The following is a 55,901-nucleotide window of genomic DNA, read 5'->3' as shown; positions in this document are numbered from 1 at the left end:
ACAGTGCCTAGATTGTTGCCTACGTGCATCTTGCCACTGTCTAGATTGGGAGTCCGTCATGGCACCACTCATCGCCCTCGTCCTCGGAACACTCGCCGCCCGGCTGGCCGGCTGGCTGGGCCTGGACTACGTCGACGGCTGGCCCACCGCGATCGCTGTCGGCTTGGCGACGATGCTCGTCGTCACCGGCGTCGCGCATTTCGTCAACCCGCTGCGCCGCGACATGATCGCGATCGTGCCGCCGCGGCTGCCGGCGCCGACGCTACTGGTCACCATCACCGGGGTGCTCGAACTGCTCGGCGCGGCCGGGCTGCTGTATCCGCCGGCCAGGCCGGCCGCCGCCGTGTCATTGGCCGTGCTGATGCTGGTCATGTTCCCGGCCAACGTATATGCCGCGCGGATGCCGTCGCCGCCGAAGTCGATGACGACGCACCTGCCGTTACGAACCCTCGAGCAGCTCGTCTTCGTAGGCGCCGCCCTCGTGGTTGGCCTTGGCAGTGTCCAGTAGCCACGCGTACTGGAACGCCACTTCCTTCCACCGCTCGTAGCGGCCGCTGATCCCGCCATGGCCGGCGCTCATCTCCGTCTTCAACAGGACGGGGTTGGCGTCGGTCTTGGTGTGTCGAAGTGCCGCAACCCATTTCGCCGGTTCCACGTACAGCACCCTGGTGTCGTTGAGCGACGTCATCGCCAGTATCGGCGGATAGTCCTTGGCCTCGACGTTCTCGTACGGCGAGTACGACTTCATATACTCGTAGACTTCTTTGTCGGCCAACGGGTTTCCCCACTCATCCCACTCGGTGACGGTGAGCGGAAGCGACGGGTCCAGGATCGTCGTCAACGCGTCGACGAACGGCACCTGCGCAAGGAAGCCGGCGAACAACTCCGGCGCCATGTTGGCCACCGCCCCTATCAGCAGACCGCCCGCGCTGCCGCCGAGCGCGACGAGGTTCTCCGGCCGGGTGACATCGGTGTTGATGAGATGTCGTGCCACCGCGATGAAGTCGGTGAACGTGTTCTTCTTCTCCAGCAGCTTGCCGTGCTCGTACCACGGCCGGCCGAGCTCGCCGCCGCCGCGCACATGCGCCACGGCGAACACCATTCCGCGGTCCAGCAGCGACAGCCGGGCGATGGAGAACCGCGGGTCCTCGCACGACTCGTAGGCTCCGTAGCCGTAAAGCAGTGTCGGAGCGGGGAATTGAAGACCGACGCGGTGGACGATCGATATCGGCACGCGTGCGCCGTCATCGGCGACGGCCCAGTCACGACGTTCGACGTAGTCCTCGGGGCGGTAGTCGCCAAGCACGGGCTGTTCGCGCAGCAGCGTGCGCTCGCCGGTGGCGAGGTCGATATCGTAGATGCGCACCGGCGTGACGTACGACGTCGCCCCGACGCGCAGCTTGGGCGAGTCCCAATTGGGGTTGCCGGCCAGGCCCGCCGACATCAGTTCCGACTCGAAGGTCAACTCCTCCGGACGGCCGTACTCGCCCTGCGCGTAGAGCGGCCACAACTGGATACGCGGCAACGCCTCGCGCCGATAGCTGACCACGATGTGGCCGACGAACGCGTCGACGGCTTCGAGGCGGACGTCGTCGCGGTGTTCGATCAGTGTGCGGGTCGCGGTGGGGTCGGCGACCGGAGCCTCGACGAGCGTGAAGTTCACTGCGCCGTCGTTGTGCAGAATCAGGAAGCGGTCCTCGCCGCCGACGACGGCATGCTCGACGGAGTACTCGACGAGGTCGCGTCGCGGCCACACCGGAGTGAACTCGGCGCCGGGATCCGCCGCGTTGGCGTAGCGGACCTCCGAGGTCACGGCGCTGCCCGCGGCGATGAAGATGTACTTGTCGCTGCGGGTGCGTCCGATCGCGAGCCAGAAGCGTTCGTCGGGTTCGTGATACACCCGCTCGGCGGGCAGACCCGCACCGACGCGGTGACGCCACACGGTGTCGGGCCGCCATGCATCGTCAAGCGTCGTGTAGTAGATGGTCCGGTTGTCGGCGGCCCAGGTGGCGCCTGCGCCGATGCCGACGATCTCGTCGTCGTAGAGTTCGCCCGTGCGTAAGTCCTTGAACCGCAGGGTGTATCGCTCGTTGCCGACGACGTCGACGGAGTAGGCCAGCGTATTGGCGTCGATGCTGACGGTGGCGGCACCCAACGCGAAGAACTCGTGGCCTTCAGCTTCGACGTTCTCGTCGAGCAGCACCTGCTCACCGGGGATGTCGGTGTCCTCGTCGAACTGCGGCGGCGTCCAGTCGTCGGGACCTGCGACCGGGCAGCGGCAGTGCACGTGGTACTGCTTGCCCTCGAAACTGCGCGCGTAATACCACCAGTCGTTGCGCCGGACGGGCACCGACAGGTCGGTTTCCTTGGTGCGGGCCTTGATCTCATCGAAGATCTTCTGCCGCAACGGAGCAAGGTGTTCGGTCATCTTGTCGGCGTAGGCGTTCTCGGCCTTGAGGTATTCGATGACCTCGGGGTTGTCCTTGTCGCGCAGCCATTCATACGGGTCGATGAAGACGTCGCCGTGGTGCTCGCGGCGGTGCTCGACCCGTTTCGCGACGGGTGGTACGGGTGTTTGGCTCATGCCTCGGGTCCGATCCAGTCGGCGAAGCACAGCCCCGAAATGCGCTCGTAGGCTTCGATATAGCGTTCGCGGGTGGCGGTGACGATGTCGTCCGGCAGCGGCGGCGGTGGATCATCCCCGCCGCGGTCCCAGCCCGACTCGGGGCTGGTCAGCCAGTTGCGGACGAACTGCTTGTCGAAGCTGGGCTGCACGACGCCCTCCTTATAGGTGTCGACTGCCCAGTAGCGCGACGAGTCCGGCGTGAAGATCTCGTCGGCCAGCACGAGCCGGCCGTGCTCGTCGACGCCGAATTCGAACTTGGTGTCGGCGATGATGATTCCCTTCGTCAACGCGTGGTCGGCGGCGCGACGATACGTCTGCAGGGTGAGGTCGCGCAGTTCGTTGGCGCGCTCGGCGCCGACCATCTCGATCACGTCGGCGAACGAGATGTTCTCGTCGTGCGCGCCGAGTTCGGCCTTGGTGGCCGGGGTGAACAGCGGCGTCTCGAATTTACTCGCCTCGGTCAGCCCCGGCGGCAGGGCGATACCGCTGACCGCGCCGGTGGCCTGGTAGTCCAGCAGGCCGGAGCCCGTGAGGTAACCGCGCGCGACGCACTCGACGGGGATCATGTCGAGCTTGCGCACCACCAGCGCGCGGCCCAGCACCTCGCCCGGGATACGGGGGTCGTCGGCTGGGCCCGCGAGGTGGTTCGGCGTCTCGACGAAGTCGAAGAAGAACACGCTCATCGCGGTGAGGATGCGGCCCTTGTCGGGTATCTCGTTGGCGAGGATGTAGTCGAACGCCGAGATGCGGTCGCTGGCGACGAACAGCAGGTGATCATCGTCGATGCGATAGATCTCGCGGACCTTGCCGCTGGCCACGTGCTGGTAATCGGACAGAGCGGGGCGCATCCGGCCAGCCTAACGGTCGATGTGTGCTGGGATCGACGGCATGACTTCGAGGTATGTGCCCTACGCCACAACGCCCGCGCGGCTGTTCGGTCAGCTGATCGCCGACATCGTCATCGCGGTCTGGATAGCGATCTGGGTCGTGGTCGGCATGGCGGTGCATGCCGCAGTCGCGACCATCGCCGAGTTCGGCGCCGACGTGCAGAACGGCGCCACCGGGATCGCGGGCAATCTCGATTCCGCGGGCGAGAATGCCGACAAGGTGCCGCTGGTCGGCGACGCCCTGAGCGCGCCGCTGACGGCCGCCGGTGGCTTCGCCCGCGATATCGCGGGCGCCGGTGAGCAGTTGAACACGACGGCGAGTTGGCTGGCGTGGCTGTTGGCGCTCGCGGTGGCCGCGCCGCCGATCCTGGCGATCGCGATGCCGTGGCTGGTGCTGCGGTTGCGGTTCTTCCGGCGCAAGTGGGTGGCGCTGACGCTGGCGGCGACGCCGGCAGGCGAGCAGTTGCTGGCGCTGCGGGCGCTGGCGAACCGGCCGCTGGCGAAGCTCGTCGCCGTCAATGCCGACCCCGTAGGGGCCTGGCGTCGCCAGGACGACACGGCGATCAGCGGCCTGGCCGCATTGGAATTACGCGCCGCAGGCATCGCCCGGCGCCGTACCTAGCGATTTCGGCGCGCTAAACGGCGCTCAGCGCACGTTAGCGCGCCGAAATCGCACAAGGAGGAACCGTCGCGGGTCCTCTCGCGTCAAACCCTGATGTGCTCGACGATCTACTGCGCAGACATGACGGCGTCATCACGCTGGAACAAGCCCGCTGCATCGGCCTCAGCAGCGACGCCGTCAAGCGCCGCGTTCAATCCGGCCATTGGCGACGGTGCGCGAAAGGGGTGTACTTCGTCGACGACCGGCCGTTCGACGATGCCGCGCGCATTCGCAGTTCGGTATGGGGCTATGGAAGCCAAGCGGCCGCGAGCGGGCTGGCCGCCGCATGGTGGCATGGGTTGACCAAGTACGCACCCGACCTCGTCGAGGTGACAGTCCCACGAAACAGTCATGGCAGATGCCATCCCGGGTGCCGGGTTCGGCGAAGAGACCTTCAACAAGCCGACATTGTGCAGCGAAATGGCCTGCGCGTCACAGCACTACCATTGACCATTGTCGAGGCGTCGGTCCGCCAGCGCGGCGGCGCCAAGATCATGGATTCGGCGTTGCAGCAGCGCGTCGATCTACGCTCGCTGTGGAACGCGCACCTTCGCAACAAGGGTCGTTACGGCTCGCCAGCCGCCCGCATCCTGCTACAGGCCGCCGACGACGGCGCCCGCTCTGTAGCCGAGCGACTGTTGATCGCAATTTTGAAATCGGCACGCATCACAGGTTGGAAGGCCAACCATCGGGTGGGCGGCTACCGCGTCGACGTCGGCTTTCCCGACGCGAAGATCGCTCTCGAGGCCGACGGCTTCGCCTATCACAGTGGGCCTGAGGAATTCCAGATCGACCGCAAGCGCCAAAACGCCCTGATGCTCATGGGTTGGCAGGTGCTGCGCTTCACCTGGCTGGACCTCACCGAGTACCCCGACCGGGTCATCGCCGAGATCAAACGCGCGATTTCGGCGCGCTAAACGGCGCTCAGCGCACGTAAGCGCGCCGAAATCGCAAGGAGCCAGGCGGCCAAGGCGATCCAGCAGAACACCGCCGATATCACCGCCAGCGCGGGCCAGCCCATTTCGACCGAAGTCGCAAACGTCGCCGACGAGTACATGCCCAGCGGGAATACCGCCGCCCACCAGTTGCCGCTGCGCAGCCGCACACTCCACGCCGCCAACAGCGGGATCCACGCGCTGGCGACGACCCACGTCACGACCGTCACCGGCTTGATCGCCCCGAGGCCTGCCTTGTCGATGTGATCGCCTGCCAGCGTCGCGATCGCCGCGCCGCCCATCAGAATCCAGACGTCGGGCTGCCGAAGCTCGGGCGCCGAGCGCGAATGCAGCGCCCGCCACAGCACCAGCCCCGTCATCGCGCAGTACTGACAGATCGCCAGCGCGAGCAGCGCAACGGCAGGCCAGGGATGCCCGGCATCGGCGGCGACGATCGCCAGCCCCGACGTCGCCACGCTCGCCAATTCCCAAGCGCCGCGGGCACGGTCGCGCAGCCCGGCCCAGCGGTGCCGCCACATCAGCCGCACCGTCAGCGGCACCAGGCTCAGCCACGCGAGCGCGGCCGCGATCCCCAGCAGCGTGTGCGTGGTCGACGAGAACTCCAGCCGCGTGGCCACGACGGCGCACGCCGCGACGAACGTGAACAGCTGCAACGGCACATTCACGTCCTCGAAAGAGGGCCGCAACCGCGCAAGCGCCCAAACCACCAACAGCGCCAACAGGATTGCCGCCACACACGCCAGCACCGAACTGACCAAACGATAGCCGTGATCGGCCGCCGCGATCGACACGATGCCGGTCGCCATCACCGCCGCGAACGCGTCCGGCTTCACGCGTCCGTTTCGACGACGAGGTGCCGGATTCCGGTGTGCCTGTTGCTGCGCGTCCACTCCACCGGCTCGACGACGCGGACCGCCGAGAACCTGCCAAGCAGCTCTTCGAACAGCACCCGCAGCTCGAGCCGCGCGAGGTTGGCCCCGAGGCAATAGTGCACACCCTGCCCGAAACCCATGTGTGGGTTCGGCTTTCGCGTAATGTCGAACCGGTCCGGATCGGTGAATGCCGCGGGATCGCGGTTGGCCGAGCCCTCCCAGATCTGCACCTTCTGCCCCGCCTTGATCGCGCAGCCGCCCAGCTCGACGTCGCGGGTCGCGGTGCGCCGCTTCGACGGCGACGGCGACGTCCAGCGCACGATCTCCTCGATCGCGGTCGGCAGCAGCGACAAATCCGAGCGCAGCTTCGCCAGCTGAGAAGGATGCGACGCGAGCGCCAACAGCCCGCCCGCCACGGCGTTGTGGGTGGTCTCCGCGCCCGCGCTGAACAGCAGGCTGAAGAACAGGTAGAGCTCCAGATCCGACAGTTCCGCAGATGAGGCGTTCGCCACCACCGACAGCATGTCGTCGGTCGGCGAGGCGCGTTTGGCCGCGATCAGCGACTGCCCGTAGGCGTACATCCGCGAGCCGGCTTCCTCGGCGGTCAGCTGCCTCACCGACGCCTTGCGCGAGCCACCGAAGTCGAACTGCGGCTCGATCGCCTCGAACAGCCAATGCCGTTCGGACTCAGGCACTCCCAGCAGAATGCAGATCATCTGCATCGGCAGCTCCGCAGCGACCGACACGACGAAGTCCACCGGCGAGCCCGGCGAAATCCCGTCGAGCAGCCGCCGCGCCCGCGCCCGCAGGTCGTCCTCGACGCGGCGGATCATTCGCGGCGTCAACCCGGAACTGACCAGCCGCCGGATCTGCGAGTGCCGCGGGTCGTCCATCATGTTGAGCACCTGGCCCGCGATCGCCAGATCCTGCAGCAGCGTGCCGCCGTACGGCCGCGAACCCCCGGTCACCGACGAGTACGTCGCCGGATCTCGCAGCACCTCAAGCGTTTCCGCGTGCGTGGCCACCGACCAGAAGCCCTCGCCGTCGGGCGTGTGCTCGGTCGGCTCATGCCAGTACACCGGGGCCTCGCGACGGTGCACCTCGAACAGGTCGTGCGGAAAGCCGTTGGCGAAGTTGTCCAGATCGGTGAAGTCGATCCCGGCCAGCGTGCCCGCCATGGTCACAGAATCGCACCTGAGGTGTACTTGGCCGCCTCGGGATAGCGGCTCACCAGTTCATCGACGGCGGCGACGACGGTGTCGATCTGGCTGCCCGCGGCCCCGACAAACGCCTGCTTGTCGGCCAACGCCGCCTCCAAGGCGGGCCGGTCCAGCGGCAGCCGCCGGTCGGCGGCCAGCCGGTCGAGCAGGTCCGGTTCGGCGCCCTGCTCGCGCATCGCCAGCGCGACCGCGACGGCGTTCTCCTTGATGACCTCGTGCGCGGCCTCGCGGCCCATGCCCGCACGCACCGCCGCGATCAGGATCCGGGTCGTCGCCAGGAACGGCAGATAGCGGTCGAGCTCACGCTGGATCACCGCGGGATAGGCGCCGAACTCGTCGAGCACCGTCAGGAACGTCTCGATCTGCCCGTCGATGGCGAAGAACGCGTCGGGCAGCGCCACCCTGCGCACCACCGAGCAGAACACGTCGCCCTCATTCCATTGCGAGCCAGCAAGTTCGGAGATCATCGACTGGTATCCGCGCAGCACAACCTGCAGGCCGTTGACCCGTTCACACGAGCGCGTGTTCATCTTGTGCGGCATCGCCGACGAGCCGACCTGTCCCGGCGCGAACCCCTCGGTCACCAACTCGTGGCCCGCCATCAACCGGATGGTCTGCGCCAGCGACGACGGGCCCGCCCCGACCTGCACCAGCGCCGAAAGCACGTCATGGTCGAGCGAACGCGGATACACCTGCCCGACGCTGGTCAGGATCTCCGTGAAGCCCAGAAACTCCGCTACGCGGCGCTCCAGCTCGGCCAACCGCGCCGGGTCGCCGCCCAACAGGTCCAGCATGTCCTGCGCGGTGCCCATCGGCCCCTTGATGCCGCGCAGCGGATAGCGGTCGATCAGCTGACGCAGCCGGGTCAGCGCGATCAGCATCTCCTCAGCGGCCGACGCGAACCGCTTGCCCAGCGTGGTGGCCTGCGCGGCGACGTTGTGGCTGCGGCCTGCCATCACCAGGTCGCGGTAGCTGATCGCCCGCTCGGCCAGCCGTGCGACCACCGCGATGCCGTGCGAGAACACCAACTCCAGCGAACGCCGAATCTGCAGCTGCTCAACGTTTTCCGTGAGGTCGCGGCTGGTCATGCCCTTGTGCACGTGCTCGTGGCCGGCCAGCGCGTTGAACTCCTCGATGCGCGCCTTCACGTCGTGGCGCAGCTTGCGCTCCCGCTGGGCGATCGAGTCGAGGTCAACGTCCTCGATCACCCGCTCGTAGTCCTCGATGACCCCGGCAGGCACGTCGACGCCCAGCTCCGCCTGCGCCCGCAAAACAGCCAGCCACAGCCGGCGCTCGCCGATCACCTTGGCCTCCGGCGACCAGATCGCCACCATCTCGTCGCTGGCATACCTGCTGGCCAGTACGTTCGGTATCGCCACGAATACACAGCTTACGTTCCGGTAGGGCAGGCTTGGCCCTATGCACTTCGTAGGGCTCGATCTCGCCTGGGGCGAGAAGAACCAGACCGGAATCGCGGCGATCGACACCGACGGCCGACTGCTCCACGTGGGCGCTGCCCAGGACGACACCGAGATCCTCGCGACGGTAGCCCCGTTCACGCGGGGTGACTGCCTCGTCGCGTTCGATGCGCCGCTGATCGTCAACAACGCGACGGGGCACAGGCCCGCGGAGACGGCGTTCAACAGGGACTTCCAGAAATTCGATGCGGGCGCGCGGCCGGCGTTCGCGGAGAAGCCCGAGTTGAGGGACCCGCGCGCCGCCCGCCTGGCCGCCGCCCTGGACCTGGAGCTTGACCCCACCTCGACGGCGGCCCGGCGCGCGATCGAGGTCTACCCGCACCCCGCGACCATCGTGCTGTTCGGGCTGGACAAGACGCTCAAATACAAACGTGGTCCGTTCGGCGATCGCCAACGCGACCTGCTGAAGTTGATGACGCTGATCGAAGGCCTCGACGACGCCACACCGCGGCTGCGGGCCAACCGCAGCGTGGGCTGGGTGGAGCTGCGCAGGCGCGTCGAGGCGGCCACCCGGCCGGTGCAGCTCGACCGCGACGAGGATCCCGTCGACGCGGTGCTGTGCGCCTACATCGCGTTGTTCTCCTACCAGCGGCCCGACGACACCACGATCTACGGCGACGTCGACACCGGCTACATCGTCACGCCGAGCCTGCCACCCGACCGCACGGCGGCACCGCGCCGACGCGTGGTGCCCCCGCCCAATGACGAACTGCACGAACGGCTTTCACATCTGGAGGAACTGCTGGCGCAGGCGCAGTACGAGGCCAAGACGATCCGCGAACGCCTCTACCGTCTATAGCTAGTCCGGCGTCTCCGCGAGCTTCGTCGGGTCGGTGATGCCCGCGTCGCGGATGCCGAGCCGACGATTGATCGCCATCGTGATCAGGAACAGCACGATGCCGACGACGATCAGCACCCCGGCCAACAGGTACTGCTGACCCGGCCGGCCGGACAGCGGCGTCACCAGATACAGCGACACGAAAAACCCGATGATCGGCAGGGCCGTCGGCGTCGTGAAGTTCCCGCCTGCCGCCTTGACGTCGCGCCGCAGCACCAGCACCGCAACATTGACCACCGCGAACACCGCGAGCAACAACAGTGACGTGGTGCCGCCGAGGATGGAAATCGCGTCGCTGCTGGCGAACACGCTGACATAGAGGATCAGCCCGAACGCGATCGCCGTGGTGAACGCGATGGCCACCCACGGCGTCAGACGACGCGGGTGCACGCGCCCGAACACGGGCGGCAGCACATGCTGACGCGACATGCCGTAGATCAACCGGCTGGCCATCAGCATGTTGATCAGCGCGGTGTTGGATACCGCGAACATCGAGATGAACGGGAAGATCTCCTCGATCGGCAACCCGGGCGCGCCCGCCTTGACCACCTCGACCAGCGGGGTCTCGCTCTCTGCGAGGGTGCCCACCGGAACCAGTGCGACAGCGACGATCGCCACCAGCATGTAGACGAACCCGGCGATCGTCAGGCCGGACAACAGGACCTTCGGGAACGTCCTGACCGGATCCTTGGTCTCCTCGGCCATATTGACGGAGTCTTCGAAACCGACCATCGCGAAGAACGCCAGGGACGTGGCAGCCGTCACCGCCATGAAGGCGTTCTTGTCGGATTCGGTGTCGAATGCCACCACCCGGCTGAAGTCGACGTCACCGCCCCGGGTGAACGCCCACAACCCGACGAACAGCACCAGCATCAAGCCGGTGGCTTCGATGATCGTCAGGACCACGTTGAGCTTGACGCTTTCGCCGACACCCCGCAGGTTGACCGCGGCGAGTAACGCCATGAACAACAACGCGATGGCGGCGACTCCGGTTTTGCCCCAGTCCAACCCGAATCCCTCGACAAAGTTCGCGCCGAAGAAGCGCGACGCCGTCGATGCCGACGTGATCCCGGAGCACATCACCACGAACGCGACGAGGAAGGTTACGAACTGAATGCCAAAAGCCTTGTGCGCGTAGAGCGCAGCACCGGCGGCCTGCGGGTATTTGGTGACCAGCTCCAGATAACTGAATGCGGTGACGGTGGCGATCAAGAATGCCACGAGGAACGGAACCCATGCCGCCCCACCGACTTCGGCGGCGACATCGCCGGTAAGCGCGTAGACACCGGTGCCGAGGATATCGCCGACGACGAACAACAGCAGCAGTCCCGGACCCATGACCCGCCGGAGTTCCGGCTGAGATTCGACGGTGTCCCCCTGCGCCATGTCCCCTCCCGGCCCTCCGTCGGCTGCGACAACTCCATCATCGAGCAGTGCTACGAGTCTCGCACCCGGATTGGCGCAAAGACACGGCCGACGCGCGGCCCCTCAGCCCGAGGCGGCTGTGAGCACCGGCGTGGGAATCGGCGTCAACAGGGGCGCCAGCACGTCGATGACGTCGATCAACGTCGCGCGTGCGGCGCTTCGGGGACCGTCGCCGTCGTCGATGAGGGCGGCCACCACCGCGCCGTCGACCGCGCACACCAACGCGGGCACGAGTTCGGCGCGCACCGAACGGCCGCAGCGTTCGACGACCTTGACGACGGCGTCGGTTCGTTGCTGCAGGATTCGCCGCTGCACCTCGCGCAGTGCCGGTTGCCGTGCGCAGGCGATGTAGCGCTCGTAGCGCGATATCAGTTGTTCGCTGACTTGGGTGTCCGGGTCGTCGCCGACGAGCAGATCGACAAGCACGTCGACGGTGGCCTCGGCACCCCTGCGCCTTCGCGAAAGGCTCGCGACGCGCTCGCGCAACTGTTGCGCTTCGAGCGCACCGACGTGTTCAACGGCCTTCACGATCAGGTCGTCGAGCGAAGAGAAGTAATACGTCGTCGCCGCCAACGGAAGGCCGGCCCGTCGTGCCACGGCGCGATGGCGCACGGCGTCGAAGCCGCCTTCGCACAGCAACTCGGCAGCCGCGCTCACCAGCGCGTACTGCCTACGTACTCCCTTCGGAGTCACAGCTGCCGTCACGCATAGCACTCTGCCAGCCGCGCGACGTTGACATGTGTCTTTCGGACAAAGCTAAGCCATTACTCAGGAAGTTGGTGACGCCAACCGATTTGGATGCAATGCTCAACCGCGGTCGATCTGGGTTTGCGAGCCGATGGCATGATGGCGCGCATGCGTGAGCTGTCCCGCCGAGCGATGTTGCGCTTCGGTGCCAGTGCGGCCGCGGGTGCCGTCGGTGCGTTCGCACTGGGCACTCTGCGCGACACGGGCCCGTCGGTCGCGGATCCGCCGGTCGAAATGACCGGCGCAGGAACCCCGCTGGCACCACTGGCACCACCTGCTCCACTGGAGCCTGCCCCGACCGCGGCACCGACGTATGTCAACGGCTCGTTCACCTCGGCCGCTCGCGGTGGCAGAGAAACCAATTGGGCAATCGCACGGCCACCGGGACAGACTGAAGCGCTGCGGCCGGTCATCGCGCTACACGGCAAGGGCGCCGACGCGGCCCAGGTGATGGCGGGCGGCGTCGAGCAAGGCCTGGCGCAGGCGGTCGATGCGGGGTTGCCGCCGTTCGCGGTGGTCGCCGTCGACGGCGGCGGAGGATACTGGCACAAGCGCGCTTCCGGCGAGGACTCCGGCGCGATGGTGCTCGACGAACTCATCCCGATGCTCGACTCGCAAGGCCTCGACACTTCGCGGGTGGCGTTTCTCGGCTGGTCGATGGGCGGCTACGGCGCTTTGCTGCTCGGCGCTCGCCTCGGCCCGGCGCGCACCGCCGCAATCTGCGCAGTCAGCCCGGCGTTGTGGACGTCACCAGGCGCCGCGGCACCCGGCGCGTTCGACAGCGCCGAGGATTATGAAGCCAACAGCGTGTGGGGTTTGCCCACACTCGGCGAGATACCGATCCGGATCGACTGCGGCAACAGCGATCCTTTCTATTCCGCCACCAAGCAATTCATCGCGCAGCTGCCGAATCCGCCCGCGGGCGGTTTCTCCCCCGGCGGACACGACGGCGGCTTCTGGAGCTCGCAACTGCCCGCCGAACTGGAGTGGATCGCGCCGCTGTTGACGGCCTAGCCGGTCGGCAGGCTGATCCGGCCCTCGGCAGCCGCCAGCGCGATGTCGCTGCGAAAGTGGCTGCCGGGCAACTTGATAGCGCTGATGCGGCGGTAGGCGTCCTCACGCGCGGCCGCCAGGTCTGGCCCGGTACCCACCACTGACAGCACCCGCCCGCCGGAGGAGACGACGGCTCCGTCGTCTCGGCGCGCGGTGCCCGCGTGCAACACACCCTCGGTGTCCGCGCCGGCGATCACGTCGCCGACGCGTGGCCTGCCGGGGTAGTTCTCGGCGGCCAGCACCACCGTTACCGCTGCGCCGTCGCGCCAGCGCAGCGGCGGATGCTCGGCGAGGTGCCCGGTGGCGGCGGCATACAGCAGTTGACCGAGCGGTGAATCCAGCAGCGCCAGCACCGACTGCGTCTCGGGATCACCGAAGCGGCAATTGAATTCGACTACCGCCGGTCCTTGTGAGGTGATGGCCAGCCCGGCGTAGAGCAGACCGGAGAACGGGCTGCCACGTTTAACCAGTTCCGCGGCAACGGGTTTGACGATCTCGCCGACGATCTGGCGCACGACGTCGTCCGGCAGCCACGGCAGCGGCGCGTAGGCGCCCATGCCGCCGGTGTTGGGCCCGGTGTCGCCGTCGCCGACCCTTTTGAAGTCCTGGGCGGCCAGCAGCGGCACCACCGTCTCGCCGTCGACCACGCAGAACAGCGATACCTCGGGCCCGTCGAGGAACGACTCCAGCAGCACCGGATGGCCGGCGTCGAGCAGGCTTGCCGCGTGTGCCCGCGCCGCGTCCCGGTCGGCCGTCACGACGACGCCCTTCCCGGCGGCCAGGCCGTCGTCCTTGACCACCCACGCCGCATTGCCCGCGTCGGGTCCGAACCGGTCCAGCGCGGCGTCGAGGCGCCCCGGGTTGTCGATGATCTCACTCGTGGCGGTCCGCACGCCCGCCGCCGCCATCACGTCCTTGGCAAACGATTTGGAGCCCTCGACGCGCGCGGCTTCCTTCGTCGGCCCGAAGCAGGCGATGCCGACGGCCCGCACGGCGTCGGCGACGCCGACGACCAGCGGGACTTCGGGGCCGATCACCACCAGGTCGGCCTCAATCTTTCGGGCCAGCGCGGCGACGGCGTCGCCCGAGGTGATGTCGACGTCGTACTGGTCGGCGATCGCGGCGGTACCGGCGTTGCCCGGCGCGATCGCCAGCTCCTTCACCTCGGGGTCGTTGCGCAGCGCCAGCAGCAGGGCATGTTCACGGGCTCCAGCTCCGATCACGAGAACGCGCACGGTTGCCAACCCTAGTGCCTGCGACTGCGAAACCTTAAGGCCATACACTTGACAGCAGAGTGTATGGTCAATGCATGGCGACGACGCAGACCGGAATGCAGGCCTGTCCCTTCGGCCAAGGATTTGACTTCACCGACCCCGACGTTCTGCTCGAGGGCATCCCCGTGCGGGAGTTCGCGCTGCTGCGCAAGACGGCGCCGGTCTGGTGGAACGAGCAGCCGGAGTCGATCTTCGGTGACGGTGGGTACTGGGTGGTCAGCCGCCACGAGGACATCAAGGCGATCTCCCGCGACGGTGACCTGTGGTCGACCAACCGCAAGGGCGTCGTGATGCGGATGCCCGAGGGCACCACGCCCGATCAGCTGGAGCTGACCAAGGCGCTGCTGATCAACCACGACGCGCCGGAGCACACCCGGCTGCGCAAGTTGGTGTCGCGGCTGTTCACCCCGCGGGCCGTCGCCACGCTCGAGGAGAAGCTCGCCACCGCTGCCCGCGAGATCGTCGCCGCCGCAAAGGAAAAGGAGAGCGGCAACTTCGTCGACGACATCGCGATGCGACTGCCGCTGTTGGCGATCGCCGACCTCATCGGGGTTCCTGAGGCCGATCGGGAGAAGCTGTTCCACTGGACGAACTCGATCATGAACACCGATGACCCCGACTACGCGACCGACTACACCGCGGCCAACGCCGAGCTGATGGGCTACGCCTATTCGATGGCCGAGGAACGTCGCCGCTGCCCGGCCGACGACATCGTCACCCGGTTGATCGAGGCCGACATCGACGGAGAGTCGCTCGACGACGTCGAGTTCGCGTTCTTCGTCATCCTGCTCGCGGTCGCGGGCAACGAGACCACCCGTAACGCGATGACCCACGGCATGAACGCGTTCTTCGACAATCCCGACCAGTGGGAGTTGTTCAAGCGCGAGCGCCCTGAAACCACCGCCGACGAGATCGTGCGCTGGGCCACGCCGGTGCACTGCTTCCAGCGCACCGCGCTGGCCGACACCGAGTTGGGCGGGGTCACCGTCCGCGAGGGCCAGCGCGTAGGCCTGTTCTACAGCTCGGCCAACTACGACGAAGCGGTGTTCGACGAGCCGTTCCGGTTCAACATCCTCCGCGATCCCAATCCGCACCTGGGCTTCGGCGGCAACGGCGCGCACTACTGCATCGGCGCCAACCTGGCCCGCATGGAAATCAAGCTGATCTTCAACGAGATCGCCGACCAGATCCCGAACATCGCCAAACTCGGTGAGCCTCAGCGGCTTCGCTCGGGCTGGATCAACGGTGTCAAGGAGCTCGCCGTCTCCTACCGGGGCTAGCAGTAGTATTCCGGCGTGCGTACCCACGGCTGGTCGGGCGCAGCGCCTGCCAGCGACGAAGAAGCCATCGCGCGGATACTCGACGCGGCGGGCAAGACGATCGACGCCCGCGGCGCCGACTTCTCCATCGCCGACGTCGCCCGAACCCTCGGCGTGACCCGCCAGACGGTCTACCGGTACTTCCCCAGCACCGACGCCCTCCTGGTGGCCGCCGCCGTGCACAGCGTCAGCGGCTTCCTGGACCGATTGGCCGCCCACCTGCAGGGCATCACCGACCCGGCAGAGGCAGTCGCCGAAGGTGTCGCGACCGCGCTCGAATGGCTGCCGAAGGACAAACGTCTCGGCCTGTTGATCGAGCCCGGTCGGCCCAACCCGCATACCGAGTCGGTGACCGGTGACGTCGCACTCGATTTCGCGCACTCAATGGTGCGCCGGTTCGACGTCGACTGGGCCGCATTCGGTTACAGCGACGCCGATCTCGACGAACTCGCCGAGCACCTGCTGCGCGTCATCCAGTCGTTCGTCATCGATCCCGGGCGTCCGCCGCGCCGCGGCGAGGAACTGCGGGCCTATCTGCGAAGGTGGGTGGGGGCGGCGATACGCCCAATCAAACAACCGTCGGCCGAGCCGACAATAAACAACCGTCGGCCGAGCCGACAATCAAACAACCGTCAGCGGTAGCGACTTCCTCGGCTCGAACACAAACGTCGAGCCACCGCTGACGCGCACCACGGAGACCTCGGAGAGTTCCTTTGCTGCCGTGTCGTTTTCGACGATGCGGGCCGTCCAGTCGGTGTCGGTGCCGGTGATCTCCACATCGAAGTGCGGGTCGATCGCCGCGACGGCGGCCTGCAGCGGCCGCTTCTCGCGGGGGCCCACCAACGACACCCACGCACCGTCCTCGTGCGCGGGCGACTTGTGCACATGCACTGTGTCGGGCCCGAATTCGGCCGACACGTACGTCTGCGGGTTGAACATCGGGTGCAGCTGCAACATGCGGACGGCACCCTCGATGCCGCCGGGCAGCTTGAGCGCGCGGTGGATCCGCTCAGCAGCGATGCCTGCGACACCGGTGAGCTGCTTGGTGCAGATCTCGGTGGCCAGTTCGGTGTTGGTGCCCGCGCGCTTGCCGACGGCGATGACGAAGGACAGGTTCAGCAGGTGCATCTGCAGGCACACCTCGTCGGCGATGCGCACCAACGCCGAGCGCGAGAACGCGGCGAAGTCGAGGTCCGACATCAGCTCGCCGGAGTAGTCGCACCCCCCTTCGTCGTCGGGGTCGATCGGATCGAGTTCGGTTCGGGCGGCGCGGGTTCGGCGCACGACGTCGAGCACCGGATGGTCGTCGACCTCCTGGTGCGATTCGTCGATCACCACGGTCCACGCGCAGTGCGGGTGCCGGTCGGCGGGTGTGCGCGGCGGGCGGTGGATCGGCCGGATCTGCGCCTTGCGGTTGGTGGCCACCGCGGTGGCGTCGAAGGTGGGATCCTCGATGTCGTGGCACATTCCGCGGACGTACTCCTCGCCCATCGGTTCGACGTCGAGCAGGGCGCCGCAGTGGTCGAGGTGAAACTCGCCGTGCCAGCGGTCGTGCACCGTATAGCGGAAATCCATGAACTGCGGGGGCGCTCCGATGTCGAGCTGGAGGCCCTTGAAGATGGTGATGACGTCGTCGCCCTCGTAGCGCAATGCCTTCTGCATCCGCTTGGTGTAGATCGGGCTGGCGCCCATCCACTCCTCGATCGCGATCTGCAGCATCTCGGCGCGGCCGAAATTGCTGATGCACCAAGCCATGCCGGATCGGTCGATCAACTGACCGATCAACAGCAGCTCGGGCACCAACGCCGCCAGCTGCTCCCGCGTCAGCGAGGCGTACCTACTTGTCATGTTCCTCGTGCACCGTCCCACCGGAGTGCATCTTCACCGCGGCGTTGACGTTGGCTCGCCGTTCTGCGGCCGTGTCCTTGCCTGCGCCCTTCCTGCGGTTCTTGATCACCTTGCTGACCGCACCGTCCAGCTTCGATCCGAGCGGGAACCCGAGGTAGTGGGTCAAAAACACCGCCATCTCCTTGAGTTCGTCCTCGGTCAGCTCGCCGTTGGCCAGCGCCGCGTTGGCCTGGATCTCGGCGAGTTCGGAGCTCCCCACCGCGGTCACCGCGGTGAGCGTCATGATCCGCTTGTCGCGCATCGACAGGCCGGGGCGGGTCCAGATCGTCCCGAAGAGGTGGTCGACGGTGAGGTCGAAGTACGGATCGCCCTCGATGTTCGGCATCTCCCAGCCGTAGACTTCGTTCATCTTCTCGAGGCCCTTACGGCGCAACTCGTCCATCTGACTCACTCCTCCGTGTGCGGTACGCCAAGGCCGGCGGCCAGGTTCTTCAACGCGACCTCGGCCAGCGGTAGCTCGACGCCGGTCCTCTTGCCGAGCGAAAGTGCCAGGTTCAAATCCTTCTCCCCGAGCCCGCGGGTATGCACGAACGGGTCGTGCAGAAAGTGGTCGGGCGGCAGCGGTTTTGTGTCGTCGCGGTACATGATTGCGCCGGGTCCCCCGCTCTGCGCGTCGCTGTGCCGCACCACTTGGCCGAGCTTCTGCAGGTCGATGCCGGCCGCTTCGGCCAGCACCTGCGCCTCGCAGGCGGCGGCGAACCCGATGAACGTCAGCATGTTGCGGGCCAGCTTCATCCGGGTACCCGCGCCGGGCCCGCCCGCCCGCACCACCAGCGACGCCCACTGTTTGAAGACGGGTTTGACCGCGGCGTAGGCCTCGTCGTCGGCACCGACCATCACGGCCAGCTCACCCTTGTCGGCCGCCCCGGCGCCGCCGCTGACAGGGGCGTCGACGATGTGAATGCCCTTGGGGCGCAGCTGATCCGCCAACTCAGGCGCAGTGTCGGGCTCGATCGTCGAGTGGATCGCGATCACAGTGCCCGGCTTGGCGTGCTCGGCGAGCCGGCCGATCACCTCGCGCACTTGTTCGTCGTTGAGCACGGTGACGCTGATGACATCGGCCGCGGCGACCCCGGCGACGTCGTCTGCTGCGGTGGCGCCCAGTTCGACCAGCGGCGCCATCGCTTCGGCGCGCACGTCGAACACGATCAACCCGCCGGGCCAGGAGACCAGCCGCTTGGCCATCGGCGCCCCCTGATTACCGAGCCCGATGTATCCCAGCTTGACGTGATCGCTCATCGGATGATCTGGCCGCCGTCGACATTGAAGATCTGGCCGGTGATCCACTTGGCCTGATCCGACAGCAGGAACAAACACATGCCGACCACATCCTCGGGTTCACCCATGCGCGACAACGGAATCCGCTTGACGATGTCGTCCACCATCTCCTTCGGCGTCGTCGAGCGGTTCGCCTCGGTGTCGATAGGGCCGGGCGCGATCGCGTTGACGCGGATGTTCTGGCCGCCGAGTTCGGTGGCCAACTGCTGGGTGAGGCTGTTGACGCCTGCCTTGGCCAGCCCGTAGAAGTTTGAGTACAGCCACGCCGCCGTGGAGGACTGGTTGACGATCGCGCCGCCGCCGCGCTTGGCCATCTTCTTGTACACCGCCCGCGTGCACACCAGCGCGCCGTCGAGGTTCACGCTCATGAACTTCTTGTAGTAGTCCCAGTCGACGGTGATGAGGAAGTCCAGCTTCATGCCGCCGAAGATGGCGGCGTTGTTGACCAGGTAGTCGATGCCGCCGAACTCCGAGAGCGTTTGCGCGGCCATCTCTTTGGCCGACTCCGGGTCGGACACGTCAACCCGCACCGCCAGCGCGTTGCCGCCCTCGCCCTTGATGCCGTCGGCGACCTTCTGCGCGCCCTCGGTGTTGATGTCGGCGACGACGACGGCCGCTCCCTCGCGGGCGAGCGCCTCGGCGTAGGCCTGGCCGATGCCGCCGCCTGCACCGGTGACGATGGCCACCTTGTCCTTGAACTGATCCCCGTACAAGCCCACTCGTGCTCCTTAGTTGACCGCCGTGGCAATGGCTTTGATCTCGAGGTACTCCTCGAAACCGGCCAGCCCCATCTCCCGGCCGATACCGGACTGCTTGTAACCGCCGAACGGCATGTCGGCCGAATACCACACGCCGCCATTGACGTTGACGGTGCCGACGCGCAACCGCGCGGCCGCTCGCGCGGCCCGATCGGGGTCGGCGCTGAACACCGTGCCCGAAAGTCCGTAGGGTGAATCGTTGGCGATGCGGATGGCATCGTCGTCGCCGTCGTGTGCGATGACCGTCAGCACCGGCCCGAAGATCTCCTCGCGGGCCACCTTGGCGCTGTTGTCGAGGCCGGCGATCACCGTCGGTTCGATGAAGAATCCGGTGTCGCGATCGGCGGGACGCCCTCCACCGCAAGCGAATTTGCCGCCGTCGGCGGCGGCGGAATCCAGATAGCCCTGCACGCGGTCGCGCTGACGGGCCGAAATCAGCGGGCCGCAGACGGTGCCGGGGTCCGTCGGGTCGCCCGGTTTGAGCGAACCCATGGTGACGGCCGCCGCCTCGACGGCCTCGTCGTAGCGGGCGCGGGGCACCACCAAGCGGGTGGTGATCGCGCAGCCCTGCCCCGCGTGCATCGACGCGGTGAACGCCGACACCGAGCAGGCACCGGCCAGGTCGGCGTCGTCGAGGACCAGGAATGCCGACTTACCGCCGAGTTCGAGGAACACCTTCTTCAGCGTTGTCGACCCGTCGGCCATCACGGCGCGGCCGGTCGCGGTGGATCCGGTGAACGAAATCATGTCCACGCGTGGGTCTTTCGACAGCAGCGCGCCGACATTGTGGTCGCTCGAGGTGACGATGTTGACCACGCCCGGCGGGATGTCGGTCTCCTCGGCGATGAGTTGTCCGACGGCAGCGGCGCACCACGGGGTGTCGGGCGCGGGTTTGAGGACGACTGTGTTGCCGGCCGCCAGCGCGGGCCCGAGCTTGGCGAGGTTGATCTGGTGCGGGAAGTTCCACGGCGTGATCGCGGCGACGACGCCGATGGCCTCCCTGGCGATGGTCCGATGCGTCTTGATGCCCATCGGCATTGCGACGCCGGCGTCGGTGCGCCACTGATAGGACTCCGCGGTGTCGGCGCAGAAGCTCAGGTCGGCGATCGGGCCCTCCAACTGCGCGGCCGACGTCAGCATCACCGGCGCGCCGACTTCGGCGACGGTGATCTCGCGCAGTTCCTCGACGTGCCGCGACAACACGTCCCGCAGCTGCCGGATGCACCGCACCCGGAACTCGGTGTTGGTCGACCAGTCGGTCTCGTCGAATGCGCGCCTGGCCGCCTCGATCGCCCGGCCCATGTCGTCGGCATCGGCGTCGGCCGCCGTGCCGAGCACCTCCTCGGTGGCGGGGTTGATCGTCGGAAACGTCCCAGCGCCGCCGGCCACGAGTTTCCCGTCGATGAGCAATTGACTCTGGCGATCCGCCAGCAGACCCATACCGTCTCCCGATTGATTCTGGACAACTGTCCGACGATGTCGTTCCGACGATAGTCGCAGTCCAGCGAGAGAAGCAAGGAAGCCTGCAGACCTTGCTTGTGGCCGCCGCTGTCCGATAACTTGGACATGTGTCCAGCGATGCCGTGGCCACGGTTTCCGGCCCCAGCGGCGAACCACCCCGCAACCGTCGGCAGGAGGAGACCTTCCGCAAGGTCCTCGCCGCCGGCGTGGAAATGCTGCGCGAGTCGTCGTACGCCGACCTGACCGTGCGTGCCGTCGCGGCCCGCGCGAAGGTGGCTCCGGCGACCGCCTATACCTATTTCTCGTCGAAGAACCATCTGATCGCCGAGGTCTACCTCGACCTGATGCGCCAGGTGCCCTACTACACCGACGTGAACGACCCTACGTCCACCCGCGTCGTGAAGGCGCTGCGGGCGATGACGCTGGTGGTCGCCGACGAACCCGAAGTCGCCGCCGCGTGCACGACGGCTTTGCTCAGCAGCAACGACCCCGCGGTGCACGCCGTCCGCAACCGCATCGGCGCCGAGATCCACCGCCGCATCCGCTCGGCGATGGGCCCGGATGCCGACCCACGCAGGGTGTCGGCGCTGGAGATGATGTACTTCGGCGCGCTGGTGCATGCGGGCAGCGGCTATGTCAGCTACCGCGAAATCGCCGACCGCCTCACGTATGTGGTCGGTCTGGTCCTCGGAGAGGCGCAATGACAGACCCGGTGACGTTGCGGACCAGCGACGTGGTCCTCGACCCGTATGACTATGACTTCCACGAGGATCCGTACCCGTACTACAAGCGGCTGCGCGACGAGGCGCCGCTGTACCACAATGAACAACTCGGCTTCTGGGCGCTGTCGCGGCACCAGGACGTACGCGAGGGCTTCCGCAACAGCACGTCATTGTCGAACCGTGACGGCGTTTCGCTCGACCCGGTGTCGCGCGGCCCGCACGCCAGTAAGACCATGTCGTTCCTCGCCATGGACGACCCGGCGCACCTTCGGCTGCGCACGTTGGTGTCGAAGGGGTTCACGCCGCGCCGGATCCGCGAGCTGGAACCGCGGGTGACCGAGCTGGCCATCAAGCATCTCGACGCGATGCTGGAGAAGGCCGGTGGCGAAACCGTCGACTACGTAGCCGATTTCGCGGGTAAGCTGCCGATGGACGTCATCTCCGAGCTGATGGGCGTGCCGGAACCCGACCGCGACCAGATCCGTGCCATGGCCGACGGCGTGATGCACCGCGAGGACGGCGTCACCGACGTGCCCCAGTCCGCGATCGAGGCGTCGCTCAACCTGATCATCTACTACCAGCAGATGGTGGCCGAGCGGCGCAAGAAGCCCACCGAGGACCTCACCTCGGCCCTGCTGGAAGCCGAGATCGACGGCGACCGGCTCACCGACGACGAAGTGCTCGGCTTCATGTTCCTGATGGTGATCGCCGGCAACGAGACCACCACGAAATTGCTTGCCAATGCCGCCTTTTGGGGTTACAAGAACCCCGATCAGCTGGCCGGGGTCTACCAGGACCTGTCGAAGGTGCCGCTGTGGGTCGAGGAGACCCTGCGCTACGACACCTCCAGCCAGATCCTGGCGCGCACGGTGGCCGGGGAGCTGACGCTGTATGACACCACCGTTCCCGAGGGCGACGTGTTGCTGCTGCTGCCGGGTTCGGCCCACCGCGACGAGCGGGTGTTCGACGAGCCCGACCGCTACCTCATCGGCCGCGACATCGGCTCCAATCTCTTGAGTTTCGGCAGCGGCGCGCACTTCTGCCTCGGCGCCCATCTGGCGCGGATGGAGGCGCGGGTGGCGCTGGCCGAACTCTTCAAGCGAATCCGCGGGTATGAGGTCGACGAGGCCAATTCCGTCCGCGTCCACTCCAGCAATGTCCGCGGGTTCGCCCACCTACCGATGACCCTGGAGGTCGCGTAAATGCCGCGCTTCGATCCCCTTCCCGAACGCAGACCCGTCATCGTCGCGGGCGCATCCTCGGGAATCGGAGAGGCCACCGCCATCGAGCTCGCCGCGCGGGGGTTCCCGGTCGCGCTCGGCGCGCGCCGCGTCGAGCGACTCGAGGAGATCGTCGGCAAGATCCAGGCCGACGGTGGCGAGGCGGTCGGCTTCTACCTCGATGTCACCGACCCCGACTCGGTGACATCGTTTGTCACGCACTCGGTTCAAGCGCTCGGCGAGATCGAGGTGCTGGTGGCCGGGGCGGGCGACACGTATTTCGGCAAGCTCGACGAGATCACCTCCGAGGAGTTCAACTCGCAGTTGCAGATCCATCTGGTCGGCGCCAACAGGCTGGCGACCGCCGTGCTGCCGGGCATGCTGGAACGCCAGCGCGGCGACCTCATCTTCGTCGGCTCCGACGTGGCGCTGCGGCAGCGTCCGCACATGGGCGCCTACGGCGCGGCCAAGGCCGGCCTGGTCGCGATGGTCACCAACCTGCAGATGGAGCTCGAAGGCACCGGCGTGCGCGCATCGATCGTGCATCCCGGCCCGACGAAGACCGGCATGGGGTGGAGCCTGCCCGCGGAGAAAATCGGTCCGGCACTGCAGGATTGGGCGAAATGGGGGCAAGCCCGCCACGACTACTTCCTGCGGGCATCGGATCTCGCGCGCGCGATCGCGTTCGTCGCGGAGACGCCGCGCGGCGGCTTCATCGCCAACATGGAGCTCCAACCGGAGGCGCCGCTGACGTCGGCGCCCAAGGAACGCCGACAGCTGAAGCTGAACGAGGAGAACTTGCAGCAATGACCACAGCCATCGTTCCGCGCGTATCGGGTGGCGAAGAGGAGCACGGTCACCTCGAGGAGTTCCGCACCGACCCCATCGGGTTGATGCAACGCGTCCGCGACGAGTGCGGCGACGTCGGCTGGTTCCAGCTGGTCGACAAGCACGTCATCCTGCTGTCGGGTGCGAAAGCCAACGAGTTCTTCTTCCGTTCCGCCGACGAGGATCTCGACCAGGCCGAGGCCTACCCGTTCATGACGCCGATCTTCGGCAAGGGCGTGGTGTTCGACGCCAGCCCTGAGCGGCGCAAGGAGATGCTGCACAACTCCGCACTGCGCGGCGAGCACATGAAGGGCCATGCCAACACCATCGAGGGCGAAGTCCGCAAGATGATCGCCGACTGGGGCGACGAGGGCGAGATCGACCTGCTCGACTTCTTCGCCGAGCTGACCATATACACCTCCACGGCCTGCCTGATCGGGCTGAAGTTTCGCAACCAGCTCGACCACCGGTTCGCCGAGTACTACCACGACCTCGAGCGCGGCACGGATCCGCTGTGTTACGTAGACCCGTATCTGCCGATCGAGAGTTTCCGCAGGCGCGATGAGGCACGCGTGAAACTCGTTGCGCTGGTCCAGGAGATCATGAATCAGCGGCTGGCCAACCCGCCGAAGGACAAGGCCGATCGCGACATGCTCGACGTGCTCGTCTCGATTCCCGACGAGGACGGCAACCCGCGGTTTTCGGCCGACGAGATCACCGGCATGTTCATCTCGCTGATGTTCGCCGGACACCACACCAGTTCGGGCACATCGGCGTGGACGCTGATCGAGCTGATTCGGCACCCGAAGATCTATGCCGAGGTGCAGGCCGAACTCGACGAGCTCTACGCCGACGGTCAGGAGGTCAGCTTCCACGCGCTGCGCCAGATCCCGAAGCTGGACAACGTGGTGAAGGAGACGCTGCGGCTGCATCCCCCGCTGATCATCCTGATGCGGGTGGCGCAAGGGGAATTCGAGGTGGCCGGCTTCCCGATCCACAAGGGCGACTACGTCGCCGCATCCCCCGCGATCTCGAATCGGATCCCGGAGGACTTCCCCGACCCCGACGCCTTCAGGCCGGATCGCTACAACAAGCCCGAGCAGGCCGACATCGTGAACCGGTGGACGTGGATCCCGTTCGGCGCGGGTCGGCACCGCTGCGTCGGCGCCGCCTTCGCGCAGATGCAGATCAAGGCCATCTTCTCGGTTCTGTTGCGGGAGTACGAGTTCGAGATGGCGCAGCCGCCCGAAACCTACCGCAACGACCACTCCAAGATGGTGGTTCAGCTGCAACGGCCGGCCAAGGCCCGTTACCGCAAACGCAAGTAGGAGCCGCGATCGTGAGTATCCGGATCGAAGTCGACATGGACCTGTGCCAGGGCCACGCCATGTGCGAGCTGGAGGCGCCGAACTACTTCAAAGTGCCCAAGCGCGGCCAGGTGGAGATCCTCAAAAACGTTGCGCCGGAAGAGGACAGGTCCGAAGTCGAACAAGCCGTGTGGGCCTGCCCCACTCAAGCACTGTCCATCAAAGAAGAGGACTAGAAAGGGGCACGCCGATGCCGTCACTATCCCGCGAGGATCTCGACCGATGGGTCGAGCAATGGCTGGAGGCCAACCGCGTCTGCGAGCAGAAGGGTGACTGGAAGCCGTTGGCGGACTTCTACACCGAGGACGCCACCTACGGCTGGAACATCGGCCCCAAGGAAGACGTCATGTGCATCGGGCGCGACGAGATCCGCGACGTCGCACTGGGTCTGGAGATGGAAGGCCTAGAGAACTGGAACTACGAGTACCAGAAGGTGCTCGTCGACGACAGGCAGGGCGAGATCGTCGGCTTCTGGAAGCAGATCGTCAACAAGAGCGACGGCAGCCGCGACGAGATCTACGGCATCGGGGGCAGCTGGTTTCGGCTCGATCAGAATCTGAAGATCGAGTGGCAGCGGGACTTCTTCGACTTCGGGCACGTCTCGCACATGTTCGGCAAGCTCATCGAGTCCGGCGACCTGAGCCCCGGCATGCAGAAGCGCATCGAGCGCTCCCTGGCCGGCGAGAAGCTGCCCGGCTACTACCCGCTGGGCCAGGCGCCGGTCCCCCTCTGGTAGACCCGGCCAAGCAGTTGATTGGGGGTGGCTGTGACCCACCTAACTAATGCCTCTAGTCTGTGGTCACCGAGTTCTAACGGAAGGCACGTTGAATGAAGACAAAAGGCGCCCTTATCTGGGAGTTCAACCAGCCGTGGTCGGTCGAGGAAATCGAGATCGGCGACCCCGTCAAGGATGAAGTCAAGATCCAGATGGAAGCGTCGGGAATGTGCCACTCCGACCACCACCTGGTGACCGGCGGCATCCCGATGGGCGGCTTCCCTGTGCTCGGCGGGCACGAGGGTGCGGGCGTGGTCACCGAGGTCGGGCCCGGCGTGGAGGACCTCGCCCCCGGCGATCACGTGGTGCTGTCCTTCATCCCGTCCTGCGGCCGCTGCCCGTCCTGTCAGGCGGGTATGCGCAACCTGTGCGACCTCGGCGCCGGCCTGCTCAACGGCGCGGCCGTGTCCGATGGCACCTTCCGGATCAAGGCGAAGGGCCAGAACGTCTTCCCGATGACGCTGTTGGGCACCTTCTCGCCGTACATGGTGGTGCACAAGAGTTCGGTGGTGAAGATCGACCCGTCCATCCCGTTCGAGGTGGCCTGCCTGGTCGGCTGCGGCGTCACCACCGGTTACGGCTCGGCCACCCGCACCGCTGACATCCGCCCCGGACAGGACGTCGCGATCGTCGGCGTCGGCGGTGTCGGCATGTCGGCGCTGCAGGGCGCGGTCAACGCGGGCGCGCGCTACGTCTTCGTGATCGAACCGGTCGAGTGGAAGCGCGATCAGGCGTTGAAGTTCGGCGCCACCCACGTCTACCCGGACATCGAGACGGCGATGGCAGGCATCGCCGAGGTGACGATGGGCCTGATGGCGCACAAGGTGATCATCACCGTCGGCGAGCTGCACGGCAGCGACATCGACAACTACATGAACATCACCGCCAAGGGCGGCACCTGCGTTGCCACCGCGATCGGCAGCCTGCTCGACACCCAGGTCACCTTGAACCTCGCGATGCTGACGCTGATGCAGAAGAACCTGCAGGGCACCATCTTCGGCGGCGGCAACCCGCACTACGACATCCCGCAGCTGCTGTCGATGTACAAGGCGGGCAAGCTCAACCTCGACGACATGGTCACCCGCCAGTACAAGCTGGAGCAGATCAACGAGGGCTACCAGGACATGCTGGAGGGCAGGAACATTCGCGGTGTGATCCGCTACACCGACGACGACCGGTAGCCCCGGCTACCGCAGGCCTCCTCGCGTGCGCGGTCAGTTCGCCAACCTGTTGGCGCCGGGCCGGATCGGCGCGATGTCGTTGCGCAATCGTCTCGTCATGTCGCCGATGGAGACGATGTACGCGTCGCCTCGATCGGCCCGTCGGTGATGGGTTCGTGTCTCACCGGCCGGCCGTCAGCCGAGGCCGGCTACATGTTCCTCGGCTCTGTCCTTGCCCCGCAACGTAACCGCCGCATCGACGAGTACCGCGGCGGCACCGTGCGCGGCCGGATCCGGGTGGTACTGGAGGCGATGGCGGCGATCCGCACCGAGATCGGCGACGCGCTGCCCATCACCTTGCGGATCTTCGGCTACGAGCGCATTGCGGGCGGTCGGCCGATGTACAACACAGAACTGTACGAGAAGCTCGTCGCCGCAATGCCGAACGCCGACGTGGTCGCAGCGGGTGACTGCACTGGCGCGGGCCTCATTCGCAACGCGACCGAAGACGGGGCACGCGTCGCGTGCACCATTTGACCCGAGAGGAAGAGAATCCATGTCGCAGGAAACCGTCGAGCAGACCCCGGCGCTGGCCGCATCGCAGGCGTCGTGGCGCTGCGTTCACGCCAAGGACAAGGAGGGCTGGCTGGCCCTGATGGCCGACGACGTCGTCATCGAAGATCCCATCGGCCCGGCCTACACCAATCCCGACGGTACCGGCGTGCGCGGCAAGGACGCGGTATCGAGCTTCTGGGACAACAGCATTGGGCTGGCCACCATCAAGATCACATGCGAGGAGACGTTCCCGTCGAGTTCCCCCGACGAGATCGCGCACATCTTGAACCTGCGCTTCACGTTCGACAACGGCTCGGCGAGCGCCGTGCGCGGGATCTTCACCTACAAGGTCAACGACGCAGGCCTTCTGACCAACCTGCGCGGGTACTGGAACATGGACATGATGAAGCCCGTCACGGAGGGCGTCAGCGATTAGCGCATACCTGTCCGGCCGCGGTGCAGTCGTCGTCGGCGGCTCACGCGGAATCGGGCTCGCGGTCGCTGAACTGCTCGCCCAGCACGGCGCAGGCGTCATCGTCAACGGGCGCGACGCCGACGCGGCGACCGAAGCGGCACGCCGCATCCCCGGCGCGGTCGCTTACGCGGGCTCACCGGCCGACCCTGCGGTCGCCGATGCGCTGATCGCCAGCTGCATAAGCGAATTCGGCCGCATCGACATCCTGGTGAACTGCGCGGGCACCGCGGGCCTGGCCGGTGAGTCGATCCTTTCGGTCACCAGCGCCCAGTTTCGTGAGCTGGTCGACGCCCATCTGCTCACGACGTTCGAGACGTGTCGGGCTGCCGCGCCGAGGATGGTGCAGCAGGGCGGCGGCGCGATCATCAACACCAGCTCGTTCGCCTTCCTCGGCGACTACGGTGGCACCGGCTATCCGGCGGGCAAGGGCGGCGTCAACGGACTGACGCTGGCCATCGCCGCGGAGTGCAAAGAGCACGGCGTGCGCGCGAATGTGGTCTGCCCTGGCGCCAAGACGCGGCTGTCGTCGGGCACCGGGTACGAGTCGCACATCACCGAGTTGAACCGCAGGGGCCTGCTCGACGACGCCAGTACGCAAGCCGCGCTCGATGCGCCGCCGCCGGAGTACGCAGCGCCGATCTACGGCTTTCTCGCCAGCGACCTCGCCAAGGATGTCACCGGCCGGATCTTCATCGCGGCGGGCGGATTCGTCGGCGAGTTCAAGCGCCCAAATCCGGTGGTCATCGGCTATCGCGATCATCGCGATGCCGCGCCGTGGTCGATGGATGAACTGCACGCGCTGATCGCAGGATAAGAGCTGGTCAAAGCGGTGTCGGAGGGTTGTCCGACCCTCGGATTACTATCGAACACATGTTCGAATCCGATGCCGCGGCCCGGTCGCTTCTGGACCGCATCCGCACGTCCGTGCGGGCTGAGAACCGTGCGGCGGCCGAGGGGCTGGTGTCGATAGACAACCTGTACCGGCTGCGGCTGCGGGAGAACGGGGAGCTCGCCGACTGGGCGCTGGACACCCTGGAGCAGGTGGCCGCGGAAATCGCTGCCGCACTGCGGATCAGCCAGGGTCTGGCGGCCAATCGGCTGGGTGACGCAATTGCCATGCGTAAGCGACTGCCTGAGGTGGGCAAGGCCTTCCTGGCCGGCGAGATCGACTACTTGATGTTCCAGACGATCGTCACCCGCACCGATCTGATCACCGATGAAGACCGGCTCGCAGCAGCCGACGCCGAGCTGTCCGGTGCCGTGGCCAAGTGGCCCTCGCTGGACAGACATCAGCTGCTGAAGCGCATCGATCGCATCGTCGAACGCCACGACCGCGACGCGGTGCGTCGGCGGAAGAAGAAGCGTGCCGACCGGTGGATCGAAATCTCGGACTGTGGCGACTACATCATCGAGATACGGGGACTCCTGCGCGTTCTGGACGGCCGCGCGTTCAACGCTCGGCTCGATGCGCTGGCGGCCACCGTCTGCCCACACGATCCCCGCACCGTCGCGCAACGACGCGCCGACGCGGTCGGCGCGATGGCAGCCGGCGCGGATCGCCTTGCCTGCGAATGTGACAGGCCGGATTGCACAGCGGGCGACAAACCGGCCAGCGCGGTCGTCCTCCATGTCGTCGCGAACCAGGGCACCGTCGAAGGGACAAGCGACGAACCCGGCTGCACGATCGATCCCGATGAGCTCTTTCCGGCCGATCTCATCACCGAACTGGCCAAGTCGGCGAAACTCGTCCCCGTCGTGCACCCCGGCGATGCCCAGGCCGAATGCGGGTATGCCCCCTCGCGAAAGTTGGCCGACTTCGTCCGCGCCCGCGATCTGACGTGTCGCTATCCCGGCTGCAACGCGCCGGCCATCCATTGCGAGCTGGACCATACGATCCCCCACCGCGATGGCGGCCCGACGCACGCCTCGAATTTGAAATGCCTTTGCGTCAAACATCATCAGCTCAAGACCTTCGGCAATTGGCGCGACAGACAACTGCCCGACGGGACAGTGGAGTGGACGTCACCGTCCGGTGAAAAATCCATCACCACTCCGGGGAGCTCGTGGTGGTTCCCCTCCCTCTGCGCGCCCACCGGCACGCTCAGCACGCCCGCGTCAGCGCTGGTGCGTTCCCCCGCCCGCGCGGCGATGATGCCGAAGCGGCGTCGCACCAGGGCTCAGAACCGGGCGATGCGCATCGCGGCGGAACGCCGGCTCAACCGCCAGGACCGCGAAGTCGAACTCGGTCAGCAGCGTTGGGAACGCGCGCTGGCGATGGCGTCGATCAAAAACGAGCCGCCGCCGTTCTAGCGGCGCTGCTCGTCGATCTCACACGACACCCTTCACCCCGCTGGCAGATGGCATCGAGCAGGTGGAATGCTCATGCCCATGGCTACCGTCTTCACCAAGATCATCAATGGCGAACTGCCCGGCCGCTTCGTCTACGAGGACGACGAGATTGTGGCGTTCTTGACGATCGAGCCGATGACGCAGGGGCACACGCTCGTCGTACCGCGCGAGGAGATCGACAAGTGGCAGGACGTCGACCCGGACGTGTTCGCACGGATCATGCGAGTGTCACAGCTGATCGGCAAGGCGGTCTGCAAGGCATTCAACGCCGAACGGGCGGGCGTGATCATCGCGGGCTTGGAGGTGCCGCATCTGCACGTACACGTCTTCCCGGCCTACAACCTGACCGACTTCGGGTTCGCCAACGTCGACCGCAATCCGTCGCCGGAGTCGCTTGACGAGGCGCAGGCCAAGATCAAGGCGGCGCTGGCCGAACTGACCTAACGCTGCACTGACCTAACGCTGCGTGGAGCCGTCACCCCCGCTGACGGCATGCGCGGGGTCGCTGGCATGCGTAGTTTCCGCCTCGCTCGTAGGTGCTCCGTCTAGCGTGGGTGCTCCGTCGAGCGTAGATGCCTCGTCGCCGACGGGCGGTGAGCCGTCGCCGTCCGCGGAATCGTGATCGGCCTGCGGCGCGGCCTCGGCGATACGCGGCAGCTTGACCGTGAACCGTGATCCATTGCCAGGTGCGGTGGTGACGCTGACGGTGCCGCCGTGTGCGTAGACCAGCGAATCGACGATGGAGAGGCCCAAACCCGTTCCGCCGCTTGCGCGGTCGCGGGAGGAGTCGGTGCGGTAGAACCGCTCGAAGACGCGGTGGGCGTCCTCGGCGCTCATGCCGGGGCCTTCGTCGGCCACCTCGAGCACGGCATTGTCGTCATCGGTGCCCACGCGCACGGTGATGCGCGCGGTTTCGGGCGTGTGCTGCAGCGCGTTGGCGACCAGGTTGCCCAGAACCTGGCGCAGCCGGGCCTCGTCGCCGAGCACCTCAGGGGTGCCTGGGCCGTCGATGACCTCGAGGGTGATGGTGCGCTTGGGCGCGATCGACTGCGCGTCGTGCACCGAGTCGGTGGCCAGCGTCAGCAGATCCACGCGATGGCGATCCAGTGGCCGCTGCGCGTCCAGGCGGGCCAGCAGCAGCAGGTCCTCCACCAGCAGACCCATTCGGCGCGACTCGCTTTCGATGCGCGACATCAGCATCTCGATATCGCGGGCCGCGCCTTGGCGATACAGCTCGGCGAAACCGCGGATGGTCGTCAGCGGGGTGCGCAGTTCGTGGCTGGCGTCGGTGATGAAGCGGCGCATCCGCTCTTCGGAGCGACGGGCTTGCTCGGCAGACGATTCCGACGACGCCACCGCCCGCTGTATCTGCGCGAGCATGCCATTCAGCGCCAGCGACAGCCTGCCCACTTCGGTGCGTGGATCACGTTGCGGCACACGGCGATCTAACTGCCCTGCGGCGATGTCGGCGGCGGTTCGCTCGACTTCGGTGAGCGGCCGCAGGCTGCGTTGCACCACCCAGAAGCCGGCTATGCCCAGCACCAGCAGCACCGCAGCGCCGATGCCGACCTGCGACCAGATCAGCGCGCGAACCGTGGACTGGACGTCGGACAGGTCGATGGCGACGGTGGTGAGCTCGTCATGCGGGCCGTGCACAGACATCGCTCGCCATTGCACGTGGGAGTTGTCGATCGAACCGACGGTGACGGGGTTGGGGCCGACGTCGTTGTTGGCGGGCAGCGCGGGTTCGGCGGCGCGGTCGTTGACGGCCATCCAGATGCGGCCGTCGGAGTCGATGCCTCGGACGTAGAAGTTCGACGGCGGGCGCGCCGGGTTGGGCTCCATCGGCGGGTTGGGCATCCGGCGCGGCGCTTGGGCCCAGCTGCGGGACGCATCGAGCAGTGTCTCGTCGACCCGATTGATCAGGCTGTGCCGCAGGATCGAGGTGACGGCGACGCCGGAGGCGAGCAGCCCGCACGCCACCAGCACCAGGGTGGCGGCTACCAGGCCGACTTTTAGCGGTACGCCCCGACCGCGCAGTCTGGACATTCCCCTATTGTTCGCTCCTTACCGAGGTTCGCGAAGCACGTAGCCGACACCGCGCAGCGTGTGCAGAAGGCGCTTCTCGCCGGTGTCGATCTTGCGTCGCAGGTAGGAGACGTAGGACTCGACGACGTTGACATCGCCGCCGAAGTCGTAGCGCCACACGTGGTCGAGGATCTTGGGCTTGGACAGCACCGTGCCCGCGTTGATGATGAAGTACCGCAGCAGGGTGAACTCCGTCGGCGACAGCGAGACCGGTTCGCCGGCCTTCCACACCTCGTGGGTGTCCTCGTCCAGCTCGATGTCGGCGAAGGTGAGGCGGGCGCTGCGCGGCTCCTCGACGCCCTTTCCGGAGCGACGCAGAATCACCCGGAGCCGAGCGACTACCTCTTCGAGGCTGAACGGCTTGGTCACGTAGTCGTCGCCGCCGAGCGTCAGACCAGCGATTTTGTCCTGGAGAGTGTCACGCGCGGTGAGGAACAGAGCGGGGGCGTCGATGCCGTCGGCGCGCAGCCGGCGCAGCACGCCGAAGCCGTCCATGCCGGGCATCATGACGTCGAGGATCACCGCGTCGGGTCGGACCTCGCGGGCCTTGTCCAGGGCCGCGGGTCCGTTGGACGCGGTGTGTACTTCGAAGCCTTGGAACTTCAGGCTGACCGAGAGCAGTTCGACGATGTTGGTCTCATCGTCGACGACGAGGACTCGGGCTTCTGGAACGTTTTCTGGGAGTGCAGCCATGGCCATTGCCTCAATGTCTCCCAATTGCCTGTCAATGAAGCTGCACGGCAGCTGTCAAGTTCCTGTGAGTACAGATTCTGCTCCCTGATGCGGCTTGACCGGTAGTGCAGGGCCGCGGCCATACACTGAGGGCATGAACCTGGCCAAGAACCTGGTCGATATCGCCGTCGCTCCGGCCCGACTCGGTCTTGCCGCCGCGGAAGCAGGCCTCGACGTCGCCAACGGCGCGGTCGCGATAGCGCAACGAGCGGTCGGCCAGGCAAACGCGGGAGCCAGGGCTGGGTCCAACTCGTTGGCCCACATGCTCGGTATCGACGAGGCGGTCGAGCGGGCGAATCGCCTGGCCAGGCTGATGGACGAGGACCAACCGCTGGGCCGGGCACTGGCCCCGGGCGGACCCGTCGACCGGCTGCTGCAACCGGGCGGGGTGGTCGACAAGCTGACGATGCCGGGCGGTGTGCTGGACCGGCTGACGCAGGAAGACGGCGGCCTGATGCGGGCGATCGAGCCGGGCGGCCTGGTCGACCAGCTCCTCGACGAGGACGGCCTGGTCGAACGCCTTCTTGCCGAGGACGGGCTGGCAGACCGGCTGCTGGCTGAGGGCGGGCTGATCGACAAGCTGACTGCCAGGAACGGGCCGCTCGAGCAGCTGGCCGACGTGGCCGACACCCTCAACCGGCTGGCGCCTGGGCTCGAGGCGCTTGAGCCGACGATCGAGGCGCTGCGCGAGGCGGTCATCGTGCTCAGCCAGGTGGTCAACCCGTTGAGCAACATCGCCGACCGCATCCCGTTTCCCGGCCGCAGGCCCCGTGGCAGCAGGCCATCGACCCGCTCGGTGACATCCCAGCGCATCGTCGACGCCGACGAGTGACCCGATAAACTCGGATTACGCAGGCCTCCTTAGCTCAGTGGTAGAGCAACATACTTGTAATATGTAGGTCATCGGTTCGATCCCGATAGGAGGCTCCACTTCGGCGGCCCCGCTGTCGGTGGCCAGTCATACCGTCAGTGCATGAGGCACTGTCGCGGTTGCGGGTCCGAACTATCGAAACGCAGTCAAAAGGTTACTGCGGCAACGTATGTCAGGCCACGGCGCGGCGCGAAGCCAGCACGAAACTCTGGCTCAGGGCCGGTGACGCGCGGTTAGACGGACATCAGGGCCACTACCTCCGGCAGTGCCTCTTACAAGCCCAGGCAGGCTGTTGCGCAATCCGTGGCAAATCCGGGATGCCACCGGCCAGTTGTACTGACAGACATGTGCAGTAGCCCGCTACTGCGCCCAAAACGACCTTGCGAGGCGACAATCCGTAGGTGCCGGTACTGCAACTCAAGGGCGTCAATAAGACATACCGTCGGGGCGACGAGCAGGTGCGTGTGCTCGTCGACTTCGACTTCGAGTTGACGGCGGGCGAGTTTGTCGTCGTGACCGGACCGTCCGGGGCAGGCAAGTCGACGCTGCTGCATATCGCGGGCGGCCTGGATGCTCCCAACAGCGGCACAGTGTCGGTGAACGGCGACGACATGTGGGCCATGAGCACGGGCGCGCGGGCGGCGTTCCGGCGGCGCAACCTGGGCTTCGTCTTCCAGTTCTTCAACCTGGTGCCTGCGCTGACCGCAGTCCAGAACGTGTCCCTGCCGTTGGTGCTCGACGGCGTGCCCGCGCGCACCGCCGATGCCCGCGCCGAAGAGCTGCTGAATCGAGTCGGCCTCGGCGATCGCGCGCGATACCGTCCGGCCGAACTGTCGGGCGGGCAGATGCAGCGGGTGGCAGTGGCGCGCGCGCTGGTGGCCCGTCCGGCCCTCGTCCTAGCCGACGAGCCGACCGGAAACCTGGACAGCCACTCCTCCACCGAGGTGCTCGATGTGCTGCGCGCGCTCTCTGACGAAGAGGGCACGGCCGTCGTCATGGTCACCCACGACCAGGCCGCCGCCAGGTACGGCACCCGCCAGTTGCACCTCCTCGACGGACGCGCGTGCGATGCGGCGCCCATCGGCGAGCCATGATGCACCGGCTGCGCGCCGGATGGCTGACATTCCGGCGCATCCATCTCGCCGCGTTGATCGCCGACTGGCGCCGCACCCTGCTCAGCATCGTCGGCGTCGCACTGGGGGTGACGGTGGTGCTGGGCACGTTCATCCTGAAATCCGAACTGTCCCGCCCCTTCGACGCATTCGGCCCCGCCCTCACCCACGCCGCCGACAAAGGCGTCATCGAGGTGAGCCCTGTCGTCAGCGCCCGGCTGCCCAACGCCACGGTCGACCGACTGCGCGCCGAGGTGCCGGAAGCCCAGGCCGTCATCCCGATCGTCGCCGCCCTGACGCCTGTGAACGTCGCCGACGGCACCCACGGCTTCTTCCTGCTCGGGGGCTCCTGCCAAATCGAGTTACTGGTCGGCCCCTTCGACTGCGAACGACGAGCCCGCGGCGAGAAGCCTGCCGACGGACCCGGTGTGCCACTGCAAATTCCGGCGGTCATCGCCGAGCGCCACCGTCTACAACTCGGCGACGAGGTGCGGATTCCCGGACTTCCCAACGGCTCGGCACACGTGGGCTGGACGTTTCCCGAGTTCGACCGCGTCGAGGGCATCAACGACGGCTACGTTCTGCTGGCCCCTTCGGTCGATGTCGCAGCGCGCATGCTGTCCACGACCGGTTACGCCACCGCAGCATTCGTCCTGCCGAAGCCGGGCGTCGACATCGGCTCCGACGTCGACAGCGTCATCGCCGGCGTGGCCACCGCAGGCCCTCCCCGACCACACCTACCCGCCATCTTCGAAGGCGGCGTCCAGAATCTGAATCTCGGTGCGCTGGCAGGCATCATCATCGGCGTCCTCATCGCCGTCAACACCCTGCTGCTGGCCGTCGAAGACCGGCGAGCGGTGATGGGAACCATCGGCGCCATCGGCGCCAAGCCGCGAAGCCTGTTCGGCGGGATGCTGGCCGAAGGCGCCCTGGTGGGCCTGGTCGGCGGATTGCTCGGCGTGCCAACGGGTTTCCTGCTCGGCGCCTATCTGGTGGACAACTTCGGGAAATCCATGCTGGCCGGCTCCGGCGGCGCCATCGCTGCCAGCTTCACACCGAACCTCATCGGAATCGGGGCAATCGCCGGGATCGTATGCGGTGTTCTGGCGATGGCCGGGCCCGCCACCAGACTGGTCCGCGACGGACCGTTGGCGTCGATGGCGACCGCAGGCGGAGTGCAGCGGACCAGGACGATCCCGACCTGGCCGCTGATCGTCGGAATCATCCTGCAGGCGACATCCGTTGTGGTGCTGAGGATCTTCGAGGGCGGATCGCTGCCGCTGGGCGTCGGCATCAACGGTATGACGGTCGGGCTGTTCGGGCTGGTGTTGGTTGCGGCGTGGATCGCGCCGCGCGCCGGCGGCGTGCTGATCGATTTGTTCACCGTCGCGCGTCCGGCTGTCGGGCGTCTGCTCGGCGCCGATTTCAGGCGCTACACGCTACTGTTCGCATTCTCGGCTGCGCTTCTCGCCGAGGGCACCAGCTTCGCGATCGGCTCACACAGCATGCAGCTGCTCGGCACGAGTCAGATCGCCGCGCAGAAGGCCGACCGGCTGCCGTCTTCGTTGTTGATCACCGCCCAATCGGTGCTCGATCAGCGCGATGGCCGGATCTCGGACGCGGCGTTCGAGTTGGTCAGCGCCGCTGCACCGGGACGCGACGTGTCGCAGCGGTGGCGATCGATGATCGTCTCGTCAGGGACGTTGTCGCGCTTGGTCTTCGGTGTCACCCCCGGCGACCGTTACGGCCAGGGGCTTTTCACGCCGACCGGTGACGGTGACGCGTTCTGGCAGGGCCTGCGGGACGGGGAAGTGGGTTTGAGTGAGATCGCCGCCAACCGGCTCGGCGCCGCGGCAGGCGACACCGTCGAACTGCCCACCGTCGACGGGCCGAAGCGATATCGGGTCGCCGGGACGTTTCAGCCGCGAATGGTCAACGACTCCGCAGTCGGCGACATCGTCTTGGCCTCAACGACATTGGCGCGAAACGACTGGGCTGCCGTGCGTGACCAGGTGGCGGTCGCGTTCGCGTCGGCCGCCGACGCCACCGCCCATCGCGACGACTTCGCCAACCTCGGCGCCGATCTGCTGGTGTACGACGACGACCAGTGGCGGTCGGAAGCCAGCCAGGGCATCACGCGCTTCCTGAGGCCGTTGACGATGGCCGGGTACATCGTGATGGTGGCCGCGGGCCTCAGCGTGATGAACGTGTTCGTCCTCGGCCTCGTGCAGCGCAAGCGGGAGCGCGCCGCGCTGCGGGCGATCGGGATGACCTCCGGGCAGGAACAGGCCGTGATCGTCGCCAACGCAGGGCTGCTCGGCGCGCTGGCGGCGGCACTTGCCGTGCTCGGCGGCATCGGCCTGACCTATCTGTGGTCGCTGGGCTCACCCGTTTACTACGGCATCAAGATCGAATGGGGTGTGATGCAGCCGTCGCTGCGCATGGGGTTGGCGGTCCTGTTCGTGCTAATCCTGGCCGCCACCGCGTATCCGGTGATCCATGCGCGAAAGCTGGAGACGGTCGACGTGCTGCGAACCGTGTGAGCCCCTACCCGTGTAGCACCCGGTGCAGCTGCGGGATGTCGTCGTCTGCGCACCGGAACCGGTGCATGTGTTCGGACACCGCTGGCGTGCAGAGCGCCTGGAATTCCCTCGGCGGCAACGCTATCTGAAAAAGCATCCCGCGGCCGTCGACGCCGTCGACCAGGGCACCGAGCCCGGCGACGGGAAACTTCATCAGCAGCGTGCAGTAGGAGACGAACGTGTCTTCGAAATGGATCCGGTAAACACCGAAGCCGCTCAGGTTTGTGATGAGCGGGTTCCACCGGGCGGGATTGAATGCGGTGGAGACGCAGCGTACATCGCCCAGCAGGCCTGCGCGGTCCAGGAACTGTTGGTTGACGCGCATGTCGCAGTGCTCGGCGAAGCCGTTGACCGAGCGGCGTATGCGTTCGGCGGTCGAGCGGGCGTCCTGTCCGCGCTGCAGGTCCACATTCAGTGTCGTGACGACATTGCCGACCAGCATCGGATCGAGGCCGCACCGGTTTCGCGTATTCACCACGATCGCCAGCCGTCGATGATCCACTGCGGGGTCGGCCTGCATCAGGGCCTCGCAGACGTGCGCGCACACGACGGCGTTGCTGGACAGTCGCATACGGCTGCCGTAGGTGTCGCGCATGCGTTTGATCTCTTCTTCGCCGAAGTAGACGCTCAGGGTGCGCTGGCGTCGCGCGTCCTTGGCCAGATACAGGACGCTGCGCGCCAGTTCTGCTGGACCGAGGCAACGCACCCCGGGTTCACAAGAGCCGACGGCGGGCAGGTGCGCGTCGAGGTAGGCCGCGCGGTCGTCGACGAGCAGCGGCTCGGCGATCGGTTTGCCTTCAGCGGCGGCGACCCACGCATTCATGAACAGCATCGCCGTCTGCATGTCGCCGATCGCGTGGTGCCACGAGAATGCGATTGCGGTGGAGTCGTCGGCAAGGTGTGTGACGCGCACCTTGCACAGCGGGCCCCATCCCCATCGGGATGCGACGGCGTTGACCGCGTCGACGAGCCACTGGCCCCTGTCGTCGGCCACCGAACGCGCCGCCTGCTGCAGCGTGCCCTCGGAACGCGCACAGGTGAAGGGCACGCCTTGGCCTGCGCAGCGGATGCGCATCGCCCCTGCGTTGACGGCCATCCGGCCCGCAAAGAGGGGGAAGTAGTCCAACGCATGCGCAAGGGAACGGGCCAGCGCGGTGGTGTCGAGGCGCCGCTCGAAGAAGAAGATGAAGTGGACTGCCAGGTTGGCGACCATGGCATCGGCGGCGTTGCAACGAATTTCGCGGCGTTGCGCGTGCTCCGGTTTGATCAGTTGAGTTGACACAGCGGGCTACCTCCGGCGGCTCACAACGATGCGGCCCCCGAGTCTCGGGACGTGGGCGACGCCCCTGAAGCGGGGCTTCTCGTCGGGGGCGGCGTCGGTGTGTATCCGCAAGTGCTGCAACACCGTCCGCAGCACCACCTCCATCTCGGTGGTCGCGTATTCGGCGCCGATGCAGCGCCGCGCTCCCCCGCCGAACGCCAACCAGTGCCCAGCGGTCGGCCTGGCGTCGCGAAACCGATTCGGATCGAACACCTCGGGATCGGCATAGAGCGCAGGATTCTCGTGTATATCCACGATGCGCACAATGACATTGCGACCACAAGGAATTCGCCAGTTGCCAAGATCGAATCCAGGCGTGTGCACCCGTCGGCCAGCCACATCGATGACAGTGCGCACCCGCAGCAACTCCGAAATGGTGGCCCGTCGAAAGTCGCCGCCGCCGGCGTCGGCCTCGCGCACGAGTTCGGCCAGCACGTCGGGGTGGCGGCGCAACCGCTCGAACGCCCACGCCAGCGCGGATGCGGTGGTTTCGTGGCCCGCGCCGATCAGGGTGAGCACCTCGTCGCAGACGTCTTGCCGCGTCAACTGGCCGCTTCGCACCAACAGCGCCAGTACGTCGGTGCGGTCACCGAGATCGGAAGCGGCCCTGTCGATCAGCGCGCCCACGATGCGGTCGAATGCGCGGCGATACTCGTCCAACCTGCTCCACGGGGTGAGTCGGCGGACCCATGGTGGCGGCGCCGTCACGAACGCCAACCGCTGGCCGAGCGTCATGTAGGGCGGGATGAGCGCACGCAGCTGGTCGAGTTCGGCGCACTCGGCGCCGAAGATGGTCCGCAGAATCACGTTCAGGGTGATCCTCGTCATCGGCTCCAGGGTCCGGAACTCGGTATTCTCAGGCCAATTCGCGATTTCGCGGAGTGTCTGCTCCTCCACGATCGCCTCGGTGACTTTGAGAGCCCGCCCGTGAAACGCGGGCGCCAGCAGCCGTCGCCGTCCGTGATGGAACGCGCCGTCGAGCCCGAATACCGAGCCAGGCCCGAACCAGTTACTGAGATTGGGCTGCACGTTGACCATCGCATCGCCACGGGCGGTGCACACCGACCGCGCCAGAGGCGGGTCGGACACGATGACGGTGCGGCCGAAGAACGGGACGTTGATCTCGAAGAGGCGTCCGTAGCGCTTGATCCACTTGCGCATCGCCGCGCGCCGACAGATTGCGAACCCCACGCCGGCGACGAGCTTCGGCGACCGCACCGGCGGCGGACTCGACCGCTCCGGCGTCGGCACGTCGCACACGGAGGTCGTCGTCGCCGGCGGGGGCATGAGCGAAATCCTCGTCCGTGCGCGGCCCCACCGCCGCGGTACTCCACTACTGCACTTCGTCGCTACCCGCGCAGTACCAGGATGGCCTCAGCCGCGCAGGTCCCGGCGGGTCGGACCCTGCTCGCTGCTCGACACGCGCGGGTGCTGGTAGCAGGGCTAGGGGCTGGCGCTGATCGTCGAGCGCGGTACCGGCTGCGGGCCCTCAGCCTGCTGTTCCTCGGCCAGCCCGATGCACGCCCCGGCGTCGTGGCCGGTGCACGGAACGCCGTCGATCTCCGGGATGTCGGGATTGGCCGCGGTGGTGGTGAACCCGCTGCGGTCGGGTGAGAGGGGGACGAGGAACGGGACGCAGGACATCGTGTACACGTCTTGTTCCTCGCCGGTCGTGCATGCGGCGAGCGGCGTCGACTCGCCGGTCGTCGATGTCGCCATCACGGCGACCGGCCCGGCGACCGTGGCCAGCCCGAGGAAGCCGGCGAGGACAAGCCGTTGAGATGCGGATTGCAAGTTTGCCATGACTCAGAGTCTAGGGACGATCACGGCCGCCTCTCAGCCGAACAGCCCGCGTAATCACACGGCCGCGGATTCGCGGACCCAATCCTCGAACCGCGTCTCGTACAGCGTCGCGCCCTCGCCGGGTGTCAGTGTGTACTCGCCGACCGGTGCGCCCCAGTAGCCCGCCGCCGGGTCGGCCACCACGGTCCGGGGATCGTTCCGGGCGGCCAAGGCGGTTTTGATGAGTTCGTCGAGGCGGACGCGCTGCGGCCCACCGATTTCGGTGATGCCGTTGACCGGCGCGCTGACGGCGGCGCTCGCCACGGCCTGCGCGACGTCCGCCGACGCCATCGGCTGGAAGTAGGCAGGCGCCAGCCGCACGGTGTCGCCGTCGGTGGCCTCGTCGGCGATGCCGTTGACGAACTCGAAGAACTGCGTGGCGTGCACGATCGTGTAGGGAATTCCGGACTCGGCGATCAGCTGCTCCTGCGCCAGCTTCGCCTTGAAATAGCCGCGCGATTCCGCCAGTTCCTCGGTGCCGACGACCGACAGCGCGACGTGATGGCCGACCCCGGCGGCCCGTTCGGCGCCAAGCAGATTCGGGGTGGCGGTCTTGAAGAACTCCTGCGCGGCATCGCCGTCGAGCGACGGCGAGTTCGAGACGTCGACGACCACGCCGGCGCCGGTCAACACCTCGGCCAACCCCTCGCCCGTCAACGTGTTCACCCCGGTGTTGGGCGAGGCGGCGACGGCGTCGTGCCCCTGCTCGCGCAGCAGGCGCACGACCTTGGAGCCCACCAGACCCGTTCCCCCGATGACGACGATCCTCATGTCCGATCCTTTCTCGTTGCGCTGGACGGCGAGCCGTAGCCATCCAGTCGCCACCTAGGACCGCGGCGGCGGTCGATCCGTGACAGTCCGCCGCTGTCACATACCGGGCACCTGCCCTGTCCTAGGTGGAGAAGAACCGAACGACCGCGACAAGGAAAGGCGCCATGTCTGAGGCAGTATCGCGAACACACAGCACCACTTGGCAGAACGCGCTCACCGTCATCCAGGAGGCGACGCCGCCGTCGATTCCGCAAGGCGCGCATGCCATGACGGTCATCATCGAGTATCCGCCCGGCGACCCGGGTGCGCCGCCGCACCGGCACTTCGGCCCGGCCTTCGGGTACGTGCTGGAAGGCGAAATGCTGTTCGAACTCGAGGGCGAGGCGCCGCGCGTCGTCCGCGCCGGCGAGCCGTTCTGGGAGCCCGGCGGCGACGTCATCCACTACCAGGACGGCAACGCTCGCGACGACACCAAGCTGCGCTTCCTGGTGACGATGATGTGCACCCCGGACCAACCCATGCTCGTTCTTGTCGACGACGACGAACTCGCCGCGCGCCGCGACCGCCGCGTCTCGGCACAAGCCCTATGAGAGAGGCACTTTCATGTCGAAATTGTCGAAAATCCTGCTTCAGACGACGATCGCCGCGAACTCGGACGACTGGGACATCAGCCGCTTCTCACTGCTTGCTGACGAGCTAAGGGCGGCCGGACACGATGTGACCGCCCGCGACCGGGCGGCAGGGCCGGGCGACGACCCGGTTCTGAGCCGTATCGATGAACTCGACTACGACCAGCTCTGGTTGATGGCCGTCGACGTGGGCGATGGCCTCAGCCCCGGCGACGCCGAGGCCATTGTGCGGTTCCGCGCCCGCGGCGGCGGCGTGCTCACCGCGCGCGACCACCAGGACCTGGGCAGCTGCCTGCTGCGCCTCGGCTCGCTCGGCGCAATCAACCAGTTTCATGACCCCAGCGTCGATCCCCGCGCACTGTGCGATGACCAGGACACGCCGTCAATCTCGTGGCCCAACTACCACTCCGGCGCGAATGGGGACTATCAGCCGGTGCTGACCGACGGTCCCGTGCACCCGCTGTTGCGCAGCACCCGCAGCGCCAGCGGTCGCATCGAATGGTTCCCCGCCCACCCACATGAGGGGTCGGTGCGGGCGGATCTGCACTGCGCGGAGGTCCTCGCCGAGGGCCGAAGCGCCGCAACGGGTCGGCGGTTCAACCTCGCCGTCGTGCTCGACGGCGAACTCACCCCCGACGGCGTACCGATGGGGCGCGCGCTCGCGGCGTCGACTTTCCACCATTTTGCTGACTACAACTGGGACCTCGACCGCGGCGCCCCGACCTTCGTCACCGAGACGCCCGGCAGCCAAATCAAGACCGACCCGACCCGCCTCGAAATCTTCAAGGAATACGTTCACAACATTGCGATTTGGCTGCATCCGCAGTGCCGCCCCAGCTACCGCCTGCCCGCCCGCAGCGCGCGTCTCGACACCGCACAGCCTCACCTTTTGCTGTCGGACGGAGTGACGAATTAGCGGTTGCGCGTGCGGGAACCGCTGGGCGAGGATGAGTCTCGCTGGTTGGGGTGGCAGGCCGCGCGCGGCTCGGCTGCGCGAAGGCCTCCGCGCGGAAGCCGGCGACCCGGGTTTGACGAACCGCGGTGCCGGGTAAGCATCGCGCGCGGTGTGCAACGTGGCCCCGCCTAGCGTCACGGAACCTATATGAGGCGGTGGGGTTGAGTTCGATGGTCGTCAAGAGTTTGGTCGCTGCCACAGGAATCGCCGTTTCAATGCTTGCGAATCCGTTCGTCGGGATGCCTGCCGCATCCGCCGAACCCTGCCCCGATGTCGAGGTGGTATTTGCGCGCGGCACGTTCGAACCGCCCGGCGTCGGCGGCACCGGCCAAGCTTTCGTCGACGCGTTGCAGTCCAGGCTCGGTGGCAAGTCCATGGAGGTCTATCCGGTGAATTATCCGGCCTCCCTTGACTTCCAGACGGCCGCCAACGGTGTCATCGACGCGAGCAACAAGGTGCAGTCGGTCGCCGCGACGTGCCCGGACACCAAGATCGTCCTTGGCGGCTTCTCCCAGGGCGCGGCCGTCGCCGGATACCTGACCGCAGATTCGGTGCCAGCGGGCTATCAGATGCCCGCCGGGCTGACCGGCCCGATGCCGGCAGACGTCGCCGACCACGTCGCCGCGGTGGCGCTGTTCGGAAAGCCGTCGACGGGCTTCTTGCAGATGATCGCGAACACCGCGCCGCCGATCACGGTCGGCCACCTCTACGCGGACAAGACGCAAGACCTCTGCATCCCCGAGGACCCGATCTGTTCGCCTGCAGGCAGCGACAGCAACGCGCACAACCTGTATCCGGCCAACGGGCTGACCGATCGGGCCGCGCAGTTCGTCGCCGACAAGCTCGAGTCGACGACGGCTACCGAAACCGCTGGATAGCCGCGCGCCGGGTTCGCGCGAACGACAGCGCGAACTACAGGAAGTGGCGGTTCGACCGACCGACCAGGTATCCGGCCGGGAAGGACTTCTCGATCACCTGGCACTGGTTGTCGTGCAGACACTCCAGTTCCAGGACGACGCCACCGCCGTCGATGGGTCTTTTCTCCAGGACTTTGTAGTGCTGGCATCCGCCGTCGGCGTCATAGATCGGATCGCCGCACCGGACGCTCTCGATCGGCACTCGCTCTGCGTCATCGGGAGGTGAAGACATATCGACGAGGTTAGAGCCCGCGGGCCGGATTGTTGAACGAAAATCCTCGAAAACCCCGGCTGGTTGCGGCTAACTGGGCACCACGCCGCGCAGCCCGTCGGCGCCGAACATCGGCTCCAGCATCGACGAGTAGTCGGGTCCCCGACGCAGCATCATGCCGCCGTCGACATTGATCACCTGCCCGGTGACATAGCTCGATGCGTCGCTGAGCAGGAACACGGCCACGTTTGCGATGTCGTCGACTTCGCCCGGCCGCGGCAGCGGTGTGCACGCCGCGTAATCGTCGCTCAACTGCGGTATCTCGAAGACGGGCGCAACCAGATCGGTGCGGATGAGCCCGGGCCGGATGCAGTTCACCCGCACCCAGGACGGACCGAGTTCGTCGGCGGCCAACTGCATCAGGTGATCGATGCCGGCCTTGGCGACCCCGTAGGCGCCGAACCATCGGTGGGTGTTGCTGGCCGCGATCGACGAGATCCCGATGAACGACCCGCCGCCGCCACGAACCATCTCGCGCGCGGAGTGCTTCAGCATGTACATCGTGCCGTTGATGTTCAGGTCGATCGTGCGCCGCCACAGCTCGGAGTCGATCTGGGTGACCGGCCCGATCGTCTCGCTGCCGCCCGCGCAATTGACCACCCCGTGCAGCGTGCCGGTCCACGCGGTGGCGGCGTCGACGACCGCGGCGACCTCGTCCTCGTTGGTGACGTCGGCCGGCTGATAGCGCACCGAGCCGGCACCCGTGGCGCCTGCGCTGATCTCGTCGACGGCACCGGCCAGCCTGTCGGCGTTGCGGCCGACGATCAGCACGTTCGCGCCGGCGTCCACGGCCGCCGCGGCGACGCCCTTGCCGATGCCGCTGCCCCCACCAGTGACCAGGACGGTCTTGTTCGCCAACGAAAGCTGCACCGCAATCCCTTCTACGAACCCCGGCAAAAACTGGAACAGGTTCTCGTTATCGAATCACGCGCGTCAAGGGGTGTCGCGACGCGCAGGGGCGGGTGGGCCGAGAGTCCGCCAGTCCGGAACGTCGGGCGGCAGCCCGACCGGGTAGCGGTTCTCGTTGGCCGCCGCCCAGTGGGCATGCCCGAGTTCGTGGATGTGGAATGCGTGGCGCAGCGCCTCGGTGAAGCCCATGGCGTCGGAGGCGGCGTTGACCGAATCCTTCACCAGCAGCGCCGCCATCGTGGGCCGGTCGGCGATGCGGCGGGCGAATTGCAGGGTCTTCTCCTCGAGTTCGGTGCGCGGAAATACCTTCGAAACCATGCCGAGCCGGTATGCCTCTTCGGCATCGATCGAATCACCGGTCAGCAGAAGCTCTTTGGCTTTGCGGGCGCCGAATTCCCATGGGTGCGCGTAGTACTCGACACCGGGCATCCCCATCCGAACGGCAACCACGTCACTGAACTTGGCGTCGTCCGCAGCGACGATCAGGTCGCACGCCCAGATGAGCATCAGGCCTGCGGAGATGGCGTTGCCCTGAACCTGGGCGATGGTGATCTTGCGCAAATCCCGCCACCTGCGAGTGTTCTCGAAGAAGAAGTGCCACTCCTGCAGGTACGTGCGCTCGGCGATGCCGGACATCGTCGCGCCGTGTGAGCGGAATGTCGGATGCTGCGCAGGGCCCGGCTTGCGCTCTAGCAGCGCCTCCTCCGACCCCAGATCGTGACCCGCCGAGAAGTTCTTCCCACGCGCCGCCAGGATCACCACGCGGACGTTGTCGTCGGCCTCGGCCCTGCCGAAGGCTTCGTCCAACTGCACCAACAGTGTTCGCGATTGCGCGTTCTGCGCCTCGGGACGGTTCAGCCAGATCCGCGCGATCCGGCCGTCGTCGAGGGTTTCGTAGGTCACCTGCTCGGCCGGCTTCTGCGGGACCGATTCGCCGCTGTTTCCCTCCGGGCTAGCCACTGTGCCACCTCGTTTACGTTTGATGCGTCAGTTGTAATGCACCCTACGTGCCGGGGCGCAACCGCTGCCCAGTGGTGGGCGCACGGCCGCTACAGCGACCGTCCAGCACAGGCACAGCAACCTTTCAGTTGACTCTCAGACAGCGCCCACCTGGGCGGTTTCGTTCCGTCAACCCGGTTCGCCGGATGTACGATCACGTCAGCAGATGCTAAGTCTTACTGCAATTTCGGACGAGGCATAGGCAGGAAGCCGGTGGATGACAGCCAGCTCGCTGACGGCGTCCGATGGCTTCCCAGACAACACGGCCAGCAAACTAGAGAAGGCACAGAAATGGCTACGCTCCATCCACCATCCAGACGATTGCTCCTCGCGGGCGGCTTCGCCGTTGCGATCGCCGCCGCACCGGCGGCTGCGGTGTTCGCCGTCGCCGGCGCCGGTGATTCGGCTCCGACAATCGCCGCCTGTCCAGGCGGCGAAATCGAGGACCAGTTCACCAACGTTTGCGTGCCCGATCTGGTGCCGAATTCGCCGTCGCCGCAATTCACAAGCACATCACCCGTCGGCGGGCTCCCCGAAATCAGCGGTATCCCTTGCACCGGACAGAACACCGGCCAGTGCATCGGCTTGGCCGAAGAACAACAGGCCGAAGGCCCGGCCGTGGTTCCGCATTCGGAGGTCAGCGCAAGCCCCTAATTCGGCGTGAAATGCGATAACGGCAGGGCCGGACACGTTTTCGTGTCCGGCTTTACCGTTTTGTGACGTTTCTTTCGGCAATTTCCATCGTCACGAGTCGGGGCATTTTCCCAGGAAACCCTGGGAATGTATGCAGATATCATCCAGTTTTCATACAATCGCCTCGACGATATCTGTCAGTGAACCTACAGAAAGCGTGACGATGGCAACCCTGAAGTTTTCCGTGAGACGAGTGATCACTGCCGCTGGTTTTGCTGTTGCGGTAGCGGCGGCGCCGGCGATCGCCTTCGTCGCGACACCCACTCCGGCCGCCACGCCGATGGCCCAGTGCCCTGCCGGCGAGGAGCCTGACCTGTACACCGCGCAGTGCGTCCCGCACCTGGTTCCCAACGCTGGTGCTCCTTATCAGGCGATCGGCGGCAATCCCAACATCCCCGCGGTGACGGTCCCCGGCGGCGGCGGCGCGGGCATCCCGTGCACCGGGCACAACACCGGCGAGTGCATCGGCCTTGCCGAGGAATCGCAGGCCATGGGGCCACAGCCGGTGCCGCACTCCGAGGTCGGCAGCAGCCCGACGGTGCACGGATCGACCGGCAACATCGGCTGACCCGCGACTACCGCGAACGGCGCCCGGCCTGGCCGGAGATAAGGTGGTGTCATGGCTGCAAAATCTGATCCCGCCGATATCGGCGAAGTCGAACCGCTAGCCGACAGCACCGCCCGCCAGGCCAGGCGTGTCGTCGCCGCATACGCCAACGACGCCGACGAATGCCGCATTCTCCTGTCGATGCTCGGCATTGGACCGGCAAAGCTCGAGGCATAAATGACCTCGGAGGGCGGCCAGAAAGTCGTCTCCGGGAATTCTGACTTTGTCGTCGTGGCCAACCGGCTGCCGATCGACATGGAGCGGTTGCCCGACGGAACCACTCGGTCGAAACGGAGTCCTGGCGGGCTGGTCACCGCCCTTGAACCGCTGCTGCGTCGGCGTAAAGGCGCGTGGATCGGCTGGCCGGGCATTCCGGACACCGACGAAGAGCCGTTCGTCGAGGACGACCTGCAGTTGTATCCGGTCAGCCTGTCCGCCGAGGACGTGGCGATGTACTACGAGGGGTTCTCCAACGCCACGTTGTGGCCCCTCTACCACGACGTCATCGTCAAGCCGATCTACCACCGCGAGTGGTGGGACCGCTATGTCGAGGTGAATCGGCGCTTCGCCGAGGCGACCGCGCGAGCCGCCGCGCAGAACGCGACAGTTTGGGTCCAGGACTACCAGCTGCAGCTGGTGCCGAAGATGCTGCGCATGCTGCGGCCCGACCTCACCATCGGGTTCTTCCTGCACATCCCGTTCCCGCCGGTCGAGCTGTTCATGCAGATGCCGTGGCGCACCGAGATCATCGAGGGGCTGCTCGGCGCCGATCTGGTCGGGTTTCACCTGCCCGGCGGCGCGCAGAACTTCCTTTTCCTGTCGCGGCGTCTGGTGGGGGCCAACACTTCCCGCGCTTCGGTCGGTGTGCGGTCGCGCTTCGGCGAAGTCCAGATCGGCTTCCGCACCGTGATCGTCGGCGCTTTCCCGATCTCCATCGACTCCGGCGAGCTGGACAGGAAGGCCCGCGAGAGATCCGTCCGGCAACGTGCTCGCCAACTGCGCACCGAGCTCGGCAATCCGCGCAAGATTCTGCTGGGTGTGGACCGCCTCGACTACACCAAGGGCATCGACGTTCGGCTGAAGGCCTTTGCGGAGTTGCTCGCCGAGGGCCGGGTCAAACGCGATGACACCGTGCTCGTGCAGTTGGCCACCCCGAGCCGCGAGCGCGTCGAGAGCTATATCGAAATGCGCGAAGACATCGAGCGCCAGGTCGGCCACATCAACGGCGAGTACGGCGAGGTGGGCCAGCCGATCGTGCATTACATCCACCGGGCGGTCCCGCGCGATGAGCTGATCTCGTTCTTCGTCGCGGCCGACGTGATGCTGGTGACGCCGCTGCGCGACGGCATGAATTTGGTGGCCAAGGAGTACGTCGCCTGCCGCAGCGATCTCGGCGGCGCGCTGGTGCTCAGCGAATTCACCGGCGCGGCGGCCGAATTGCGGCAGGCATACCTGGCCAACCCGCACGACCTCGAGGGCGTCAAGAACGCCATCGAACGAGCACTGAACCAGACCCCCGAAGAGGGCAGGCGCAGGATGCGCGCATTACGCAGGCAGGTGCTCGCTCATGACGTCGACCGGTGGGCGCGGTCCTTCCTCGACGCGCTGGCGTCGACGCGGACGGATGCGCAGAAGGCCTCCGGCGTCAGATCGGTGTGATGTAGTTGATCAGCCACTGGCCGTCGACCTTGACGTAGTCCACCTTCAGCCGACTGCCGTCGTACACCGGTTCCTTCGACTTGTCGGTCACGGTGCGGTTCAGATACACCATCACCGAACCTGAATTCCGTTCTGCGGCCAGAACTCCCACCCCGACTGTGTTGGCCTGGCTGACCAGCTGCCGTTCCCGCGCCTGCGGGATGATGTCCTTCATGGCGCGGTCCTTGAACTCCTGACGGTAACTGGGCGTCAGCAACGGATAGATGTCGTTCAGCGTTCGCTCGACCGTCTGATAGTCGTAGCCGAAGACCTTCGGGATCTGCTCCTTGGCCTTGTCGGCCAGGATGACGCGGGCGTCCTTCTCGCCCTGGATCTCCACGCCGTTCCAGTAGAACCAGCCGCCTACGCCAGCCAGCGCGACGAACCCGCACGCCAGCAGAATGACCAGTGCGGCAACAAGTTTCGATGTACGGGTACTCACTAGTTGCCCCCGTCGGGGTACTTCAGGTCGTAGAACGTCATGCGACCGTTGTCGTCCTCCTGCACCGTGACGCGGAGTCGGTACGGCTGCGACGGGGCGTTGTTTCCGTCCAGATCGGTGACCGTCACCCGCACCGCCACCAGAACGTCGGCCCTCCTGCCGGTTTCATCGACCTTCTCCAGCGCGGCGCCGTTGACCACGGCCTCGGCGCTGGCATTAGTGTCGCGGAACAACAGCTTGAGGTTCTCGGCGTTCTCGCCCTGGCTCATCATGTCGCGCAGCGGGCCGCTGGTGCTGTTGACGAACCGGTCGACGCTTTCGTCGATGGTGTCCTGCGTGTAGCTGAACATGTTCACCACGAACTGCGACGCGGTGTCGACGTACTTCTGGTTGTGCGCCGCGCCGGCTTCCTCGTCGCGCTGATGGTTGACGGTCAACGCGACGACGGCGCCCAATGCCAGCACGGCGACGAGCACCGCGATGCTCGACACCAGGGCGACCAGGCTGCGGTGGGGTTGCCGCCGCGGCGGCGGGCCCGCAGGCCGCGTCAGCCGCACCTTGACGGTTTTCGGCGGCTCGACCGGCACCCCGGTCGGCGTGGCCGCCGCACCATTCGCCGGTCCGGCCGCACGGAAAGCACGACGCCTTCCCGCCGGCTTCGGCGATGGTCGCGTCGAAGCCGTGTTCTCTGCCATCTACGCCTGCCTTGGAGCCAACATCAGATCAACCCAGTTCTCTGCGGGCGCCAGTTTGTCAGTTCCCCCCGCGAACACGCCAGTTTCCCCGGCTGGGTCGACGAACTTGCCGTTCTGGTCATAGGTGGCGCTGGCCATCGGCGGCGCCTCGGCCGGCAGCGGGGGCGCTTCCGGCGGAGCAGGCGCAGGCGCCGGCGGCGGCGCACCCTCGGGTGGTGGCGGCGGCGTTCTGCCGTACGGCGGCACCACCTGATCCGGCGGCGCATAGAACGGCAGCGGGGGCGGCAACGGCCCCGGCTCGTTCGGCGGCACAGGCAGCGGGTACGGGGCGTGCGGCGCAGGACCTGGCCCCGGCGGGACACCCGGCGGCAGCTGCACCGCCGGCGGCCCCGGGTCCGGGTCGACCTCCGGCGGAATGTAGGGAAACTTGTTCTGCGGCAGCGTCATCCGCGGATCGGTGATCGGTTCGCTGCCGTACGGGATGGGCGGGCCGCGCCACGGATTACTGCCGATCGGCACGTATCCCTTGGGATCGCGGCACAGCTGGATCGTCGGCGCCCGCTTGCCGGGGAACTCCTGGCAGGGGTAGTTGCGCGCGCCACGCACCACCGACGGGTCGTTGTGGGCGACCTTGCAGTACAGGTCGGGCGGCAGTTCGCGCAGCGTGGTGTCGGCGGGCGACCTGATCTGGGTGGCGGGCAGGAAGCCGACCGAGCAGGGCGGCGGGTCCTGCAGGTGGATCTTGAAGTCCAGCTTGCCGCCTTCGTCGGCGGGCACACCGCCTGCGACGGTGCTCAGCGCCGCCATCAGCGCCGGGAAGATCACCAGCGCCTGCTCCAGCGACTTGTTGTAGATCACGCCGATCCGGCCGAAGTTAGCCAGGTTCGCCGCCAGCACGGGGAACGACGGCCGGATGCCGCTGAACGTCTCGTTGGCCGCCTCCGTGGCGCCTGGCACGGTCTGCAGGGTGGTCCGCAGTTGCGGGTCGGCGTTGGCCACCTCGCCGGTGAGGCGGGCCAGGCCGTCGGCCAGCGATTTGATGTCGTCCCCGCCGCGGATCTGCGCGTCGAGGAACGGGCCCGCCTGGTCGATCAGTTGACTGACCTGCCCGTAGTTGTTGTTCGCCTCGTCGACCAACAGCCGCGACGACTGGATCAAGCGCGCCAGTTCCGGCCCCGACCCGTTGAACGCCTTGAAGGTCTCGCGCAACAGGTCCTGCAGTCGGCTGTCGCTGACGCTGGCGACCAGCCTGTCGGCCTCGTCCAACAGCCCGGCGATGTCCTGGCCGATCGCGGTGCGGTCCTGCGGGATCGAGGCGCCGTTGCGCAGCTTCTGCGACGACGGGTCCTCCGGCGGCACCAGGTCGATGTACTGCTCGCCCACCGCGGAGACGCTCTTCACGGTCGCGGTGACGTTGTCGGGCACCGGTGTGCCGCTGTTGAGCCGCATGTGCGCGACGACGCCGTCGTTGGTCAGCCCGACCGATTCCACCCGACCGATCGTCACCCCGCGGTAAGTGACATTGGCGTTTTCGTAAATGCCGCCGCCGGCAACGAAATTCGCGTCCACCCGGTAAGCGCCGATACCGACGGCGGCGGGCAAATGCAGGTAGAAGATCGAGATGGCGCTGACGGTGAGCACCGTGACGATCGCGAAGATCGACAGTTGAAGACGAGTCAGCCGATCAAGCATCAGGGCCCCTCGTCGTGTTGGGTCGCAGACCCCGGCGGGATCTTGAACGGGTCGGCCGCCTGCCCGGACAGGTTGGCAAGGGACCCGGTGAGGAAGTCGGGCGGGTTGATGATCTCGCTCATGTGGGCCATGTTGCTGTCCAATCCCCACGAGGTCGTGAAGATCGATTCTCCGATGCGGCGCAGTGTCAGGTCGAACGTCGTATACACGTTCAGGTAGTCACCGCGTACCGCCCGACGCAGGTACTTGTAGTGGAACGGGAACGTCGGCAGGAACTCGAGGTCCTTGATCAGGTAGTCGACATTGTCGTTGAGCGACTTGATGATCGGGAACAGGTCCTTGAAGTTGGCCGCGAAGTCGTCCTTTGTCTTGGCCAGGATGTTCGACGCGATGGTGGCAAAGCGTTGCAGCGCCGCGAATGCGTCGACGATGTTGCCGCGGTTCTTGTTCAGCACCTCGAGCGCGGCGGGCAGCGTGTCGAGGGTGCGGCCCAGATCGTCTCTGCTGTTGGCCAGGATCCCGGCGAACCGGTTCAAACCCTCGGCGGCCGCGATGATGTCGTTTGTCTGTTGATCCAGCGACGCCGTCAGCTCGGCCAGCCGGGGAACCAGATCGGTGAAGCTGCCCTGACGGCCTGCCACCGCGTTGTACGTCTCGTCGGTGATGTCCTGCAGCGCACCAAGATTGCCCTTGTTCACCACGACGCCGAGCGACGAAAGCACCTCCTCGGTGGTCGGATACCGCCCGGTGCGGTCCAGCGGGATCTGCGAGCCGTTCTTGAGCTGACCGACCGGCTTCTCGTCCACCGGTGCGGACAACTCGATGTGCTGCGACCCCAGCAGCGAGGTCTGCGCCACCTTGGCCGTCGCGTTCTCGGGCAGCTTGACGTTGCTGTCCAGCGACAGTTGCACGGCCGCGTAGAAGGTGCCGTCGGGGCGCTGCACGGCGTCGACGCCGGAGACGCTGCCGACGGTCACGTCGTCGACCATCACCGGCGAGTTCTGCGGCAGCGTCGCCACGTCGGGAAGCTGCACGGTGATCTTGTACGAGCCGGGGCCGTGGCCCGCGGTGCCGGGCATGTTCAGCGAGTTCAGCCCCCCGAACGAGCAGCCGGCCAGCAGCGTGGCGCCCGCCGAGATCGCGACGGTGCGCCGGGCGGCACGGAATGTTGTGGTGCGCAACGACTTACTCATCCCCCACCTCCTTCGGCGGGCAGCGGAGCGGGTGCGTTCGGGTCGGCCGGGCCGGGCGCCGGACCGGCGTCGGGTCCCGGCGGCGGCGCCGCTTCCGGGCCTCCCGCGTGCGAGGTCGACTCCGCGGGCGGCACCATCAGCGAGCTGAGGTCGGTCGCATCCGACGGCTTCGGCGGTGTCACGCCGGGCGCGGGCTGCCACTGCAGGTACGGCACCGGAGTCTTCGCCTTCGCCTCGGTCTCCGGGGTGTCGTAGATGATCTGGCCCTTGTAGGCGGTGATGCTGTTGATCGGGTGGAACAGCAGCGGCGGGAAGTTCATCGTGATGCGCCGCAGCACCGGACCCATTCGCTGCCTGCAGATCTCGGCGCGCTTGTAGTTGTCGGTGGACGTGCCCGCGTCGAACACACCGCCGCAGATGAACTGCACGGGGTTGGCGAAGTTCGGCAGGGTCAGCAGGCCGCCGACGGTGCCCTGGGCCGGGTTGTAGATGTTGTAGAAGTTGGCCAGGCCGTTGGGCGTGATGTGCAGGATCTGCTCGATGTCGTCGCTGTGCTCGGTGAGGATGTTGGTGAAGTCGGTCAGCTTGTTGACCTGACCGATCAACGCCTCGTTGCTGTCGTTGAGGAAGCCGCGCACGTCGGACAACGCCTGATTGAGCGTGCCGAGCGTGTTGTCCAAATCCGCTGAGCTCTCTGCCAATACCTGCGACACCGACGCCACGTGGTTGGTGAACTGCACGATCTGTTCGTTGCTGTTCGACAGCGCGTTGACCAACACCTGCAGATTTCGGATGGTGCCGAACAGGTCGGTGCGGGAGTCGCCGAGCCGGCCTGCCGTCTGCGACAGCTCCCGCAGCGCCTGCCGGAACGAGTCGCCGTTGCCGTCGAACGTGTCGGCGGCCTGGTTGACGACGGCGCTCAGTGGACCCTGCAGGGAGCCGTCCTGCGGGCCGAGTTCGCGGCTCAGCGCCGTCAGCTGTTCCTTCACCTCGTCCCATTCGACGGGAACTGCGGTGCGGTCGAGGCCGATGCTGGCGCCCTCCGACAGCGTCGGACCGCCGGTATAGGCCGGGGTGAGCTGAATGAAGCGGGCCGACACCAGGTTCGGGGAGATGATCAACGCCTTCGCGTCGGCGGGAACCTGCACTCCGTCCTTGACGGTCATCGTGATCTTCACATCGCTGGCCCGCGGTTCGATCGAGTCGACCTTTCCCACCGGCACACCGACGATGCGGACGTCGTCGCCCGGATAGAGACCCACTGCGGACGTGAAGTAAGCGATGATCTTGTGCCCGGTGCGGGCGGGCCACACCAGGTACACACCGACGGCGAGGATCGCGACCAGCACGGCGGCCAGCGCGATCCGCAACCAGCGGCTGCGGTCTCGGGACGAGTTCGCGTGCGTCATGGTGACTTCGGCCTGATGATCAGTCGTTCCGAGATGTAGCCCTTGAGCATGTCGGAGAGGCTGTCGGGCAGCTTGCCGGGCTGGAAGTAGGTGTCGAACAACACTTCCGCGATCGGGGCGGGCGGCAGGCCGTACAGGTTGATCTGGAAGCCGGGACCCGAGCCGACCACCTCGCCGAGCGCGGTCGCATACGGCGGCAGCCGCTTGAGCGCCTCGCTGATGTGCTCGCGCCGCTCGAGCAGGTTGTCCAACACCAGGTTCATCTTCTCCAGCGCGGGCTTGAACTCGCGGCGGTTGTCGGCGACGAACCCCGAAAGCTGTTCCGACACATCCTGGATGCCAGCGATCAGGTTGGACAGCGCCTGGCGCCGCTCGTCGAGCGCAGCGAAGAGCAGGTTGCCGTCCAGGATCAGTTTGTTCACCTGCTCAGAGCGCTGAGCCAGCGTGTCGGACACCCGCTTGGCGTGCGTCAGCAATGTTTCGAGGGCCTCGTCGCGCCGGTTGAGGCTACGGGACAGGTTCGTGACGCCGTCGAGCGCGCTGCGCAGGTGCGGCGTGGCGTCCCGCAGCGAGTCGGTCAGCGTCTGCAACGCCTGCTCGAAGCGCGGCTTGTCCAGTGCGGCGACATTCTGGCCGAGATCCTGCAGCGCGGTGTTCAGCGTGTAGGGAGTCGTGGTGCGGCCCAACGGGATAACGGTGGATGACCCGCCGCCGCGCGGAGTGACCGCGAGCGACTTCTCGCCGAGCACGGTGTCGGTCTTGATCGCGACGAGCGACTGGTCGCCGACCTTGACGTTGCGGTCGACGGTGAACGTCACCTTCGCGGTGTCGCCGGCCAACTCCACGCCGGTGACCTTGCCGACATTGATGCCGGAGACGTTGACGTCGTTGCCGGGTGAGATGCCGCCCGCATCGGTGAAGTACGCCTCGTAGGGCTTACCCTGCGGCCAGAACGGCAGGCTGGTGTAGCCGAACGACACCAGCACCAGGCACGCCACCAGGACGATGCCGAAAATGCCGGTGCGCAACGGGTTTGCGCCGTCGGGCCTAGCCATCTTCCGAGCACCTCCCCTTCGACGGATCGGGCGGCCCACCGAACGGAACCAGGATGTCGCTGCCTGCGGGCCCGTTGATCTTCAACCTCGTCGAGCAGTAGAAGATGTTGAAGAACGAGCCGTACGCGCCTAGGAGCCTGCTGAATTAGTGGCTTTGGGGGCGGGGTGCCTCAAAGCGCTCTGTGGCGCGTGTGTTCAGTCAGACC

58 protein-coding genes, 1 tRNA gene and 1 pseudogene are annotated in these 55,901 nt (G+C 66.7%); 31 read left to right on the top strand and 29 right to left on the bottom strand.

Annotated elements, in window-relative coordinates; translation table 11 throughout:
• The first annotated feature begins 58 nt into the window (after positions 1-58).
• Complete coding sequence (locus tag CQY20_RS20225; protein WP_097941870.1) at positions 59-508, top strand: DoxX family protein; 450 nt, start codon at positions 59-61, stop codon at positions 506-508.
• Here CQY20_RS20225 and CQY20_RS20220 read toward each other — a convergent pair.
• Together CQY20_RS20220 and CQY20_RS20215 are read right to left on the bottom strand one after the other, a co-directional pair.
• The gene (locus tag CQY20_RS20220; protein WP_097941869.1) at positions 440-2,584 is read right to left on the bottom strand and encodes a S9 family peptidase; all 2,145 of its coding nucleotides are present in this window, start codon (positions 2,582-2,584) and stop codon (positions 440-442) included. The two genes, CQY20_RS20225 and CQY20_RS20220, sit on opposite strands and share 69 nt — an antisense overlap.
• Positions 2,581-3,474 (bottom strand): phosphoribosylaminoimidazolesuccinocarboxamide synthase, encoded by an 894-nt coding sequence (locus CQY20_RS20215; protein ID WP_097941868.1) that lies wholly within the window; start codon positions 3,472-3,474, stop codon positions 2,581-2,583. The genes CQY20_RS20220 and CQY20_RS20215 overlap by 4 nt, the downstream gene beginning before the upstream one ends.
• 40 nt (positions 3,475-3,514) lie before the next feature.
• On the opposite strand from CQY20_RS20215, the gene CQY20_RS20210 reads away from it, so the two are divergent.
• Both CQY20_RS20210 and CQY20_RS20205 read left to right on the top strand, forming a co-directional pair.
• Positions 3,515-4,135: a hypothetical protein gene (locus tag CQY20_RS20210; RefSeq protein WP_097941867.1), complete on the top strand. Its 621-nt coding sequence runs from the start codon at positions 3,515-3,517 to the stop codon at positions 4,133-4,135.
• A 95-nt stretch (positions 4,136-4,230) separates the two neighbouring features.
• Positions 4,231-5,091 (top strand): PDDEXK-like endonuclease domain-containing protein, encoded by an 861-nt coding sequence (locus CQY20_RS20205; RefSeq protein WP_097941866.1) that lies wholly within the window; start codon positions 4,231-4,233, stop codon positions 5,089-5,091.
• Here CQY20_RS20205 and CQY20_RS20200 read toward each other — a convergent pair.
• The 3 genes from CQY20_RS20200 to purB are packed head-to-tail and all read right to left on the bottom strand — an operon-like array spanning position 5,088 to position 8,601.
• On the bottom strand, positions 5,088-5,963 hold the full coding sequence (locus tag CQY20_RS20200; protein WP_097941865.1) for a tellurite resistance/C4-dicarboxylate transporter family protein: 876 nt from the start codon (positions 5,961-5,963) through the stop codon (positions 5,088-5,090). The genes CQY20_RS20205 and CQY20_RS20200 overlap by 4 nt on opposite strands.
• Positions 5,960-7,186 (bottom strand): cytochrome P450, encoded by a 1,227-nt coding sequence (locus CQY20_RS20195; RefSeq protein ID WP_163701204.1) that lies wholly within the window; start codon positions 7,184-7,186, stop codon positions 5,960-5,962. The genes CQY20_RS20200 and CQY20_RS20195 overlap by 4 nt, the downstream gene beginning before the upstream one ends.
• Positions 7,183-8,601: an adenylosuccinate lyase gene (gene purB / locus CQY20_RS20190; RefSeq protein WP_097941863.1), complete on the bottom strand. Its 1,419-nt coding sequence runs from the start codon at positions 8,599-8,601 to the stop codon at positions 7,183-7,185. The genes CQY20_RS20195 and purB overlap by 4 nt, the downstream gene beginning before the upstream one ends.
• Positions 8,602-8,641: 40 nt before the next feature.
• Between purB and CQY20_RS20185 the strand changes: the two genes are divergently transcribed.
• On the top strand, positions 8,642-9,499 hold the full coding sequence (locus CQY20_RS20185) for a DUF429 domain-containing protein (protein WP_097941862.1): 858 nt from the start codon (positions 8,642-8,644) through the stop codon (positions 9,497-9,499).
• Here the strand turns inward: CQY20_RS20185 and CQY20_RS20180 are convergent, their stop codons facing one another.
• Together CQY20_RS20180 and CQY20_RS20175 are read right to left on the bottom strand one after the other, a co-directional pair.
• Entirely contained in the window at positions 9,500-10,924 is a 1,425-nt protein-coding gene (locus tag CQY20_RS20180; RefSeq protein WP_097941861.1) for an APC family permease, read from the bottom strand.
• A gap of 102 nt (positions 10,925-11,026) precedes the next feature.
• Positions 11,027-11,677, bottom strand: a complete 651-nt coding sequence (locus tag CQY20_RS20175) for a TetR/AcrR family transcriptional regulator (protein ID WP_163701207.1) — start codon at positions 11,675-11,677, stop codon at positions 11,027-11,029.
• Positions 11,678-11,806: 129 nt separating this feature from the next.
• Between CQY20_RS20175 and CQY20_RS20170 the strand changes: the two genes are divergently transcribed.
• A complete protein-coding gene (locus CQY20_RS20170) occupies positions 11,807-12,724 on the top strand; it encodes an alpha/beta hydrolase (RefSeq protein ID WP_174814716.1) in 918 nt (305 codons plus the stop codon).
• Here the strand turns inward: CQY20_RS20170 and purD are convergent.
• Positions 12,721-13,998: a phosphoribosylamine--glycine ligase gene (gene purD, locus CQY20_RS20165; protein WP_097941859.1), complete on the bottom strand. Its 1,278-nt coding sequence runs from the start codon at positions 13,996-13,998 to the stop codon at positions 12,721-12,723. The genes CQY20_RS20170 and purD overlap by 4 nt on opposite strands.
• 95 nt (positions 13,999-14,093) lie before the next feature.
• Here purD and CQY20_RS20160 point away from each other — a divergent pair, with 95 nt between their 5' ends.
• Positions 14,094-15,317, top strand: coding sequence for a cytochrome P450 (locus CQY20_RS20160; RefSeq protein ID WP_163701440.1), 1,224 nt, complete (start codon positions 14,094-14,096; stop codon positions 15,315-15,317).
• A 15-nt stretch (positions 15,318-15,332) separates the two neighbouring features.
• Positions 15,333-15,998 carry a TetR/AcrR family transcriptional regulator gene (locus tag CQY20_RS20155; protein WP_097941857.1) on the top strand — a complete coding sequence of 222 codons (666 nt, stop codon included), beginning with the start codon at positions 15,333-15,335 and terminating at the stop codon, positions 15,996-15,998.
• On the opposite strand, the gene CQY20_RS20150 is transcribed toward CQY20_RS20155, so the two are convergent.
• From CQY20_RS20150 to CQY20_RS20130, 5 genes are read right to left on the bottom strand one after another with little or no spacing between them, the layout of a single operon-like run.
• Positions 15,978-17,204, bottom strand: coding sequence for a hypothetical protein (locus tag CQY20_RS20150; protein WP_097941856.1), 1,227 nt, complete (start codon positions 17,202-17,204; stop codon positions 15,978-15,980). The two genes, CQY20_RS20155 and CQY20_RS20150, sit on opposite strands and share 21 nt — an antisense overlap.
• Positions 17,194-17,646 (bottom strand): carboxymuconolactone decarboxylase family protein, encoded by a 453-nt coding sequence (locus CQY20_RS20145; RefSeq protein WP_097941855.1) that lies wholly within the window; start codon positions 17,644-17,646, stop codon positions 17,194-17,196. The genes CQY20_RS20150 and CQY20_RS20145 overlap by 11 nt, the downstream gene beginning before the upstream one ends.
• Before the next feature lie 5 nt (positions 17,647-17,651).
• Complete coding sequence (locus tag CQY20_RS20140; protein WP_097941854.1) at positions 17,652-18,503, bottom strand: NAD(P)-dependent oxidoreductase; 852 nt, start codon at positions 18,501-18,503, stop codon at positions 17,652-17,654.
• Entirely contained in the window at positions 18,500-19,261 is a 762-nt protein-coding gene (locus CQY20_RS20135; protein ID WP_097941853.1) for an SDR family oxidoreductase, read from the bottom strand. The genes CQY20_RS20140 and CQY20_RS20135 overlap by 4 nt, the downstream gene beginning before the upstream one ends.
• A gap of 9 nt (positions 19,262-19,270) precedes the next feature.
• Complete coding sequence (locus tag CQY20_RS20130; RefSeq protein WP_097941852.1) at positions 19,271-20,740, bottom strand: aldehyde dehydrogenase; 1,470 nt, start codon at positions 20,738-20,740, stop codon at positions 19,271-19,273.
• Between the two features lie 128 nt (positions 20,741-20,868).
• Here CQY20_RS20130 and CQY20_RS20125 point away from each other — a divergent pair, with 128 nt between their 5' ends.
• The 13 genes from CQY20_RS20125 to CQY20_RS20070 all read left to right on the top strand — a co-directional run bounded on the left by CQY20_RS20125 (position 20,869) and on the right by CQY20_RS20070 (position 30,656).
• Positions 20,869-21,465 carry a TetR family transcriptional regulator gene (locus tag CQY20_RS20125; protein WP_097941851.1) on the top strand — a complete coding sequence of 199 codons (597 nt, stop codon included), beginning with the start codon at positions 20,869-20,871 and terminating at the stop codon, positions 21,463-21,465.
• Entirely contained in the window at positions 21,462-22,685 is a 1,224-nt protein-coding gene (locus tag CQY20_RS20120; protein WP_097941850.1) for a cytochrome P450, read from the top strand. Before CQY20_RS20125 ends, CQY20_RS20120 begins: the two co-directional genes overlap by 4 nt.
• Positions 22,686-23,513: an SDR family oxidoreductase gene (locus CQY20_RS20115; RefSeq protein WP_097941849.1), complete on the top strand. Its 828-nt coding sequence runs from the start codon at positions 22,686-22,688 to the stop codon at positions 23,511-23,513. It begins immediately after the preceding gene.
• Positions 23,510-24,859, top strand: coding sequence for a lanosterol 14-alpha demethylase (locus CQY20_RS20110; protein ID WP_097941848.1), 1,350 nt, complete (start codon positions 23,510-23,512; stop codon positions 24,857-24,859). Before CQY20_RS20115 ends, CQY20_RS20110 begins: the two co-directional genes overlap by 4 nt.
• A gap of 11 nt (positions 24,860-24,870) precedes the next feature.
• Complete coding sequence (locus CQY20_RS20105) at positions 24,871-25,074, top strand: ferredoxin Fdx (RefSeq protein WP_097941847.1); 204 nt, start codon at positions 24,871-24,873, stop codon at positions 25,072-25,074.
• A gap of 14 nt (positions 25,075-25,088) precedes the next feature.
• Positions 25,089-25,634, top strand: coding sequence for a nuclear transport factor 2 family protein (locus CQY20_RS20100; protein ID WP_097941846.1), 546 nt, complete (start codon positions 25,089-25,091; stop codon positions 25,632-25,634).
• Positions 25,635-25,726: 92 nt separating this feature from the next.
• Positions 25,727-26,854, top strand: a complete 1,128-nt coding sequence (locus CQY20_RS20095; RefSeq protein ID WP_097941845.1) for an NDMA-dependent alcohol dehydrogenase — start codon at positions 25,727-25,729, stop codon at positions 26,852-26,854.
• A gap of 25 nt (positions 26,855-26,879) precedes the next feature.
• On the top strand, positions 26,880-27,002 hold the full coding sequence (locus tag CQY20_RS35965) for a hypothetical protein (protein WP_272938824.1): 123 nt from the start codon (positions 26,880-26,882) through the stop codon (positions 27,000-27,002).
• Positions 27,002-27,370, top strand: a complete 369-nt coding sequence (locus CQY20_RS20090; protein ID WP_234816329.1) for a hypothetical protein — start codon at positions 27,002-27,004, stop codon at positions 27,368-27,370. The genes CQY20_RS35965 and CQY20_RS20090 overlap by 1 nt, the downstream gene beginning before the upstream one ends.
• A gap of 19 nt (positions 27,371-27,389) precedes the next feature.
• On the top strand, positions 27,390-27,824 hold the full coding sequence (locus CQY20_RS20085; RefSeq protein ID WP_097941844.1) for a nuclear transport factor 2 family protein: 435 nt from the start codon (positions 27,390-27,392) through the stop codon (positions 27,822-27,824).
• Positions 27,820-28,677, top strand: coding sequence for an SDR family NAD(P)-dependent oxidoreductase (locus CQY20_RS20080; RefSeq protein WP_097941843.1), 858 nt, complete (start codon positions 27,820-27,822; stop codon positions 28,675-28,677). Before CQY20_RS20085 ends, CQY20_RS20080 begins: the two co-directional genes overlap by 5 nt.
• Before the next feature lie 56 nt (positions 28,678-28,733).
• Positions 28,734-30,173, top strand: coding sequence for an HNH endonuclease signature motif containing protein (locus CQY20_RS20075; RefSeq protein ID WP_097941842.1), 1,440 nt, complete (start codon positions 28,734-28,736; stop codon positions 30,171-30,173).
• Positions 30,174-30,251: 78 nt separating this feature from the next.
• Complete coding sequence (locus CQY20_RS20070) at positions 30,252-30,656, top strand: HIT family protein (RefSeq protein WP_163701210.1); 405 nt, start codon at positions 30,252-30,254, stop codon at positions 30,654-30,656.
• Between the two features lie 12 nt (positions 30,657-30,668).
• On the opposite strand, the gene CQY20_RS20065 is transcribed toward CQY20_RS20070, so the two are convergent.
• Together CQY20_RS20065 and CQY20_RS20060 are read right to left on the bottom strand one after the other, a co-directional pair.
• On the bottom strand, positions 30,669-32,261 hold the full coding sequence (locus CQY20_RS20065; protein ID WP_097941840.1) for a sensor histidine kinase: 1,593 nt from the start codon (positions 32,259-32,261) through the stop codon (positions 30,669-30,671).
• A gap of 18 nt (positions 32,262-32,279) precedes the next feature.
• Positions 32,280-32,999 carry a response regulator transcription factor gene (locus CQY20_RS20060; protein WP_097941839.1) on the bottom strand — a complete coding sequence of 240 codons (720 nt, stop codon included), beginning with the start codon at positions 32,997-32,999 and terminating at the stop codon, positions 32,280-32,282.
• A gap of 127 nt (positions 33,000-33,126) precedes the next feature.
• Here CQY20_RS20060 and CQY20_RS20055 point away from each other — a divergent pair, with 127 nt between their 5' ends.
• The 4 genes from CQY20_RS20055 to CQY20_RS20035 all read left to right on the top strand — a co-directional run bounded on the left by CQY20_RS20055 (position 33,127) and on the right by CQY20_RS20035 (position 37,558).
• Positions 33,127-33,864 carry a hypothetical protein gene (locus CQY20_RS20055; RefSeq protein ID WP_097941838.1) on the top strand — a complete coding sequence of 246 codons (738 nt, stop codon included), beginning with the start codon at positions 33,127-33,129 and terminating at the stop codon, positions 33,862-33,864.
• A 23-nt stretch (positions 33,865-33,887) separates the two neighbouring features.
• A tRNA-Thr gene (locus CQY20_RS20050) sits at positions 33,888-33,962 on the top strand.
• A gap of 342 nt (positions 33,963-34,304) precedes the next feature.
• On the top strand, positions 34,305-34,997 hold the full coding sequence (locus CQY20_RS20040; protein ID WP_097941837.1) for an ABC transporter ATP-binding protein: 693 nt from the start codon (positions 34,305-34,307) through the stop codon (positions 34,995-34,997).
• Positions 34,994-37,558 (top strand): FtsX-like permease family protein, encoded by a 2,565-nt coding sequence (locus tag CQY20_RS20035; protein ID WP_097941836.1) that lies wholly within the window; start codon positions 34,994-34,996, stop codon positions 37,556-37,558. Before CQY20_RS20040 ends, CQY20_RS20035 begins: the two co-directional genes overlap by 4 nt.
• A 4-nt stretch (positions 37,559-37,562) precedes the next feature.
• On the opposite strand, the gene CQY20_RS20030 is transcribed toward CQY20_RS20035, so the two are convergent.
• The 4 genes from CQY20_RS20030 to CQY20_RS20015 all read right to left on the bottom strand — a co-directional run bounded on the left by CQY20_RS20030 (position 37,563) and on the right by CQY20_RS20015 (position 41,531).
• Entirely contained in the window at positions 37,563-38,879 is a 1,317-nt protein-coding gene (locus CQY20_RS20030) for an acyltransferase (RefSeq protein ID WP_097941835.1), read from the bottom strand.
• Positions 38,880-38,885: 6 nt separating this feature from the next.
• A complete protein-coding gene (locus CQY20_RS20025; RefSeq protein ID WP_097941834.1) occupies positions 38,886-40,205 on the bottom strand; it encodes a cytochrome P450 in 1,320 nt (439 codons plus the stop codon).
• 156 nt (positions 40,206-40,361) lie between these two features.
• Positions 40,362-40,721, bottom strand: coding sequence for an intersectin-EH binding protein Ibp1 (locus CQY20_RS20020; RefSeq protein WP_097941833.1), 360 nt, complete (start codon positions 40,719-40,721; stop codon positions 40,362-40,364).
• 54 nt (positions 40,722-40,775) lie between these two features.
• Positions 40,776-41,531, bottom strand: a complete 756-nt coding sequence (locus tag CQY20_RS20015; RefSeq protein ID WP_097941876.1) for an SDR family oxidoreductase — start codon at positions 41,529-41,531, stop codon at positions 40,776-40,778.
• A gap of 164 nt (positions 41,532-41,695) precedes the next feature.
• Between CQY20_RS20015 and CQY20_RS20010 the strand changes: the two genes are divergently transcribed.
• The 3 genes from CQY20_RS20010 (at position 41,696) to CQY20_RS20000 (ending at position 43,993) form a co-directional block, all read left to right on the top strand.
• Entirely contained in the window at positions 41,696-42,121 is a 426-nt protein-coding gene (locus CQY20_RS20010) for a cupin domain-containing protein (protein WP_097941832.1), read from the top strand.
• Positions 42,122-42,134: 13 nt separating this feature from the next.
• Positions 42,135-43,076, top strand: a complete 942-nt coding sequence (locus CQY20_RS20005) for a hypothetical protein (protein WP_234816328.1) — start codon at positions 42,135-42,137, stop codon at positions 43,074-43,076.
• 254 nt (positions 43,077-43,330) lie between these two features.
• Entirely contained in the window at positions 43,331-43,993 is a 663-nt protein-coding gene (locus tag CQY20_RS20000; RefSeq protein WP_272938823.1) for a cutinase family protein, read from the top strand.
• A 34-nt stretch (positions 43,994-44,027) separates the two neighbouring features.
• Here the strand turns inward: CQY20_RS20000 and CQY20_RS19995 are convergent, their stop codons facing one another.
• From CQY20_RS19995 to CQY20_RS19985, 3 genes are all read right to left on the bottom strand, one after another.
• Positions 44,028-44,264, bottom strand: coding sequence for a hypothetical protein (locus CQY20_RS19995; protein WP_097941830.1), 237 nt, complete (start codon positions 44,262-44,264; stop codon positions 44,028-44,030).
• 69 nt (positions 44,265-44,333) lie between these two features.
• Positions 44,334-45,173: an SDR family oxidoreductase gene (locus CQY20_RS19990; RefSeq protein ID WP_097941829.1), complete on the bottom strand. Its 840-nt coding sequence runs from the start codon at positions 45,171-45,173 to the stop codon at positions 44,334-44,336.
• A 63-nt stretch (positions 45,174-45,236) separates the two neighbouring features.
• The gene (locus CQY20_RS19985; RefSeq protein ID WP_097941828.1) at positions 45,237-46,172 is read right to left on the bottom strand and encodes an enoyl-CoA hydratase; all 936 of its coding nucleotides are present in this window, start codon (positions 46,170-46,172) and stop codon (positions 45,237-45,239) included.
• Between the two features lie 330 nt (positions 46,173-46,502).
• Here CQY20_RS19985 and CQY20_RS19980 point away from each other — a divergent pair, with 330 nt between their 5' ends.
• The 4 genes from CQY20_RS19980 (at position 46,503) to CQY20_RS19965 (ending at position 49,170) form a co-directional block, all read left to right on the top strand.
• A complete protein-coding gene (locus CQY20_RS19980) occupies positions 46,503-46,865 on the top strand; it encodes an intersectin-EH binding protein Ibp1 (RefSeq protein ID WP_097941827.1) in 363 nt (120 codons plus the stop codon).
• A 202-nt stretch (positions 46,866-47,067) separates the two neighbouring features.
• On the top strand, positions 47,068-47,472 hold the full coding sequence (locus CQY20_RS19975; protein WP_097941875.1) for an intersectin-EH binding protein Ibp1: 405 nt from the start codon (positions 47,068-47,070) through the stop codon (positions 47,470-47,472).
• A gap of 51 nt (positions 47,473-47,523) precedes the next feature.
• Positions 47,524-47,688, top strand: a complete 165-nt coding sequence (locus tag CQY20_RS19970; RefSeq protein WP_097941826.1) for a hypothetical protein — start codon at positions 47,524-47,526, stop codon at positions 47,686-47,688.
• Positions 47,689-49,170: an alpha,alpha-trehalose-phosphate synthase (UDP-forming) gene (locus CQY20_RS19965; RefSeq protein ID WP_097941825.1), complete on the top strand. Its 1,482-nt coding sequence runs from the start codon at positions 47,689-47,691 to the stop codon at positions 49,168-49,170. It begins immediately after the preceding gene.
• Here the strand turns inward: CQY20_RS19965 and CQY20_RS19960 are convergent.
• From CQY20_RS19960 to CQY20_RS35560, 7 genes and pseudogenes are all read right to left on the bottom strand, one after another.
• Positions 49,157-49,651 (bottom strand): mammalian cell entry protein, encoded by a 495-nt coding sequence (locus CQY20_RS19960; RefSeq protein ID WP_097941824.1) that lies wholly within the window; start codon positions 49,649-49,651, stop codon positions 49,157-49,159. The two genes, CQY20_RS19965 and CQY20_RS19960, sit on opposite strands and share 14 nt — an antisense overlap.
• Positions 49,651-50,346, bottom strand: a complete 696-nt coding sequence (locus tag CQY20_RS19955) for an Rv1363c family protein (RefSeq protein WP_097941823.1) — start codon at positions 50,344-50,346, stop codon at positions 49,651-49,653. The genes CQY20_RS19960 and CQY20_RS19955 overlap by 1 nt, the downstream gene beginning before the upstream one ends.
• Positions 50,347-52,038, bottom strand: a complete 1,692-nt coding sequence (locus tag CQY20_RS19950; RefSeq protein ID WP_097941822.1) for a virulence factor Mce family protein — start codon at positions 52,036-52,038, stop codon at positions 50,347-50,349. It abuts the gene before it with no gap.
• Positions 52,038-53,231 (bottom strand): MCE family protein, encoded by a 1,194-nt coding sequence (locus CQY20_RS19945; protein ID WP_097941821.1) that lies wholly within the window; start codon positions 53,229-53,231, stop codon positions 52,038-52,040. Before CQY20_RS19945 ends, CQY20_RS19950 begins: the two co-directional genes overlap by 1 nt.
• Positions 53,228-54,640: a virulence factor Mce family protein gene (locus CQY20_RS19940; RefSeq protein WP_097941820.1), complete on the bottom strand. Its 1,413-nt coding sequence runs from the start codon at positions 54,638-54,640 to the stop codon at positions 53,228-53,230. Before CQY20_RS19940 ends, CQY20_RS19945 begins: the two co-directional genes overlap by 4 nt.
• Positions 54,637-55,695 (bottom strand): virulence factor Mce family protein, encoded by a 1,059-nt coding sequence (locus CQY20_RS19935; protein WP_097941819.1) that lies wholly within the window; start codon positions 55,693-55,695, stop codon positions 54,637-54,639. Before CQY20_RS19935 ends, CQY20_RS19940 begins: the two co-directional genes overlap by 4 nt.
• Positions 55,688-55,828, bottom strand: a pseudogene (locus CQY20_RS35560) (mammalian cell entry protein); the annotation flags it as partial. The pseudogene CQY20_RS35560 and the gene CQY20_RS19935, both read right to left, overlap by 8 nt.
• Positions 55,829-55,901: the final 73 nt, after the last annotated feature.

Origin of the sequence: Mycolicibacterium agri, assembly GCF_002553505.1 — a bacterium.
Lineage (GTDB): Bacteria > Actinomycetota > Actinomycetes > Mycobacteriales > Mycobacteriaceae > Mycobacterium > Mycobacterium agri.
This window is presented reverse-complemented; position numbering and strand designations above follow the sequence as displayed.

Coding starts and splice junctions, on each gene's coding strand:
- CQY20_RS20225 (WP_097941870.1), top strand. CDS start 59: ATGGCACCACTCATCGCCCTCGTCCTCGGAACACTCGCCGCCCGGCTG.
- CQY20_RS20220 (WP_097941869.1), bottom strand. CDS start 2,584: ATGAGCCAAACACCCGTACCACCCGTCGCGAAACGGGTCGAGCACCGC.
- CQY20_RS20215 (WP_097941868.1), bottom strand. CDS start 3,474: ATGCGCCCCGCTCTGTCCGATTACCAGCACGTGGCCAGCGGCAAGGTC.
- CQY20_RS20210 (WP_097941867.1), top strand. CDS start 3,515: ATGACTTCGAGGTATGTGCCCTACGCCACAACGCCCGCGCGGCTGTTC.
- CQY20_RS20185 (WP_097941862.1), top strand. CDS start 8,642: ATGCACTTCGTAGGGCTCGATCTCGCCTGGGGCGAGAAGAACCAGACC.
- CQY20_RS20180 (WP_097941861.1), bottom strand. CDS start 10,924: ATGGCGCAGGGGGACACCGTCGAATCTCAGCCGGAACTCCGGCGGGTC.
- CQY20_RS20170 (WP_174814716.1), top strand. CDS start 11,807: ATGATGGCGCGCATGCGTGAGCTGTCCCGCCGAGCGATGTTGCGCTTC.
- CQY20_RS20160 (WP_163701440.1), top strand. CDS start 14,094: ATGCAGGCCTGTCCCTTCGGCCAAGGATTTGACTTCACCGACCCCGAC.
- CQY20_RS20150 (WP_097941856.1), bottom strand. CDS start 17,204: ATGACAAGTAGGTACGCCTCGCTGACGCGGGAGCAGCTGGCGGCGTTG.
- CQY20_RS20145 (WP_097941855.1), bottom strand. CDS start 17,646: ATGGACGAGTTGCGCCGTAAGGGCCTCGAGAAGATGAACGAAGTCTAC.
- CQY20_RS20140 (WP_097941854.1), bottom strand. CDS start 18,503: ATGAGCGATCACGTCAAGCTGGGATACATCGGGCTCGGTAATCAGGGG.
- CQY20_RS20130 (WP_097941852.1), bottom strand. CDS start 20,740: ATGGGTCTGCTGGCGGATCGCCAGAGTCAATTGCTCATCGACGGGAAA.
- CQY20_RS20120 (WP_097941850.1), top strand. CDS start 21,462: ATGACAGACCCGGTGACGTTGCGGACCAGCGACGTGGTCCTCGACCCG.
- CQY20_RS20115 (WP_097941849.1), top strand. CDS start 22,686: ATGCCGCGCTTCGATCCCCTTCCCGAACGCAGACCCGTCATCGTCGCG.
- CQY20_RS20110 (WP_097941848.1), top strand. CDS start 23,510: ATGACCACAGCCATCGTTCCGCGCGTATCGGGTGGCGAAGAGGAGCAC.
- CQY20_RS20100 (WP_097941846.1), top strand. CDS start 25,089: ATGCCGTCACTATCCCGCGAGGATCTCGACCGATGGGTCGAGCAATGG.
- CQY20_RS20095 (WP_097941845.1), top strand. CDS start 25,727: ATGAAGACAAAAGGCGCCCTTATCTGGGAGTTCAACCAGCCGTGGTCG.
- CQY20_RS20090 (WP_234816329.1), top strand. CDS start 27,002: ATGGGTTCGTGTCTCACCGGCCGGCCGTCAGCCGAGGCCGGCTACATG.
- CQY20_RS20085 (WP_097941844.1), top strand. CDS start 27,390: ATGTCGCAGGAAACCGTCGAGCAGACCCCGGCGCTGGCCGCATCGCAG.
- CQY20_RS20075 (WP_097941842.1), top strand. CDS start 28,734: ATGTTCGAATCCGATGCCGCGGCCCGGTCGCTTCTGGACCGCATCCGC.
- CQY20_RS20070 (WP_163701210.1), top strand. CDS start 30,252: ATGGCTACCGTCTTCACCAAGATCATCAATGGCGAACTGCCCGGCCGC.
- CQY20_RS20065 (WP_097941840.1), bottom strand. CDS start 32,261: ATGTCCAGACTGCGCGGTCGGGGCGTACCGCTAAAAGTCGGCCTGGTA.
- CQY20_RS20060 (WP_097941839.1), bottom strand. CDS start 32,999: ATGGCCATGGCTGCACTCCCAGAAAACGTTCCAGAAGCCCGAGTCCTC.
- CQY20_RS20055 (WP_097941838.1), top strand. CDS start 33,127: ATGAACCTGGCCAAGAACCTGGTCGATATCGCCGTCGCTCCGGCCCGA.
- CQY20_RS20035 (WP_097941836.1), top strand. CDS start 34,994: ATGATGCACCGGCTGCGCGCCGGATGGCTGACATTCCGGCGCATCCAT.
- CQY20_RS20025 (WP_097941834.1), bottom strand. CDS start 40,205: ATGCCCCCGCCGGCGACGACGACCTCCGTGTGCGACGTGCCGACGCCG.
- CQY20_RS20020 (WP_097941833.1), bottom strand. CDS start 40,721: ATGGCAAACTTGCAATCCGCATCTCAACGGCTTGTCCTCGCCGGCTTC.
- CQY20_RS20015 (WP_097941876.1), bottom strand. CDS start 41,531: ATGAGGATCGTCGTCATCGGGGGAACGGGTCTGGTGGGCTCCAAGGTC.
- CQY20_RS20010 (WP_097941832.1), top strand. CDS start 41,696: ATGTCTGAGGCAGTATCGCGAACACACAGCACCACTTGGCAGAACGCG.
- CQY20_RS20005 (WP_234816328.1), top strand. CDS start 42,135: ATGTCGAAATTGTCGAAAATCCTGCTTCAGACGACGATCGCCGCGAAC.
- CQY20_RS20000 (WP_272938823.1), top strand. CDS start 43,331: ATGCTTGCGAATCCGTTCGTCGGGATGCCTGCCGCATCCGCCGAACCC.
- CQY20_RS19995 (WP_097941830.1), bottom strand. CDS start 44,264: ATGTCTTCACCTCCCGATGACGCAGAGCGAGTGCCGATCGAGAGCGTC.
- CQY20_RS19980 (WP_097941827.1), top strand. CDS start 46,503: ATGGCTACGCTCCATCCACCATCCAGACGATTGCTCCTCGCGGGCGGC.
- CQY20_RS19975 (WP_097941875.1), top strand. CDS start 47,068: ATGGCAACCCTGAAGTTTTCCGTGAGACGAGTGATCACTGCCGCTGGT.
- CQY20_RS19970 (WP_097941826.1), top strand. CDS start 47,524: ATGGCTGCAAAATCTGATCCCGCCGATATCGGCGAAGTCGAACCGCTA.
- CQY20_RS19965 (WP_097941825.1), top strand. CDS start 47,689: ATGACCTCGGAGGGCGGCCAGAAAGTCGTCTCCGGGAATTCTGACTTT.
- CQY20_RS19955 (WP_097941823.1), bottom strand. CDS start 50,346: ATGGCAGAGAACACGGCTTCGACGCGACCATCGCCGAAGCCGGCGGGA.
- CQY20_RS19950 (WP_097941822.1), bottom strand. CDS start 52,038: ATGCTTGATCGGCTGACTCGTCTTCAACTGTCGATCTTCGCGATCGTC.
- CQY20_RS19945 (WP_097941821.1), bottom strand. CDS start 53,231: ATGAGTAAGTCGTTGCGCACCACAACATTCCGTGCCGCCCGGCGCACC.
- CQY20_RS19940 (WP_097941820.1), bottom strand. CDS start 54,640: ATGACGCACGCGAACTCGTCCCGAGACCGCAGCCGCTGGTTGCGGATC.
- CQY20_RS19935 (WP_097941819.1), bottom strand. CDS start 55,695: ATGGCTAGGCCCGACGGCGCAAACCCGTTGCGCACCGGCATTTTCGGC.